At 53.3% G+C, this 52,317-nt stretch carries 59 protein-coding genes; 8 read left to right on the forward strand and 51 right to left on the reverse strand.

Features of this window, described 5'->3' with window-relative positions; translation table 11 throughout:
* Positions 1 to 86 precede the first annotated feature (86 nt).
* Positions 87 to 416, forward strand: a complete 330-nt coding sequence (locus PUZ33_RS21095; RefSeq protein WP_274205365.1) for an iron-containing alcohol dehydrogenase — start codon at positions 87 to 89, stop codon at positions 414 to 416.
* Positions 417 to 576: 160 nt separating this feature from the next.
* On the opposite strand, the gene PUZ33_RS21100 is transcribed toward PUZ33_RS21095, so the two are convergent.
* Genes PUZ33_RS21100 through PUZ33_RS21110 form a run of 3 tightly spaced genes read right to left on the reverse strand, consistent with a single transcriptional unit; the run spans position 577 to position 3,168 of the window.
* Positions 577 to 723 (reverse strand): DUF2474 domain-containing protein, encoded by a 147-nt coding sequence (locus tag PUZ33_RS21100; protein WP_000859348.1) that lies wholly within the window; start codon positions 721 to 723, stop codon positions 577 to 579.
* A 25-nt stretch (positions 724 to 748) separates the two neighbouring features.
* Complete coding sequence (gene cydB, locus PUZ33_RS21105) at positions 749 to 1,759, reverse strand: cytochrome d ubiquinol oxidase subunit II (RefSeq protein ID WP_096489976.1); 1,011 nt, start codon at positions 1,757 to 1,759, stop codon at positions 749 to 751.
* Positions 1,759 to 3,168: a cytochrome ubiquinol oxidase subunit I gene (locus PUZ33_RS21110; RefSeq protein ID WP_098140619.1), complete on the reverse strand. Its 1,410-nt coding sequence runs from the start codon at positions 3,166 to 3,168 to the stop codon at positions 1,759 to 1,761. Before PUZ33_RS21110 ends, cydB begins: the two co-directional genes overlap by 1 nt.
* Positions 3,169 to 4,145: 977 nt before the next feature.
* Here PUZ33_RS21110 and PUZ33_RS21115 point away from each other — a divergent pair.
* Positions 4,146 to 4,526 carry a hypothetical protein gene (locus PUZ33_RS21115; protein WP_098140620.1) on the forward strand — a complete coding sequence of 127 codons (381 nt, stop codon included), beginning with the start codon at positions 4,146 to 4,148 and terminating at the stop codon, positions 4,524 to 4,526.
* 531 nt (positions 4,527 to 5,057) lie between these two features.
* On the opposite strand, the gene PUZ33_RS21120 is transcribed toward PUZ33_RS21115, so the two are convergent.
* Both PUZ33_RS21120 and PUZ33_RS21125 read right to left on the reverse strand, forming a co-directional pair.
* Positions 5,058 to 5,348: a korC gene (locus PUZ33_RS21120; RefSeq protein WP_098140621.1), complete on the reverse strand. Its 291-nt coding sequence runs from the start codon at positions 5,346 to 5,348 to the stop codon at positions 5,058 to 5,060.
* Entirely contained in the window at positions 5,345 to 6,382 is a 1,038-nt protein-coding gene (locus PUZ33_RS21125; protein WP_098140622.1) for a hypothetical protein, read from the reverse strand. The genes PUZ33_RS21120 and PUZ33_RS21125 overlap by 4 nt, the downstream gene beginning before the upstream one ends.
* A 275-nt stretch (positions 6,383 to 6,657) precedes the next feature.
* Between PUZ33_RS21125 and PUZ33_RS21130 the strand changes: the two genes are divergently transcribed.
* The 4 genes from PUZ33_RS21130 (at position 6,658) to PUZ33_RS21145 (ending at position 9,249) form a co-directional block, all read left to right on the forward strand.
* Entirely contained in the window at positions 6,658 to 6,921 is a 264-nt protein-coding gene (locus PUZ33_RS21130) for a hypothetical protein (RefSeq protein ID WP_022646507.1), read from the forward strand.
* On the forward strand, positions 6,918 to 7,484 hold the full coding sequence (locus tag PUZ33_RS21135) for a hypothetical protein (RefSeq protein ID WP_098140623.1): 567 nt from the start codon (positions 6,918 to 6,920) through the stop codon (positions 7,482 to 7,484). Before PUZ33_RS21130 ends, PUZ33_RS21135 begins: the two co-directional genes overlap by 4 nt.
* Positions 7,485 to 7,664: 180 nt before the next feature.
* A complete protein-coding gene (locus PUZ33_RS21140; RefSeq protein WP_106672662.1) occupies positions 7,665 to 8,162 on the forward strand; it encodes a hypothetical protein in 498 nt (165 codons plus the stop codon).
* A 319-nt stretch (positions 8,163 to 8,481) separates the two neighbouring features.
* Entirely contained in the window at positions 8,482 to 9,249 is a 768-nt protein-coding gene (locus PUZ33_RS21145) for a TraX family protein (protein WP_126493958.1), read from the forward strand.
* Between the two features lie 21 nt (positions 9,250 to 9,270).
* On the opposite strand, the gene PUZ33_RS21150 is transcribed toward PUZ33_RS21145, so the two are convergent.
* The 43 genes from PUZ33_RS21150 to PUZ33_RS21360 form a co-directional block, all read right to left on the reverse strand.
* Entirely contained in the window at positions 9,271 to 9,501 is a 231-nt protein-coding gene (locus tag PUZ33_RS21150; RefSeq protein WP_126493959.1) for a DUF2767 family protein, read from the reverse strand.
* A gap of 846 nt (positions 9,502 to 10,347) precedes the next feature.
* Positions 10,348 to 11,361 (reverse strand): plasmid replication initiator RepA, encoded by a 1,014-nt coding sequence (repA, locus tag PUZ33_RS21155; protein WP_229078612.1) that lies wholly within the window; start codon positions 11,359 to 11,361, stop codon positions 10,348 to 10,350.
* Positions 11,362 to 11,941: 580 nt separating this feature from the next.
* Positions 11,942 to 12,730 (reverse strand): DsbA family protein, encoded by a 789-nt coding sequence (locus tag PUZ33_RS21160; protein ID WP_274205366.1) that lies wholly within the window; start codon positions 12,728 to 12,730, stop codon positions 11,942 to 11,944.
* Positions 12,731 to 12,758: 28 nt separating this feature from the next.
* Positions 12,759 to 18,182 (reverse strand): conjugative transfer relaxase/helicase TraI, encoded by a 5,424-nt coding sequence (gene traI / locus PUZ33_RS21165; protein ID WP_229078611.1) that lies wholly within the window; start codon positions 18,180 to 18,182, stop codon positions 12,759 to 12,761.
* Positions 18,179 to 20,734, reverse strand: coding sequence for a type IV conjugative transfer system coupling protein TraD (traD, locus tag PUZ33_RS21170; protein ID WP_229078610.1), 2,556 nt, complete (start codon positions 20,732 to 20,734; stop codon positions 18,179 to 18,181). The genes traI and traD overlap by 4 nt, the downstream gene beginning before the upstream one ends.
* Before the next feature lie 116 nt (positions 20,735 to 20,850).
* Positions 20,851 to 21,162 (reverse strand): hypothetical protein, encoded by a 312-nt coding sequence (locus PUZ33_RS21175; RefSeq protein WP_206865154.1) that lies wholly within the window; start codon positions 21,160 to 21,162, stop codon positions 20,851 to 20,853.
* A gap of 244 nt (positions 21,163 to 21,406) precedes the next feature.
* On the reverse strand, positions 21,407 to 21,739 hold the full coding sequence (locus PUZ33_RS21180) for a hypothetical protein (protein ID WP_045325096.1): 333 nt from the start codon (positions 21,737 to 21,739) through the stop codon (positions 21,407 to 21,409).
* A 48-nt stretch (positions 21,740 to 21,787) separates the two neighbouring features.
* Positions 21,788 to 22,519 carry a conjugal transfer complement resistance protein TraT gene (gene traT, locus PUZ33_RS21185; protein WP_229078609.1) on the reverse strand — a complete coding sequence of 244 codons (732 nt, stop codon included), beginning with the start codon at positions 22,517 to 22,519 and terminating at the stop codon, positions 21,788 to 21,790.
* Positions 22,520 to 22,672: 153 nt separating this feature from the next.
* The gene (locus tag PUZ33_RS21190) at positions 22,673 to 23,230 is read right to left on the reverse strand and encodes a hypothetical protein (RefSeq protein ID WP_047959894.1); all 558 of its coding nucleotides are present in this window, start codon (positions 23,228 to 23,230) and stop codon (positions 22,673 to 22,675) included.
* 2 nt (positions 23,231 to 23,232) lie between these two features.
* The gene (gene traG, locus PUZ33_RS21195) at positions 23,233 to 26,649 is read right to left on the reverse strand and encodes a conjugal transfer mating-pair stabilization protein TraG (protein ID WP_229078608.1); all 3,417 of its coding nucleotides are present in this window, start codon (positions 26,647 to 26,649) and stop codon (positions 23,233 to 23,235) included.
* Entirely contained in the window at positions 26,649 to 28,013 is a 1,365-nt protein-coding gene (gene traH / locus PUZ33_RS21200) for a conjugal transfer pilus assembly protein TraH (protein ID WP_061549499.1), read from the reverse strand. The genes traG and traH overlap by 1 nt, the downstream gene beginning before the upstream one ends.
* Positions 28,006 to 28,410: a hypothetical protein gene (locus tag PUZ33_RS21205; RefSeq protein ID WP_214599675.1), complete on the reverse strand. Its 405-nt coding sequence runs from the start codon at positions 28,408 to 28,410 to the stop codon at positions 28,006 to 28,008. The genes traH and PUZ33_RS21205 overlap by 8 nt, the downstream gene beginning before the upstream one ends.
* Positions 28,407 to 28,670, reverse strand: coding sequence for a hypothetical protein (locus PUZ33_RS21210; RefSeq protein WP_013087221.1), 264 nt, complete (start codon positions 28,668 to 28,670; stop codon positions 28,407 to 28,409). Before PUZ33_RS21210 ends, PUZ33_RS21205 begins: the two co-directional genes overlap by 4 nt.
* Before the next feature lie 17 nt (positions 28,671 to 28,687).
* A complete protein-coding gene (locus PUZ33_RS21215; protein ID WP_061549497.1) occupies positions 28,688 to 29,296 on the reverse strand; it encodes a type-F conjugative transfer system pilin assembly thiol-disulfide isomerase TrbB in 609 nt (202 codons plus the stop codon).
* The gene (locus PUZ33_RS21220) at positions 29,286 to 29,504 is read right to left on the reverse strand and encodes a hypothetical protein (RefSeq protein WP_061549496.1); all 219 of its coding nucleotides are present in this window, start codon (positions 29,502 to 29,504) and stop codon (positions 29,286 to 29,288) included. The genes PUZ33_RS21215 and PUZ33_RS21220 overlap by 11 nt, the downstream gene beginning before the upstream one ends.
* Complete coding sequence (locus PUZ33_RS21225; RefSeq protein WP_107112170.1) at positions 29,501 to 29,992, reverse strand: hypothetical protein; 492 nt, start codon at positions 29,990 to 29,992, stop codon at positions 29,501 to 29,503. The genes PUZ33_RS21220 and PUZ33_RS21225 overlap by 4 nt, the downstream gene beginning before the upstream one ends.
* 9 nt (positions 29,993 to 30,001) lie before the next feature.
* The gene (traF, locus tag PUZ33_RS21230; RefSeq protein ID WP_013087217.1) at positions 30,002 to 30,784 is read right to left on the reverse strand and encodes a type-F conjugative transfer system pilin assembly protein TraF; all 783 of its coding nucleotides are present in this window, start codon (positions 30,782 to 30,784) and stop codon (positions 30,002 to 30,004) included.
* On the reverse strand, positions 30,781 to 32,616 hold the full coding sequence (gene traN, locus PUZ33_RS21235) for a type-F conjugative transfer system mating-pair stabilization protein TraN (protein WP_107112172.1): 1,836 nt from the start codon (positions 32,614 to 32,616) through the stop codon (positions 30,781 to 30,783). Before traN ends, traF begins: the two co-directional genes overlap by 4 nt.
* Complete coding sequence (gene trbC, locus PUZ33_RS21240; protein WP_206865149.1) at positions 32,613 to 33,239, reverse strand: type-F conjugative transfer system pilin assembly protein TrbC; 627 nt, start codon at positions 33,237 to 33,239, stop codon at positions 32,613 to 32,615. The genes traN and trbC overlap by 4 nt, the downstream gene beginning before the upstream one ends.
* Before the next feature lie 10 nt (positions 33,240 to 33,249).
* Entirely contained in the window at positions 33,250 to 34,248 is a 999-nt protein-coding gene (traU, locus tag PUZ33_RS21245) for a conjugal transfer pilus assembly protein TraU (protein WP_206865148.1), read from the reverse strand.
* Positions 34,245 to 34,568 carry a hypothetical protein gene (locus PUZ33_RS21250; RefSeq protein WP_206865147.1) on the reverse strand — a complete coding sequence of 108 codons (324 nt, stop codon included), beginning with the start codon at positions 34,566 to 34,568 and terminating at the stop codon, positions 34,245 to 34,247. The genes traU and PUZ33_RS21250 overlap by 4 nt, the downstream gene beginning before the upstream one ends.
* 55 nt (positions 34,569 to 34,623) lie before the next feature.
* Positions 34,624 to 34,839: a hypothetical protein gene (locus PUZ33_RS21255; RefSeq protein ID WP_013087212.1), complete on the reverse strand. Its 216-nt coding sequence runs from the start codon at positions 34,837 to 34,839 to the stop codon at positions 34,624 to 34,626.
* A gap of 104 nt (positions 34,840 to 34,943) precedes the next feature.
* Positions 34,944 to 35,957: a hypothetical protein gene (locus PUZ33_RS21260; protein WP_229078607.1), complete on the reverse strand. Its 1,014-nt coding sequence runs from the start codon at positions 35,955 to 35,957 to the stop codon at positions 34,944 to 34,946.
* A complete protein-coding gene (locus PUZ33_RS21265) occupies positions 35,948 to 36,184 on the reverse strand; it encodes a hypothetical protein (protein WP_061549487.1) in 237 nt (78 codons plus the stop codon). The genes PUZ33_RS21260 and PUZ33_RS21265 overlap by 10 nt, the downstream gene beginning before the upstream one ends.
* Positions 36,175 to 36,567 (reverse strand): hypothetical protein, encoded by a 393-nt coding sequence (locus tag PUZ33_RS21270; protein WP_061549486.1) that lies wholly within the window; start codon positions 36,565 to 36,567, stop codon positions 36,175 to 36,177. The genes PUZ33_RS21265 and PUZ33_RS21270 overlap by 10 nt, the downstream gene beginning before the upstream one ends.
* Complete coding sequence (traW, locus tag PUZ33_RS21275) at positions 36,564 to 37,199, reverse strand: type-F conjugative transfer system protein TraW (RefSeq protein WP_206865145.1); 636 nt, start codon at positions 37,197 to 37,199, stop codon at positions 36,564 to 36,566. The genes PUZ33_RS21270 and traW overlap by 4 nt, the downstream gene beginning before the upstream one ends.
* Positions 37,196 to 37,609, reverse strand: coding sequence for a type-F conjugative transfer system protein TrbI (trbI, locus tag PUZ33_RS21280; RefSeq protein ID WP_229078606.1), 414 nt, complete (start codon positions 37,607 to 37,609; stop codon positions 37,196 to 37,198). The genes traW and trbI overlap by 4 nt, the downstream gene beginning before the upstream one ends.
* Positions 37,606 to 40,215 carry a type IV secretion system protein TraC gene (gene traC, locus PUZ33_RS21285; protein WP_214599679.1) on the reverse strand — a complete coding sequence of 870 codons (2,610 nt, stop codon included), beginning with the start codon at positions 40,213 to 40,215 and terminating at the stop codon, positions 37,606 to 37,608. Before traC ends, trbI begins: the two co-directional genes overlap by 4 nt.
* Entirely contained in the window at positions 40,212 to 40,466 is a 255-nt protein-coding gene (locus tag PUZ33_RS21290) for a hypothetical protein (RefSeq protein WP_214599680.1), read from the reverse strand. Before PUZ33_RS21290 ends, traC begins: the two co-directional genes overlap by 4 nt.
* Positions 40,463 to 41,002 (reverse strand): type IV conjugative transfer system lipoprotein TraV, encoded by a 540-nt coding sequence (gene traV, locus PUZ33_RS21295; RefSeq protein ID WP_183274251.1) that lies wholly within the window; start codon positions 41,000 to 41,002, stop codon positions 40,463 to 40,465. Before traV ends, PUZ33_RS21290 begins: the two co-directional genes overlap by 4 nt.
* 66 nt (positions 41,003 to 41,068) lie before the next feature.
* Complete coding sequence (locus PUZ33_RS21300) at positions 41,069 to 41,464, reverse strand: hypothetical protein (protein WP_206865141.1); 396 nt, start codon at positions 41,462 to 41,464, stop codon at positions 41,069 to 41,071.
* Positions 41,461 to 41,991: a hypothetical protein gene (locus PUZ33_RS21305; RefSeq protein WP_274205367.1), complete on the reverse strand. Its 531-nt coding sequence runs from the start codon at positions 41,989 to 41,991 to the stop codon at positions 41,461 to 41,463. Before PUZ33_RS21305 ends, PUZ33_RS21300 begins: the two co-directional genes overlap by 4 nt.
* A gap of 194 nt (positions 41,992 to 42,185) precedes the next feature.
* Positions 42,186 to 42,932, reverse strand: coding sequence for a hypothetical protein (locus PUZ33_RS21310; RefSeq protein ID WP_206865139.1), 747 nt, complete (start codon positions 42,930 to 42,932; stop codon positions 42,186 to 42,188).
* The gene (locus PUZ33_RS21315) at positions 42,933 to 43,397 is read right to left on the reverse strand and encodes a hypothetical protein (RefSeq protein ID WP_206865138.1); all 465 of its coding nucleotides are present in this window, start codon (positions 43,395 to 43,397) and stop codon (positions 42,933 to 42,935) included.
* Positions 43,398 to 43,407: 10 nt separating this feature from the next.
* Entirely contained in the window at positions 43,408 to 43,794 is a 387-nt protein-coding gene (locus PUZ33_RS21320; protein WP_206865137.1) for a hypothetical protein, read from the reverse strand.
* Positions 43,795 to 43,820: 26 nt separating this feature from the next.
* Positions 43,821 to 44,279, reverse strand: coding sequence for a hypothetical protein (locus tag PUZ33_RS21325; protein WP_206865136.1), 459 nt, complete (start codon positions 44,277 to 44,279; stop codon positions 43,821 to 43,823).
* A gap of 13 nt (positions 44,280 to 44,292) precedes the next feature.
* Positions 44,293 to 44,733 (reverse strand): hypothetical protein, encoded by a 441-nt coding sequence (locus PUZ33_RS21330; protein ID WP_206865135.1) that lies wholly within the window; start codon positions 44,731 to 44,733, stop codon positions 44,293 to 44,295.
* Complete coding sequence (locus PUZ33_RS21335; RefSeq protein WP_206865134.1) at positions 44,730 to 45,014, reverse strand: hypothetical protein; 285 nt, start codon at positions 45,012 to 45,014, stop codon at positions 44,730 to 44,732. The genes PUZ33_RS21330 and PUZ33_RS21335 overlap by 4 nt, the downstream gene beginning before the upstream one ends.
* A gap of 248 nt (positions 45,015 to 45,262) precedes the next feature.
* A complete protein-coding gene (gene traB / locus PUZ33_RS21340) occupies positions 45,263 to 46,666 on the reverse strand; it encodes an F-type conjugal transfer pilus assembly protein TraB (RefSeq protein ID WP_206865133.1) in 1,404 nt (467 codons plus the stop codon).
* Positions 46,663 to 47,403 (reverse strand): type-F conjugative transfer system secretin TraK, encoded by a 741-nt coding sequence (traK, locus tag PUZ33_RS21345; protein ID WP_229078604.1) that lies wholly within the window; start codon positions 47,401 to 47,403, stop codon positions 46,663 to 46,665. The genes traB and traK overlap by 4 nt, the downstream gene beginning before the upstream one ends.
* Before the next feature lie 11 nt (positions 47,404 to 47,414).
* Entirely contained in the window at positions 47,415 to 47,996 is a 582-nt protein-coding gene (locus tag PUZ33_RS21350) for a TraE/TraK family type IV conjugative transfer system protein (RefSeq protein WP_125366775.1), read from the reverse strand.
* Positions 47,997 to 48,001: 5 nt separating this feature from the next.
* Positions 48,002 to 48,304 carry a type IV conjugative transfer system protein TraL gene (gene traL, locus PUZ33_RS21355; RefSeq protein ID WP_015572087.1) on the reverse strand — a complete coding sequence of 101 codons (303 nt, stop codon included), beginning with the start codon at positions 48,302 to 48,304 and terminating at the stop codon, positions 48,002 to 48,004.
* Positions 48,305 to 48,307: 3 nt separating this feature from the next.
* A complete protein-coding gene (locus tag PUZ33_RS21360; RefSeq protein ID WP_015572086.1) occupies positions 48,308 to 48,661 on the reverse strand; it encodes a type IV conjugative transfer system pilin TraA in 354 nt (117 codons plus the stop codon).
* A 196-nt stretch (positions 48,662 to 48,857) separates the two neighbouring features.
* Here PUZ33_RS21360 and PUZ33_RS21365 point away from each other — a divergent pair, with 196 nt between their 5' ends.
* On the forward strand, positions 48,858 to 49,499 hold the full coding sequence (locus PUZ33_RS21365; RefSeq protein WP_125366773.1) for an Arc family DNA-binding protein: 642 nt from the start codon (positions 48,858 to 48,860) through the stop codon (positions 49,497 to 49,499).
* A 32-nt stretch (positions 49,500 to 49,531) separates the two neighbouring features.
* Here PUZ33_RS21365 and PUZ33_RS21370 read toward each other — a convergent pair whose 3' ends face one another.
* Positions 49,532 to 49,927, reverse strand: coding sequence for a relaxosome protein TraM (locus PUZ33_RS21370; RefSeq protein WP_125366772.1), 396 nt, complete (start codon positions 49,925 to 49,927; stop codon positions 49,532 to 49,534).
* Positions 49,928 to 50,500: 573 nt separating this feature from the next.
* Between PUZ33_RS21370 and PUZ33_RS21375 the strand changes: the two genes are divergently transcribed.
* Positions 50,501 to 51,040, forward strand: coding sequence for a lytic transglycosylase domain-containing protein (locus PUZ33_RS21375; protein WP_126493962.1), 540 nt, complete (start codon positions 50,501 to 50,503; stop codon positions 51,038 to 51,040).
* Between the two features lie 28 nt (positions 51,041 to 51,068).
* On the opposite strand, the gene PUZ33_RS21380 is transcribed toward PUZ33_RS21375, so the two are convergent.
* Positions 51,069 to 51,890 (reverse strand): DUF932 domain-containing protein, encoded by an 822-nt coding sequence (locus tag PUZ33_RS21380; RefSeq protein WP_126493963.1) that lies wholly within the window; start codon positions 51,888 to 51,890, stop codon positions 51,069 to 51,071.
* Positions 51,891 to 51,906: 16 nt separating this feature from the next.
* A partial coding sequence (locus tag PUZ33_RS21385; protein ID WP_274205368.1) for a hypothetical protein occupies positions 51,907 to 52,317 on the reverse strand: 411 nt, incomplete at its 5' end.

Here is a 52,317-nt window from a genome sequence, read left to right on the forward strand (position 1 = left end):
ATCAACAACCTGTTTGACTGCTTCAGTTTTAAACTCTTCGGGATAACGCTTACCGCTCATGGGCACCTCTCTTTAAGCCATCTTAAATGACTCTGAGGTGTCTGTTAAACCCGTGGCGATTCAAAGTATCCCGATTTAATGCGAAAAAGGTTCCCGATCGTTTTGTTGAAATCGCCCGGGCAATGGGGATTGATGTCTCAACAATGACTCAGGAGCAGGCCATTAATTCTGCTATCGAAGCAATTGAGATGTTGTCGCAAAAAGTCGGTACGAATCAACGCCTGGCTGATCTTGGTGTAACGGAGGATAAACTTGCATTTATGGCACAAAATGCACTAAATGATGCTTGTTCTTTAACCAATCCTCGTCAGGCAAGCCTTTCGGAGATTATTGAGCTCTACAAAGCTCGTATGTAAGCATTCTCCTTTTTACACCGTTATCTGAATTATATCTGAAGGAAAGTTGTACAAGTTCATGGTCAGAAATTTAAATCACTTCTGACCAGAGAAATTGGCCATAAACATGTCTTTTTGATACTAAGAAAATCGGGTTACCTCTGGTAACCCGATTTAAACGTTAGTGCGTTTTCATCCCAGCGGCTGTCATTAGCAATTTGAATATTGTAGCAACGACCCCCAACGCCATTACACTGACAGCCCAGATAATCACCAGCCACATCAATTTTTTCCAGAATGGACGAGGTGTTTCATCAACGGTTTTCATTTAAGTTTCTCCATTGACCTCACCATTAGTGATAACCGTCGCCAGTTTTTACCTTCCCCCGGAATACATAGTAACTCCAGCAGGTGTACATCAGGATTACAGGGATAATCAACAAGCCACCTATTAGCATAAAGCCCTGACTCTGAGGAGGTGACGCTGCCTGCCAGATGGTTACAGAAGGCGGTATGATATATGGCCAGATACTGATCCCAAGACCACTGAAACCAAGGAAGATTAATCCTAACGTCAGCATAAAGGGACCAAAGCTGGATCGACGGCTATAAACACTGCGAACGATACCCCAGCAACAAACAAGGACCAGCAATGGTACAGGCAGGAAAAAGATGACATTTGGCATACTGAACCAGCGACTGGCAATCTCAGGATGAGTCAATGGGGTCCAGACACTGATAATTGCAATAACTGCCAGTAAACCAAGGGTTAACGGAGTTGCAAGCTCTGACATCCTGCGATGAAGCGAGTCTTCTGTTTTCATAATCAGCCAGGTGCAACCCAGCAGGGCATAGGCCAGAACCAGTCCCAATCCGCAGAACAGAGGGAACGGGGCAAGCCAAACCAATGCAGAACCGCTAAATGTACGTCCGGACACACTCAATCCATTTAATAAGGTTCCGACTGCAACACCCTGACTGAAAGTGGCCAGTACAGAGCCGACGATAAATGCTTTGTCCCAGATAGGTCGATGTTCCGGAATTGCTTTAAAACGAAACTCGAAGGCCACACCACGAAAGATAAGCCCAAGTAACATTGCGGTAAGCGGAATACTAAGAGCATCAATGATAACCGCGTAAGCCAGAGGAAACGCGCCGTACAATGCCGCTCCCCCCAGTACCATCCAGGTTTCGTTGCCATCCCATACAGGCGCAACGGTATTCATCATTGTATCGCGATCGACATCGTGCTTATGAAACGGGAACAAAATACCGATTCCCAGATCAAATCCATCCATCACTATATACATCAACGTAGCGAAGACGATGATGACAAACCAGATAATTGACAGATCAATACCCATTATTTGTCTCTCCCACGTGTTGCCAAACCCTCATTTACCGCTGACAGAGGACGGGCAGGTGTTCCATCCGTTACTTCCTGATGCTCCTCAGCATGTACAGGCCCTTTTTTGATCAGACGTACGAGATATATATAACCGACGCCAAAGACTGAGGTGTAAACAAGCAGAAACGCCAGTAAGCTGATTGACATATGTAAATCGCCATGTGCAGAAACAGCATCTTTCGTTCGCTGTACGCCATAAACGACCCATGGTTGACGACCTATTTCAGTTGTGAACCAACCGGCCAGTAACGCAATCAGTCCCGAAGGCCCCATGAAGAGAGAAAAATAGAGGAACGGTTTAGATGTATAGAGACGTTTCCGCCAGCGAAGCCATACGCTGACCACCCCGAGAAGAATCATCAGCATCCCTAAGCCAGCCATTACGCGGAAAGACCAGAATATGATAGTGGAGTTAGGACGATCTTCTTTAGGGAAACTCTTCAGGGCAGGCACCTGCTTATCAAGGCTGTGTGTAAGGATAATACTGCCAAGATAAGGGACCTCTATTTTGTACTTCGTCTCTTCTGCATTCATATCTGGCAGGCCAAACAGAACCAGAGGGGTTGCTTCACCAGGTTTATTTTCCCAGTGTCCTTCAATCGCAGCGATTTTTGCCGGCTGGTGCTCAAGAGTATTCAGACCATGCGCATCACCGATAACGGCCTGGATCGGGGAAACGATTAATGCCATCCACAATGCCATAGAGAACATTTTGCGAATCGCGGGAGTATCATTGCCTTTTAGCAGATGCCATGCTGCTGATGCTCCGACAAAAAAAGCGCTTGCAAGGAAAGCCGCAGTGGACATATGTAACAGGCGGAACGGGAAGGAAGGGTTAAAGATAATTTTCAGCCAGTCTACAGGGATAACAACACCATTCTCGATGGCATAACCCTGTGGAGTCTGCATCCAGCTATTGGATGACAGGATCCAGAACGTGGAAAACAGTGTCCCCAGCGCCACCATACAGGTAGCAAAGAAGTGCAGACCGGGGCCAACACGATTCCAGCCAAACAGCATGACACCAAGGAAACCCGCTTCAAGGAAGAACGCAGTCAGAACTTCGTAGGTCAGCAATGGACCGGTGATACTCCCTGCAAACTGTGAGAAGCCACTCCAGTTGGTACCAAACTGATAAGCCATAACCAGACCGGAAACAACACCCATACCAAAGTTTACTGCAAAAATTTTTGACCAGAAGTGATAGAGCTCCTTGTAAGTGTCATTTCGTGTCTTTAACCATAACCCTTCGAGCACGGCCAGGAAACTGGCCAGACCAATGGTTATTGCTGGGAAAATAATGTGGAAGGAAACAGTAAATGCAAACTGTATCCTGGCCAAATGGAAGGCATCTAATCCGAACATAGTTCACCTTAACCCCGATAATACACTGATAATTAATTATTTCTTATCAAATCAGAGCCTTGATGAGAAATTTCGACTATTGAAAACAATCATTTTTTTGTATGAGATAAAAACTCACTTGCAAGTACATTGTTAAGCACATGATTAAATGTGTCCAATAAGTTGCAATAATGTAGTGATAGATGAGGTCGATTACAAAAATGCAGGATTTTCGTTATTGTGTCAGTAAGCACGATCATTCCTGATACTGCACGATACAAATAGTGTTGAGAGTAATTCTTAATAGTGGGGATTTATTTGTAACTTACTGAAAAATTTAGGTGATTAGATGTTTCTGTAATATGCATACCGTCCGGTTTTGACCACTGATACACGAAGAAATCAATATGCTCGTGCATTCTACCAGGTATATTCTGGTGTCCTAGCTAAGGATATTAAATCTCATTTTTTAAACAACAAATTATTTCATATACATATGGATTAGATTTTTGCTCTGGTATCAGAAGTAGATGTCACAAACAAAGGAATAAATAATCGACAAGGAACTGACTACCGTCGACAGACCGCGGGAGGTGTTCAGGATCAGCTGCATTGATGAGTTCCGGACCCTACAGGCAAATGACCCCATTCTGGTTATGCCGAAGTATCCGGACCCTTGAGGCGTTTTTCTGGCGAGACAATTATTTTAACAGTCAGAGACCAGAGGCACTCCTCAGCTATCAGTTCAGTCCGGAGCAGGTCCAGCGCTCTCACGGAACCGGACGTGAAGAGGAGTGGAACGACAGTTCCACAGGCGTTGAAGGTGAGAGTGGCATTGAGGGTCATTATTCAACATCCGGGAATTCAGCCTGCTGCGTTGTCAGACGTACAGGCCATTCTCTCAGGCATCGCTATAAGTAACTGTCTGAATCCTGTATCCTCGAAGCTGCACTGTAAGCAATTAATTCCCATCGTGGCAAATGCACAAAGGATGATACATGCAAACGCTAAAGAGCAGACTTGAAACGGTAGTACATTGTTTTGAAAATGATTTTCGCGGATTTAAAATCAGAAACAGTAAGACCGATGCCATGAAATGGCTAATGCGATTCAATTTGCCGTACTCTGTCCGAGAACATGAACCCGGTAAATATCTGCTTCTTAATCGCGAATATAAACCTCTGGGATTTATGGCGCAGGCCGGTGGCCACGGCGCGGAATACGCTGTTTACGGTGATCATCTTCTTGCAGGTGCTCCGGGATTACTCGATAGCGATATTTATTTTTATAACGACGGTTCAACCCCGTGGGAAAGCGCTAAAAACTGGACTGCATACCAGAAGGCAGTCCTCCAGTTCCTTGAAAAACTTCCAGGCTGAGTGAATTGCCCGGATAATCTAATCAGGCCGCTTCAGCGGCCTTTTTTACGTCTGCTGTTCTGGTAACTCAGGTGATTCTGCGTTCTGGAGAGGTATCCAGTCTTCCGACTCAATGAATTTCGGATCTCAGGAGAAGAGAAGAAGGATTTTTGCAGAAGCACAAAAAAATTCTGGATAGTTGTCATTAGGGGAATATTGCATGAAAAGCAAAATTCAAGGCTGACAAAGCCAGTAATAGCAACAAAGAGGAAAGAGAAACTTTTTTCAGGTTTTTTTACAGTCCGGCCTTAAAGGCCGCATCGGATTTTCTAAATACAGTTTTACATAAGGAAAATCGTATGACTGTATTTCTAATCCTCACCGCCATCGCATATGGCATCTTCAAAGCCGGCTGCTTCATCCTATTAGTGGTCAAGGGGTATCAGGGCTGGACATTGTTCTGGAAAAACTATGACCGTCTCCCTCATATCATCCGTTCCCGCTGCCGATATCAGAGACGATTCATTTTCAGACGCATCTGGAAGCGAATCTTCAGCCACTGATAATGTTATCGAGCGGCATCCCCAGCCCAGCCAGCCAGCACAGGCAGCACCAAGTGGTGTACACCATACTGGTCTCTCCTGATTTCCACTTACGGATGGTGCGTTCGTCCACATCCAGTCGGTTAGCCAGCTGGCTGTCAGTCAGGGGGATAAATCTCCGGACCAGCAGGATTTCGGTGACAGTAGGCTTCTGCCAGTCTTCTCCGCTGACCAGCGTATAGCCATTAAATTTTTTCAGCTCAATAAGTCCGGTGATCTGTCGTGCTATTTCGTCTTTCATTGAGTTGCGAGCCCGGATGCTGAGGGAACCAGGAGGGACCGGACATCCACGGTAGCGTCACTCGTGTCGTTGTTATCAGCACCCTGCGTCAGCTCATCGATATACTTCCTAATCTGTCCTGTCTGGTGAAGGTAATAACACAGCTTAAAAGCGAATTGTGCTCTGTCTTCGGATAACCCACACCTTGAGAAAGCTCTATTCCGAAGATCTTCAGGCGTTTCAGATGTGTACCTCTTTTGGTAGATGCTCATCACCTCTGCATGAAGCTCGGCAAACTTCATTTCGTTATTCAGCTTCAAATCATTCTTATAAATCAACCGGGCAGCGTTCAGGTCATTTTTTTCAAGCAAAATCCAGCCATAAAGGGTCTCGCTTGCATGTAACCCGTCCAGAACGATCCGGCCAAGTTGATTTGCATAGATGTACTCGTTAAGCAACGTTCTGAGCCGCTCTTCCAGAAAACCGAGTTTAGTACGTAGCTGTTTCTGGACATTGTCAATCTTGTTATGGATCGCCAGATTCAGCGTGAGCATATAGAAAAACAGATTGATATGAGCCTCGGTGACGGCATTAAAGCTGCGTTCAGACGCTCGATCATGACTACCTCCAACGCACATTTCTGCCGTAAGACGGGTTCCCTGATGTTCCAGCACCGCATAAAGATCTATACCACGTCGTTTCACCTCACCAAGTACATCCACGGAAGGCGTTTCGAAACACGCATCATACTGGTCTATAAACTGCTGATAGGCTATGCCGGCATTTTCAAATCGCTCATCCCTGATGGCGTCCAGTATCTGTGATACCTGCTGACGGACTTCCCGCTGAAAGGCCTCCACATCTACATCGTTGTAGACAAGCGTATTCGACTGCATCGCTATCAGGCAGGCCGGGAGCGTTTCAGGCACCCGCTCGTTAGAAATGATTTTCCCGGTGATAGTGTCCCTGATTAGCTGACGCGGCTGTTCCTTAACAGCCTCTCCGGCCGCAACCTTTTTCTCAATGTCAGACCGCTTGCGCAGTTGCTGGCTCATTCCTCTTTCCCTCTGTGTGGGCTTGCTATATCACGTCATTAAAACTCAAAAGAATGTCAGCCGCAAAAGAACCGCCTAAGCATCTTTTCGGATCTGCGTGGCGGGAAAACGGTAAGAAATATGATAAATAAACAAAACGCATAAAATCATACTGTGTGTGATATTTATCGTTATTCATAATAATCATATCTGATATGATATTCTACAGTTAATACATGAATCATATGAAGTATGATTTTTTACTAAACCGGACATTATCAGACGGAGCGTGCAGGATGGATGAGAAAGAAGTGAATTTTTCACTCAGCTATGAGCAGCTGACCCGGATAGCGGAAGAACGTATCCGTGAATGCGAGCTGGACAGTCAGGGCGCTAAATACATCAGCGAATCGAGTATGGCCAGCACCCTTCTGCAATTCTGGTATGAACTGGCGATTACTGGTGCGCCAATGAAAAATTACGAACAAACCAAAGCGCTCATTGACGTCGATCATCAGCGTCTCAGAAAACTCATCTGGCCGGAGACGGATAAGCAATGACACTGGCGCGACGCCCGTCACCGCTGCAGCGGCGGGTGCTGATTGTGCTGGCCGCCCTGGATTCGAAACGTCCGGGGCCGGTGGCCACGCGGGATATTGAACGGGTGCTGGAACAGGGCGGGGACGCCCCGGTGTACGGGCCGAACCTGCGCGCCTCCTGCCGGCGCATGGAAGCAGCGGGCTGGCTGCGCACCCTGCGCGCGCCTAACCAGCAGCTGGCCGTGGAGCTGACCGGGGCCGGACGCGATGTGGCGGAACCGCTTTATCAGGCAGCGCGTGATGACGAAATATCCCGCCAGCGCCAGTTGAAGGTGCACAGTCTGCCCTTGCGCGAGTCGGCAACCGGTGAGGCGGTGGAGGTTTTTCTCGGTGACAGCCTTCACCGTATCTGTCAGGCAGCCTACGTGATCCGGCTCGACGGCTCCACCTGTCTGCAAGTAACGAATGCAGGTGGAATACGTCAGATAATGGAAGGCGATCCCCTCCAGGTGGCTGACTGGTATCAGACCTGTTATGACGCGGGTCTTCCGGTACATATTCAGATTAACGAAAGCCAGGATTAACCTGGCAGAAACCGTATCAAAACTCACGCAGCATTCAGTGACTGACTCTACAGACTCAGGCCGGATGAACGTCTGCCTAGCGGGCGCTATTTTCGCAATAACCCCCCGTATGCCCGTGACTGATAATGGATGAGCTTCACATGATGCTGAAACCAATTAAACCGTGAAGGACCCTGAAGAGTGAAACTGACACAGAGCCGGATAGAAAGCCTGATTGACACCCTGAATGACCTGATTTGCGATGAAAGAAGTCTGACGCGGGAACAGCGCGAGAATATGGTCAGGACGGTTGCAATACTCGGAGGACTGGGGGAGCGTCAGCGGCTGATCGCAGCTGAAGATGAAGCCCTGGAAGTAGCGGGTTCAGGAAAAAAGGCAGAGAAGGCCAAAAAACCGCGTGAACCGAATGCCGTCTTTCCCCGCACCGGGAAACCCTGGCAACAGGACGACCTCGAACTTATCCATTCAATAGTCGATGACATCCCGGATGATGAGATTGATAAGCACATTCTGTGGCTGTCCGGACAACAAGGACGAACACCCTATGCCATTGCCCTGAAGATTGTTGGTGAAGGACGACTGAATGAAGAATGGGCGAAAACCTGGAAAGCGGCAGCCAAAAAACTGCGTGAGGAATATGCCCTCACTAACGGTGGAGAGCCGTCACAAGGAACATAATGTTAATACTGAACATACCCCTGATATACAATGTAACGTACTGAATAAATGATAAATTTAGCATAAATCTTTTCCCTGATGTGCCGATAATTAATGGGTCAGGAAGGAAGGGTTATGAACGATTTTCATATTTTAAGTCTTTGTATTCAGAATAAGGATGTGGCAGGCGCCATGCGTGTGCTGCGGGATAAATCGGAGTTTGCTGCACGCAAAATTCTGGAGAAATTAAAGGTTCGCGTGACGTCTCAGACGGGCAGGGCATTCTGGCATCATGTCCAGAGCTGGCTGCTGATGGCGTGCCGGCAGGAGAATACACCGAATGAATCAGTCCGTTCACGGCCTTCTTCACCCCCTTCAGACACCCGGCCAGCTCAGTCCGGCCGCCCTGGATATGGTCAAGCTTCTGGCGCTCCTGGCCATGCTGATCGACCACATCAATACGGTGTTTATGACCCCAGCTCAGCCGGTGATGTATGCGCTTGGCCGGATGGCATTCCCCCTGTTCACGCTTATCTGGGCGATGAACGTGCGGCGCGCACCAGAACGTCTTCAGGTGAGAGCAAACCGTCTGTGGATATGGGCCATCATCACCCAGCCCGTCTTCAGCCTGGTCTTTGCCGGCCATCAGCCGTGGTGGGCACTGAACATTCTCTTCGTGTTCGCCGGCGTCACGCAGCTGCTCGCCCTGCAGTACCGGTTCGGCAGAAAGGGAAGTCTTGCCGGTGCTCTGCTGCTGGCCATCATGATCTGGCCGCTGAGTCCGGCCAGTTACGGTCTGGCGGGTGTTGCGCTGGCCACCGGCATGGTAATCACCACCGGCGGACAAAAACCTGGTGTGCAGCTCACGGGAATTATCGTGTCCGTCCTGGCGCTGTGTTGCCTGAACGGATTATCGCATCTGCTGAGTCTGCCGGCAGACACGCTGTTGTTCGCCACTCTTCCCACACTCGTTTTTCCCCTGATGGCCCTGTCCCTGAGCATTCATCTGTGTCCGGAAGGCTGCCCGCGCTTCATGCCACGACATTTCTTCTACATTGCCTATATCGGCCATCTTCTGGTGCTGCTCCTCCTGATGCACCTCTGGTGAGAGAGCCACAGTTTCGGGGCGTCAGTGCGCCCCGGGAACCCCTCGCCCCCGCTCCAGTAAATCAATGGCCAGCTGAAGATAAAGGATCTGGTCCGGCTCCCATTTCCCGCTTTCGGCAATCCCATTTCGCAGCACAGCAACAATATTTTCACTGGTGGAATCGTGTCCGGCCTCAACAAGTGAAAACACAATACTGCCCACGACCTGGCACATCTCATCATGCTGACGTAAGAACACTTCTGAATAGTCCATCCTGCTATCTCCACGGTGAGTCAGTTCAACATAATGGTACATGGCCATTATGCCGCGTAGCGGCATAGAGACGCCAGCCGGAGCGGAATTGTATGCAGTGGGTGGGTGGCGTCGTGGCCGGCGTAAGCCGTCACTGATTGATAGGTTCTCCCAATCCCGCCCTTCACCCTGCCAGGCCATACCCGCTTAATGCCATTCCTGTTGTTACTGTGCGCGATCGGAGTGAGTCCGTCGAGGCCAGAGGCCGCTGACGGGCTGTATCTCCGCGTTAGCGCCGGAAGGCGCTTACGAGCGTGTACGCTCAAGCCTCGCCCCGTATCCTACAGCCACACGAAGCTCTAGTTACAACATCCCTCTAAAAGCGAGGGTGTTCCGGCCCTATGGGCCGGGGCGGCGTCGGTTTAGCAGGGGTCAGGTATGTATGTGATGCGAGGTTCTGGCCAGAACGGGGCCCGGCGCTTGCGACGGGAGGAACTTTTGATTTCCTTCTGAGCGCGCGGCCGTGAGGCCGCTGCATGCGAAGGCATTTTACGTTATCCACAGAGTGGCCGAAGACAAAGATCTACTCTGGAATGTAATGAACAGAGAGATAAAAAAGGTGAAGTAAGACTGTTTTGCGGAATGTCTTTTATCCATTTCCGGGTTACTTCACTTATTCGTTTGCGGATTTCTGTGTAAAAAAAAGAGACAGTGGCCATTGCGGGCCATAACGACCGGCAGAACGTCATGGTGATCGGAAGGAGGAAGGGATGATGGGTGAAAAATGAGCGGAATGACCGAAAAAAACCAGCACGAAAAGCCCCGGTGAGGGGCCTGTAAACAGCAAGACTGTTGTGTCGTTTGTGACTAGTCCGGTGGAGAAAGCGCCAGATCCAGCTGGTAAAGATGCTGGATGGCCAGAGCCTTCAGGCGCTCAGATGTGCACCAGTACGCTTCGTCAGGCGGCAGGGTGCGATAAATCCATTCAGACATTGCATGGAGTCGTTCATCTGCCGGCAGCTTAATCAGGTTGTTGGCACGTTTACGCTCCGCGCCTTTTTTGCGGCGGTAAACGAGAGCCTCCCGGCGCTTACGGCCAGACCAGCATTTCCGCGCAGAGTGGGGCTGAACATCATCATGTTCGCTCATCACCCCTTCCCGGATCAGCTGCTCACGCTCGGCGCTCTGGCGGAGCTTCTTCTCCTGCTCTTTAAACAGCTTGTCCATATCGACGCCCAGCATCTGGAATCCAACGGGGGTGATATAAACATACGTTGGCAGCCAGGAGCGGGATTCACGATCCCAGGTGCGTTCTTCCGCAAGACCCAGAACGCCAAACCGTACCTGTTCCTCAATAAGCCGTGAAAGGCGTGACACCGTCACCTCCGTTTCAGGAATGACATTGCCTTTTGCGTCCTTTGCACTGAGCTCTTTTGCCAGACGGGTGATACACATGCCAACGGTATGCTTGCCGGCATCACAGAAGCTGATGAGCACTGGCCAGAGCGCATCGAGCAGGCGCTGACGTTCCGGACGGAAGCCATATTTACGTCCCGCTTTACGGCGGCCAGCGACATAGAGAGGGTGACGAGAAACATGCATGCGCAGGCTGACCTGCCCGGTTTCTTTGTCTTTTTTCACCAGGCGATGGTAGGCATGACCGAGCTGTCCGGAGAGCTTTTTATAATGCTCCGGGCGATACCAGGCCGGGTTCTCACATTTGGCTTTTGTGGAATGCTCACCGCGTTTGCGGCGGGTCAGTTTTTTGACCGGTGCAATGAGGAAATTACCCTGAGTGCCGGCATCGACATCCTGCCAGAAACGGGTTAGCTCATCTTTCGGTAGATCTGACCAGTGAACAGAAATCTGATTGTCATTCACGGCGGCCTGTTCTTATGGCGGCCGGGTGTTGTTTTCTATGGTGCATGCGTTATAATCCTTCACAGGCAACGCGCCTGCTTTTGGACCCCCTGATATCTGTGTCTTCCGCCAAGATGATGACAGTTATCGGGGGGTTTGTGCATTCAGGCACCGGGCAATCCCGTTACCTGCTCCTGAACGTTTTAACGGACACGTCCTGTCCCTGTTTGTTTCCGGAAGTCCGCATTTCTTCCGTAAAACCATCTTCTGCCACCCGTCTGCCTCACCACAAAGCAGTCAAACCGTCAGTTTGAGTTAGGTCACAAAAGTAATCTGAATCAACAATCTGTCCCACCACAAGACGATCGCTGACGATCCGAATACTACCTTCTCGTCAGTAATTTTTCCAGATGTTAGACCAGATAACCGTCCATAGTTTGCATGCTAATTGCCCTTAAGGGACTATAACCGGCAGCGCTCGCCGCAGTATCAGGCCGGCAGGCCTGATCGAGGAAGCGCAGGAGAACGGAACGGAAAGATGGCATTTACGCGCGGAATCTGAAGATCAGCCTCTGGCGGGAGACGATCTACAGGACTGGGGTCACTGTGTGCGTGAGGCTTTCCGGATTGCTGCCTGGAGTCTTTCAGCGGTAACGGCTTCCGGGAAAACCGTGATGGTGTCAGGAGTCGCCCCGCTAACGGGCATGACGATGATGCCCGGCGTTCCGGTGAGTCCCAGCGCCTCAGCCAGGTTACTGTTTTTCTCAAGGGACGCGGTATGGTCGCCAGGAGCAGGGGCGGTCAGTCCCGCCTTTGACGCTGCCCCGTGAATATCCTCCACCGTCAGTTTGCCTTCATTATGGCCGGTGGCGTAGATGGCATTGTGATAGGTGACATAGGCCTGCGCTCCTTTCTTTTGCCAGACCGTCAGCCCCTGCTGCGCTGCCTGAAGTGAGGCTTCCCAGCGACCACCAAAAATTGGCCACTCCTTAAAGAGGTAGCGGACGTCCGGCTGCGCTTTCATAACCTTCTCCAGCTCCGGCGCAAAGCGGCTGCAGAACACGCACTGGTAATCAAAGAATTCAATCACCGCGACCTTTGCATTATCAGGCCCGTAGGCCGGTGTGTCCGGATCATGCAAAAGGTTCGCCTGATTCTCCATCACGCTGAGTGAAAACATTTTCTGCTTACGTGCCTCCTGCTGTTCCTGCAGCTTATGACTGACCGTCACCAGTATCTCCGGGTGGGACACCAGGTAGTCTGCTGCGATTTCGCCAATACGGGCCTCCTGCTCCGGGCTGAAGACCGGCTGCGGGGCCGAAGCGTGTGCCGTTGCAATAAAGCCAATGTATGTTGTAACTAATAATACCGCTAATTTATGTCTTTTCATTGCCTGATTCTCATGGTTAAAAGAGGAATTAACGTTCTTTCTGAATGGTTCGGGTGAGGGTCTGTTCTTCTCGCTCCGGCATGCGGCCGCGTTCAGTATTTTCTGCCACCCTGAGCATGTCGCGCTCAGCGTTTGCCAGATCAGCAATCACACGCGATGCCCGCGACTGTTCACCGGATGCCTTGTCAGCACCTTCCAGCTCACTCCTGACACCTGCAGCAGCTTTCATTTCCTGTCCACCGGTGTTTTCCTCACCTCTCACCCTGGCGATCACATCCGCATCCGGGGTGAGTGGTTCCGGTTTACGCGGATTAATGTCTTCCGGTTTCAGTCTGATCACCTCTTCCTGCGGAATTTCCGGCAGCAACGACTCCGGCTGCCTGTTCCGTCCGGCTTCTTCATTGCGAACCTGGTCTGCCAGCAGCTGTTCGCGCAGTTGCTGTACGTTCTGCTCGTCAGTCAGCGTGGAGACAATACCCGGTGAGACATCCTGTTTTGTCCCGCCGCTCACCTTAAGCAACCATGCTGAAGGCGGTTCATCGCCGGTCTGCCAGACCACGCCGTCCTTCGGGTGATGTCGTACTGCATCGAGCGCGGCCGCCAGGTCACTGACCACAATCGTGTTGCCGGACTGGCTTCGCTGCAGTACCGCACCACGGGCACGTTCTGTCATGACCATCCGGGTCTCCCCCTGTGTCATCCGCCCTTCCGGGCTGGCAACCAGGGAAACCAGGGCCAGGCCCGCACTACGGCCGTTGTTGTCATACACCGGCAGCGCCAGCGCCGGTTCGGGAAAGCGCCGGGTGGCCGGGATGATTTTTGCCGTCAGTGACGCGTCCTGCATGCCCTGATGGCGTACCCAGGCGCGGCCAATGGCCGTTTTATTCACCGGCTGTCCCATTGCCCAGATGGCTTTCGCCTGTTTACGCTGCGTTTCTGGCGCCAGCGCATCGTGCGCCGTTTTGATATCCCGCTCCGGCGTTTTTACCGCCTTAACCCAGTCAGCCTTCCCGTCGGTATAAATCTGGACGTGCTCTTTCACGCGCGAGGCCGAGATGTAGAAGGCGCGACGGGAAGCCAGTGCCTTACGCCCGCCTTCCGTGCCCTCAAGCGCAATGACATAATCGCTACTGGCCCCCTGAGCACCGTACCCGGTGACAGCCCAGCCGTAATCAATATGCTGCTGCGCCCTGACGGCCTGAGGATTGATGGTGATGCGGCCGTTTTCCCCCTTCAGACGAATATTGCCCGTTTCGCTGACCGACTCGACCGTATAGCGCTGGCTGGCCATCTGTCCCTGCTCCTTGTCTGTCGCCGTGAACTTCAGCAGATCGCCGGCGCGGACTTCCCTCTCGCTGCGGCGAAACAGCTGCACGTCGCCGGTGATGAGTTGCTTCGGGGAAACCAGAGCAATCTTCCCCTCCTCATCGCGTACCGTGACCGTACTGCCGTTGCGGTCAACGGCCAGCACGTCCTGGTAGCGATCGCCGCGTTTAACCACCATCCCGGCTTCCCAGGCATCGGTTTTGTTGAACTCATGACGGGTGTGGGTGATTTTATCGAGCACCGGCACCGTAATGGCCTTCTCCCCCAGCTCTCCCCGGGCAGCCAGCACAGCATGAATGCCGGCATTTACCGCACGACGGTCGGCGTTCAGCTGGGTGATAATGAGGGTACGGGACCGCGCCTCCGGCGTCCGGTCCGTCCAGTCAGCCACGATGTCGTTAACAGGCGTCTCCGTTTCCTGAATGGCACTCCCCGGGAGCGAGGCTGAAGCGCTACGCGCCACACGGTCAGCCGGCTGGGTTTCAATGCGCTGCAGGGCCGCATCGATCCGGTTATCAATGATGTCGTGAACGGCACCGCGCAGCTGCAGGTCTTTCTGGCGGACGATTTGCTTCATGATGGCCACATCCATCGGGCTGCGCTCCTGCATCAGCTTAAACGGCGCGCCCACGTCGACCGATTCAAACTGGTCGATATCCCCCATCGAGACCGCGCGACCACCGCCGCTGGCAATGGCCTGGAACAGGGCCGCCGTATCCTGGTTGCCTGCCATTGAGGACTCATCGATAAGAAACACCTGTGCTTTATAGTCGGGCTTACCGCCTGCGGCCGTCGCCTGGTCATGTTCAACGATAAAGGATTTGATGGTCTGCGCCCGGACACCGACGTCGCTCATCTCTTTCACTGCCTGGTGCGTCGGGGCAAGACCCATCAGTACTGGGCGAACATCTGCCGGTAAGGTTTCAAGCGCGGTTTTCACGGCCTTCAGCTGCGTGGTCTTCCCCACACCGGCATAGCCCTGAATCCCGATAAACTGATCCGTGGTGCCCAGCACCAGGGTGGTCGCCTTTTTCTGGCCATCGGTGAGTCCGTTCAGCACGGCCTCCGGTACCTGTTCCAGCAAGGGCTGCTGCGTACCTTTCCCTTCCGCCACCACACGCAGAATGGCTTTCTCCATCTCCCAGGTGGACCGGGAAACCAGTACCGGCTCTCCCCCTGCGGATACGGACAACAGCTCGCCATTTTTAATCATCGCGCCAATTTCATTCCCGATGGCTTCAAGGTCGGGATGATATTTCTGCGCCTCCGTCGCCAGCTTAAGTTCGCTGAACACCACGGTGCGCTGGTCATTGATGGCACGCCAGACGGCCAGCCCGGCGTCCGTCCGGACGCTGTCATGCAGCGAGTCAACCGCCTGGCTGACGTCGTCGTGGCCACTCAGACTTCTGACCAGTTGCACGGGAGAGGCACTGGTCTTCATGCGCTGCAGCCGGGCTTCTGCCCGATCCTGCACTTCGGCGGTGAACACTTCCGCCCGGTGGCCACTCTGCGCCAGCGAGTTCATGGTCTGGGATGAGATGTCGCGACTGTTCAGCGCGGCCAGCACCACACCGGTGTCGTTATCCCGGCCGCCCGGCGCGGTCACGTAGGCATGTGACAGGTAGAGCGGCTGGTCTTTTGGCAGCGTCAGGGTCTCTTCCCCCCGTTTCACCTCAATCACCTTTTCACTTATCCCGGTCACCTCAAGACGGTCTTTTGCCTTCAGGCTGTGCTCACGATCCCCCGCCACGGCCAGCAGTTTTTCGCCGGTGGCCACGCTGAGGGTTTCGCGGCTGAAGAGACGCCAGTCAGCGCTGATATCCCCGATTTTCATCCGGGTCAGCACGCCGTCCCCGTCGATGAGCGAGAGGACTCGCGTGTCCTCATGCACCCGGTCAATCACATACGACTTACGCGCTTTTGCGTCCGTGCGATCTTCAAGTACCATCCCGGGACGGTATGAACCGGGCATGCGGCGCGTTTTGCTGTCGAGCCAGACCGGCTGCCGGGCCTCTATCTCAACGCCGTCGCGCCCCAGCTGTCCTGCGTTCTGCAGCGCCTCACGTACCAGGCCCGTCAGTTGTGCCTGTTCACGCCTGCCGACCACAACGGCGGTGACGTTTTCACTGCCTCCGCTCAGTTCTGCAAACCGGTTGGCCAGCGCCTCGTAACGGTCGCGTTTGTTCGGAATACTGACCACTTCGGCCTCCAGCCCGGGCGCCGGCTCAGTGCGGCGGGAGCGGGCAACCCCCGCGGACTCCAGCACGGACATGGCATTACCGTTCGCCTGACGCCCGGCACTGTCGAGAAAAACCAGCTGTGCGTCCTGCGCCCGCGCTTCGCCCAGCAGTACCAGCGTCTCCTTTAATCCCAGACGCTCTGCCCCTTCGATAATCAGCGTGCTCTGGGGTTTCAGGTGGAAATCACCGCTCAGAACATGTTGCCGGCTGATAATCCGTTCCCGCAAATCGTCGGATTTCGCCAGCGAAATGGCGCGCTCGGCAGAGCTGGCCAGCACCTGCACGTCACGACCGTTCGCGCCGGCAATACCGGCCAGCTGCGCGGTCAGGTCACGGATACCCGCCACGCCTGACGGGGCATTCATCAGAACCAGGGCGTCTTTCTCCACCACTTCCAGCGCCGCCGGCGCGTACTGCGCCGGACGGGTGAAACTGACGACTTTTGTGGATTTGAGATGTTCCTGACTCAGCGCCTGGATCGAGAGTTCATCCAGCAGGTGAATACGGGAGGTGAAGACCCCTTTCTCACTGTCCAGCGGCACAATCATGCCGTCCTTCAGCGCCGCATCGATGGCCACACGAATATCCTTAATCTCCGGCAGCCGTTCACTCAGCTCAGCGGTGGTCATCATCAGCTCGCCAAAGGTGAAGCGCGTTTTACTGTCGCTGAGCTGCGAGATGGCCAACCGGACAGCCTCAGTCAGTTCCGGGCGGGGTATTTCAGTGTCCCGCTGCGCTGCGGGAAAGTTTCTGGTCGCCGGCGTTTTTTCGGGGCCGGTTTGTGCCGGCTGACGCAGCGTGTCAGTCTGTTGTGGTACTGGCTGACGGGACAGGCTCTCCCGTTCTGCGGGTTGAGCAGGTGTATCGACGCTCTTTTCTGCCGTGGACGACGTCTGCAAAGAAGCCTGTTCAGGCCCGGCAGGAACCGGCTTAACCTGGTGATCTCGCTCCGGCTGAGGCGCGGTCTCACGAAGACCTGCATCACGCGGCACCACGCTTTCCTGATACGCCTTCAGGTCAAATCCCTTCTCCTTCATCTGACCCAACCAGCGCTCCATCAGGCGCATCCGCGAAGGGTCAACTTTCGCCCTGCGGGTATCTTTGGCGGCCACATCCCGGCTGCGCAGCGTGGCTTCAGCCCCCACGGCCCCTCTGATTTCCCGGCCACGGGAGGAATATTCATCCACAACTTCATCCGGAATTGCCTTAATCTCCCACATGCCGTGTTTGCCGACCTCTTTCACTTCGTGGCCGAGCGCTTCAACACGTTCGCGAAGGGCACCTCGATAGATTTTTCCGAGCGTGACCTGGTGCTTCATGACGGTCTCGATAAAGCCGGCGTTATGGATATAGTCTGTGGCCAGAGCTTTCCATTTGCCCTCATACTCCGTCATATTGGCAACCAGGAGATGAGTGTGTATCAGCGGGTCGAGGTTACGTGACGTGTCATGCGTGTAGGCGGCCGCGACCATCTTGCCGGTGTGTACGATGGACGTAACGCCGTCTTTGGTGTTCCGGGCCGAGATGAGCTTCTCCACATAGCCGGCCGCCACGCGGACGGCGTGGTAGTGTGCTTCCAGCATTTCTTTATCGTTGCCGATGAGAGCCAGAATGGACACGCTTTTGGGGGCGGAAAAAGTCAGGTCATGGCCCGGGCGGTGGACATGCTGTCCGTTAACCTCCTTGCCAAGCCGTGAACCGTCCGGAAGACGTCCCTCGAGCACGGCCGTCAGATCATCGCCACGGACGTTGCCCTCCAGACCCAGCGCTTTTGCACCCTCTCCCATCCACAGGCTCTGCAGGCTACCCAGAAAATAGTAGTTATCGGAATTGCTGTAGTAGCCTGCAGCCTCGCCGGCTGACGCTACTGGGGCGACTGACATCATAATTCAGGCTCTCTGTCGTAATAGTAATGGTCGTTTTCGTCGTAACCCGAGTCGTCCGCGTGACGGTGAAGTAAAATGTTCTCTTCTTCCTGCGCCAGCTGCCGGTGAGTACCGTGGGCTTCATCCGGGGTTTTCGGTGTCACTGACTTCCCTGCCGTCGCCAGACTCAGGCCGCCGTCAGGCAGTGCCGTCACCTTCATATCCAGGTTCATGGATTCGCCCGCATTCTCGCTGGCCTGATCTTCGCCTCCGTCTGAGGTGGCTTTGGTTCTGAGCCGCCGTTTCAGCATTCCCAGCGCGCCAGCCGCAGCAGGCTCGGAGGGAATATCCGGTTGGGTTCTGCTGCGGATTTTTTGCAGTGCTGCTGGAATTTCCGGATTAAGGGACGCGGTCCCTTTTTGATGATTTGGTGCAGGTTTCGAGGGCCGAAGAGAGACAACATTGTCTTTTTTGTCTCCGGTGACAGGGGCTGTCACCGGCCTGTGATTTTCAGTTACTGCTGGTTCTTTTCGCGATATGTCTGGCTCCCTGACTGGTACTGGCTTCCGTTCAGGCGCAGCGCTGCGCGAGGGTTTCGGTTCCTCCATTCGGGTACGAGCCACTTTTTCGACGACCGGTGTTGCCTGTGAGCCGGATGCCCCTGCAGAAGAAACCGGAGCGGGACCGTCATCTGCAGAGGATGTCTCGCTCCCCTTCTCCAGCACTTCGTCACCGGTCGGGAACGTCAGACCTGCAATGGCCGCTGCACGCTCGTTCTCCTGAATAACCCTCTCCAGCTCCGGGCTGAGCGCATCGCGGATATTGCGCTCGATAAGGCCAGCATGGCGTTTTTTGAATGGACGGTATTTCAGCTTCAGACGGACGACCGGATACTCACCCGGGAGGCGCACGTAGAAGTTGAGGTTTGGCAGACGCATGATTTGCTCGTAGTCGACAATCGGGTTATTCACCTCGTCCTTACCGAGCGACACACCGTCACGCACCTGATCCAGACCGTAGCTGTTCTGTTCACGGATTTTGCGCTTACGCTGGTTGCCCAGCTCCTCTTCAACTACTTTGGCCATCTCGGCGCTCGGCGAACGTCCGTACATACGGGTGTTCATCAGGTCAAAGATGCTTTTTGCCAGCTCGCGGCCGTAGACGTGAACCAGTTGCGCCATGTTCTGCATTCCCAGCACGAAACAGCCACCAAATTTACGTGCTTCCGCCAGCGTTTCAGCCAGCTCCGGGATGCGCTGCAGGCTCGGAGCTTCATCAAGAATGAACCACACGCGGCGCTCGCTGTTTTCCCCCATGCTCTGCAGTAACAATGTGGCCAGCGACACCCAGAGTGAGATCAGTGGTCGCACACTCTTGCGATGTCGGGCCTGAGTGGAAATAAACAGCCAGCTGTTGTCATAACGCTCTTGCGTCATCCACTCCCGAATGGTGAAAGGTGGCCTGGTGCCGTCATCCAGCCCCTGAAGAAATCGCAGCGCTTTGGCATAGTTGGTTACCACCGAGCGAATGGAGATGGCTGTTTTCTCGATCTTCTCCTCGACCAGGTTGGCTGAAGGCGTATTGACAAGATATTCACGCAAACTTTTCATGCTGAGTGACAGCAGGGTTTTGAGGAACTTCTCTATACTCCTGTCCGGATCAACCGACATCCGTATAGCGAGGTCAGCGCAGATGGTACGTGAACTTGAAACCCAGAATGGGTCGGACTCCCCTTCTACCGGGATGAGGCTGGCAGCCAGGTTGTCATAGTCGACCGCATCAATACACTCACCCCACATCTGCCAGTTAGCACAGCGTTCGTCGTGTGCATTAAGAATGAAATCGGTGGAGGGGTTGTAGTGGGTTTCGGTAAAGGTACAGCCGGAGTCGTAGATGATGGCACGGTCACCACGTTTGCGTATGTAGTCCAGGAGCCAGCGGATGATGGTTGATTTACCCACGTTAATGGTGCCATGCATGAGGAAGTTCATTACCTCAGCCCGTTTAACCATGTGTAAATCAGCCACCCGCAGATCGGACAATTCACCGTTTTTACGCAGCAGCTTATTCACTTCCGCTGGCTTGTCGGTCAGCTGCATGCCGGAGAGATATTCGTCCTCGCTCTCCTTTCGGCCGATATTCGCGATAAACCAGGTCACGGCGATAAACACCACCATACTGAACAGCCCGCTGGCGCCGGCCGCCCACTGCAGCTCGCGCAGACACTGGTCGCCCATCGCCTGCATGTACGGGTCGGTATAAATCTGCGGCAAAGTCATTTTCAGCACCATTGCCGTCGCGGTCGGCGCATACCAGTAGTGAACGTCGTAAATTTTTGGCGTTCCCGATGACGGCATAAGGTCGATAAAGCTGCTGTTGATACTGGCGAACCACCACAGGGAACCGTTATCCAGGGCTTCCTGAGGGATTCGCCAGAGAAAGATGGCGGTAGTCAGTACGGCGAACAGGATGAAGATCCAGAATCCTATCCAGTTGTTCACCTGAATGAACATGCGCCAGCGGTAGGCGGTCATCTGCCCGCCCTGGGTGAGGTTTTTTCCTGCGAAGCTCATAGAGTGTTGTCCAGCCGTTATCGCATCACCTGCGCGGTGATGTGTGTTATCAGAGAAGAAACGTTGAAAAGGGTGATGAAAAAATGTGGTACCGCGTGGGGGTAATCGTCAGGTTATTACATCTGACTCAGTTCATACCTGGCCTGCTGACATCCGTCCTCCCAGTCCTGTTTATTAATGTATGCAGCCACAGAACGGACTGACGAGGCCACATCCTTATAAACCGGTGAATGCCACTCCCGGGGCTCCAGATCATAAAGGGTAAATTCATAGCCAGCCCAGAAAGCAAAAATGGTCATACCCTGCCCCTCAGGAAATGAACCAAATACATTCATCCAGGCCCTTGCTGCCATCAGCTCGCTTTCCAGATGGATAAGCGACCAGAATTCAGCTGAGTAATCTGCACGTTCACTTATCTGATGCATCATGATGGACGAACTCCTTTGAAATTAAGGACGCAACGCTCGCCGCAGACAGGGCTGCGCCTGGCGCAGCCATGCGAGGAAGCGTAATTACTGGTAACTGACAGAAAGCACTGACGCACCCTGCCCGAAGTGAACTCGGTCTGGAGTCAGTTGGAAAGGAGAGGTAATAATTACCGCACTGAGATGATATCTTTTCAGTGCGGTTTTAATGATAACGAGCTATTAGCTCACTATTGTTGCAGGCGGCTCAACCACCAACAGTAAACCCTTTCGCCTGCATGCAGTTGCGCCATGTTGAACCCGGCTTACCATTATCAAGAGACGTGGACTCAACGTAAGGGAATCCCTTGATAAGATGGGTTTCCTGAGAAGAATCACCAACTCGAACAATGGTGGCTTCATCTTTCATGATTGACGTTAACTTCGTTGTACCCGCTTTATTTTTTGAAGCGGTGAGCACCTGATCAGAGCACTGGCGTGCAGCTGTCATTTCTGGTTCTTCCGGGGTAGATTTTGGGGAGGAACACCCTGTGAGTACAGCCACGACCAGTGATAAACACACAATTCCTGCTTTTTTCATGCTGATTCCTTATTTTGGTAAACGGGCGGTCTTTGACCGCCAATGCAGTTACATAATGCCGGCGATGGATTTGGCCAGCTGTGCTTCCAGAACTGGCTTAGCCTCTTCAAACTTGAGGTTCACCTTATTGGCATTGGAAACCACACGGGTCTGATATTTAGCGCGGTTGCCCTGCTCGGTGCTGGTCTGCACTTTCACGCCTGATGTTCCCTGCTTCAGAGCTGCAATGTTATCAGTGGTAACGGTAGCCTTGCTGCGCTCGGAAATTTGCAGATCGGTCACCATCGTGTAGTTCACGTCTTCAACCATTGCATCGGCAGCCATACCAATCAGTCCCGTGGCCAGCCCTACACCCAGTGTCGCACCTGCTGAACTGGAGTTATACGCGGTGATGCCTGCTCCCAGAGCTGCGCCCATGGCTGCTCCTTCATAACCTGTTTTCAGGAAGCCCTGGGCTTCACGTAGATCCATCTTTTCAGCTTTCAGCACGTTTGCCTGAATCCAGTAGTAGGCGGCGTCCGGAGAACTGGTGACGCGGTAGCCTTTGGCGGCCAGTTCATTTGTAATTTGTGCCTGCAGACCAGACATGTCCTTGTCAGAGGTATTACGGATCTGAAGATAAACCGTTTTCTCTGATGATGGCTCCAGCCAGATGGTTTCACTCATCTGAGTTTTGACATCGAGATTACGCTTCTTCACCGCAGTGGACATGGCACCACAACCTGACAGTGCAAGAGTAGAAGCGATCAGACCTACAACGGCTAATTGTTTTAATTTCATGAATTCTTCCTGTGCATAGAAAAACGTCCCCGTTAGCGAGATATAGCTAACAGAGACGTTATCGGCTGATTTGAAAAGAATTTTAGGTTTAGATATGAAAAACCCACATCCTTGTAGCAACAATGCGGGTCTTTATGATGGCTAAAAAGCTAACTACTTAAGGTTTTTCTTCAGCTTATTGATTAATGCACCAACGCCAAATTTACTTACCTGAAGGTTGACAGTGAACGATGTGACAAAAATTGCGATGACCATTACAACTGGTGTGGCAAATAAATACATCGCATTGTAGAAGGACATGAAGCACGTAATGAATAATACGCTTACATACAACCCTATTCCTTTAAATATAGCTCTCTTCATATGAGCTATGAGAGGCGTGTTTTCCCTTAAATTTTGAGGGATTGAGTGGAAGAGACTCACGTATGGCAACAATATAATCCCTTGAAAGGCTCCTACGACCATAGCCATATAAACAGGTATGGCTTCACCAGAGAGGATATAGCCAATTAATAGACCAATACTAAAATCGCGATGATTCGAGATCGCACATACGGCCCCGAAAGTAATTGTCGAAAGAATAATACCTATTAGAGGTAGAGTTAACGAAACCCTCAGAGCTTTAGCTATTGATGGTACAGGTCGGTTTGTATCCGACACTCCATCTAAGATTGCTTTAAAATCACGATTTACATCGTTGAAAGTTAGCATGTTCACCCCGCTCTTTTTCTCAAATCTTCAAGGTTTTTCTTGTGCATCTCAATTTCATCGTTGTGTAGGATAGGTAATGTTTTTTGCCTTAAATCTTCTGCCTGTTTGCCTTCACTAAATTGAGCTGTGAAATTGTCATGTTGTCCCTTAAGAATATCACTGGATGCCTGAACAGTGGATTCTTTTTTCTCTATTTCCTCAGAAGATTCGTTGATTTTATGCTCGTTTTCAGATCTTTGTTCCGCTACACGTCGCTGGATATCATTTTGCGGACCAAAACCCTGACCTGACTGTTCGTGCAGTTTTGCCTGGTTTTCTTTGAAAGACGCCTGCATAGCATTACCCTGAACCCGCTGCTCCTCAACATTCATGGTTGCAGGGTTATGGCTCATTTCGTTCCTGTGGCCTGCTGCTCCCCCTTGTTCCCATAAGGTCCCGGATTGGCGTAATTCCTGCTGCATCCCAGCGCTGGAGTCAGAGTGTTGCCTTTCAGCCGAATGTCTTCCGGTATCATGACCACTGGATTTAATGGAGAGGCTATCCTGTTCGCTTCTGTGAGAGCCTGACTGGATATGGGAGCTTTGTTCCTGTCTGCCGTAGCCAGAATGTACTTCGTTATGGCTGATTTCCTGTTGACCGGCTAAGTTCTCACTGTCCGTTTGATTTTGCGCTAACAATGATGACTCATGGCTACCCGAAGCAGAACCGCCTGTTTTCACAGACACGCTTCCCCCCTCAGATGAAACCTGTCCACCGTAAGTGCCCGCATATTCCGTCACCTGAGACGCTCCGTCTGTATGGTGGTTCCCCGTGTCGTTCGAATTATAAGAGCCACTCTCGACAGGGCTGTAACGTATACCTCCATCATTACTTGCTGGGCCCGATCCTTGCTGACTGCTGAGGGCTGGCTGAACCACGTGCTCACCACTGAAGGCTGCATGCTCCTGACCGCTGGTAAGATCTGAACGGCCCTGCTGATAATCCCCCATGATTTCAGGTTTGAGACGCTCATTTACGAACTCCATCGCCGCTTCGCGCGCCGATGGCGCACTTGTCAGCATGGACTGCGCCTTATCGCCGTATTTATTGGCCGCCCAGTCCACAAACTCCTGCGTATAGTTTGTATCGAGGCTTGCACTCTGGTTCTGCGCAACAGTGGCCATCCTGCTGAACTCGTTACTCTGCGTTGAACTAGTGGTGTACTGATGGTACTGGCTTTCAGCATCATTGAGTGTTGCGGCCAGCTGCTGAACATTGCTGCTTGCTGCATTCTCCGTATGGTTCGCACCATCGGTAACGCGGCTACTTTTAACCATATCCATACCCTGACGGAAGTCATTAACCGCCTGGCTGTTCTGGTCATGTCGCATATCCTGGTTGTTGGAGTGTGTTTCCTGGGTTCCATGAGAACTTCCACTTGAGCCTTTAACTTCTGCGCCAGCATGCGCTTCAAAACTCACCCCGGTAGCCCATTTACCTACTTTACCAAATGCCTGATCGCCAGTGTTAAATTTACCGCTTGCTCCAGCATTAACACTGCCTTCAACAGATTTTGACATCAGCTGGTTGTAAGCCTCCTGCGTAGAGATATTATTCGCCTTCGCGTAATTCTCTGCAGCAGACATCATCATACTGGCACCGCGCGTCGCGTTTGTGGCCTGGCTGTTTTCACTGCCTTTAATCAGGCTGTCGCTGGTACCTGTCTGATTAGAAAGCTGAGAGAGCTGTGACCAGCCGCTGGTAACGCTGTGGTTGTAGCCATCAAGAGCTGTCTGTGCCTGGACCTGCGACTGACGGGCTGACTCCTGGAAACCACTGCTGGCCAACTGGCTGAGCTTCATGTTCACCGGCAAATTCGACATTGCACCGGAACCGTCGATAACCGTGTGGCCACCGGCCGTCTGGGTCTGGGTTGAACCATTATCTGCCTGCCACGTCTGCTGGCCCTGACGCTGCATCAGGTTGGTATCCATCTTGTTCTGGCTGACATTGTCCATCGACATGTTGTTAAACGACCAGTTTCCGTCCGCCGTGGTCGCTGCCACACCGGCAGAAGTGAATGCGCCCGAACTGAGGACACTGCCTGCTACCTGAGAGCCCATAGCCGCAGCACCCTTGGTCAGATAGAACGACAGCACCGGGATGGACAACGACAGATACCCTGCCAGATTCGCCACGTCCGAATGCTGCAGTGCCACCACATCCTTGTTGGCCAGCACCAGAGGCGTGCCCCCGGACTGACTCTGCAGCCAGTAGTTGGCGGCATAGTTAAGGATGGCGAACATCACCGGCCACATCTGGAAATAGATAAACCCGGAAACGTATATTTTCAGGGTGTTCAGGCCAAACAGAGTGTGATTTGATGCGGCCAGCGCAATCATAAGCGGGAACAGGCACACCAGAATAAGCATCAGCAGGGACTGCGCAAACGGCAGTGTACGGGTGGCCAGTTCGTTACCTGCTGCCCAGCTCAGGCGTTGTTTCGTTGCTGCGTTCTCGGTGGCCAGGTTCAGCAGGTTAGCCGTATCGGATGAGCGCGCCGCAAAGCCTTTTATCCCCTGCCGGACTGCGCTGTTGGTAATGTTATTCTTCATGATCTGCGCGGCTGTCATGCCACCGGAGTAGAAGTAACCGTAGCTCTCACCCATAGCGTTGGCCAGAAGCGAGGCGCCATTCAGCTTGTTGCCGAAGACCTTCCGCGTCAGCCAGGTAAACGTCGCACTGCCCGGATTGACGTCGGTATTCGCCAGCTTCTGTATCTCCGTTGCCGCCTGCTGACAGGTCAGGAACTGACGCGAGGTGGAGGTCATCTTAAAGATGCCCCGCAGCGGGCTTGGGTTACTGGTTATCAGCGTCAGCGGGTCAGTGGAATTGAGCAGCTGATTGATGGTGTATTTACCGTTCAGCAGAATATCGCCGATCACACAGTTTTCCACATAGTCCGGCAGCATCTGTGCCAGCTCCGGATTCTGCGTGGAGAAGTCGCTGGTTTCCGCCACAATCTGCGAGCCAAACAGCATACCGGTCTTGCTGTAGGTTACCGAGTCGGGCCTGGCCATCAGCATGTCGTACACCGATGCCATTTTGTAACCGATGCTGGTCGTCAGTGACGCGATGGCAGCCAGACCGACCGGTACATTGTCGGTTTTCCACACCGCAGCCGGGTCTGAGAGGTCAATTATCTGTACTGAACGTTTCGGTACCAGCAGGATGGACGTCAGGATCATGAAGATCGCCAGCCACTGGACGAAGACCATCGGGTTACGTTGTTTGATGAAAGTGAGCAATACAGCCAGCACCCCGAAGGTGCCGGCAATACGCATTAAAGTGTGGAAGGTATTCTGACCGACAAGGGTGACAACGGCGTCCAGCGCCGTTTTCCACATTCCCCCGCCATAAATGGTGTATATCTCAAGCATCAGCGATCACCCCAGTGATAGTTGCTTTGATAGGAGCCTGAAACAATGGTGGACACCTGCTGCTGCAGGTACTGCATGTTGCGGTCGATGCCGTCCAGTGCGTTCTGGTCTGCCGCAGACTGCAGCTTCATGTCGGCCAGCAGTCCCTGCGCATGAATAATGTTGTCGCGCAGCTTCGCAGCGGCCTCTTCCGGGAAGTTCTTACCAGCCAGAGACAGGCTTGCCTGTTTCACCAGTTCCTGGAGGTACTGGATCATCAGGTCCTGCGCGATGAAGTCGGAAACCTGCAGGAGGTACGTAGCGCTCATCCCCATACTCTGGGCGTTGGTCAGGTATTTCAGTACCGGCACAGAGGTGGTGTTCACGAAGCCTTTTTCCTGATCGGTCAGCGGTTTGTCATCGACAAGTTTGTTCTGCATCGAGAGCATCAGGTTTTTGACCAGTGTGACCAGAGCGTTGGACTCAGTAATCGTCAGGTTAGTGACGACAGGCCCCAGACAGAGTGTTGCCTCATCGCACCCGTAGACCTTCGCTGTTCCCCCGCGCATCAGAACTTTAATCAGGTCGCGGTTATCGACCAGCGGCGTCAGGATTGTTACGTCTCCGGTTTTGTTGAAAATGATAGAGCCGACAGTACTCATGACCAGCTCCTTCAGGGCGCGATCGTTACCAAGCAGCCCGTTCTTACTGAGCGTGTCCCAGATAAGGTTTTTGTTTTTCAGTACCTGGTCTTTTTCTGCATCGCCGGCTTTGGCCGTGACTTTATCCCCCTGTCCTCCGACGGTGCAGCCCTGGCGGGAGGCCGCCCAGTCAGCAAACATGTTGGTTTCGCCGGCAATGTCCTGGCAGATTTTCTGCTGTGACACCTGCGTTACGGGCCACAACCCGCCTATGATGCCCTGAGCGGCCTGGCACGAACTCATGTTCATGGAGTTAACATCACTGGCCAGCTTCTGCAGGAAATCTTTCGCCTGCTTCAGCTCCGGGACCATCGTCTGCAGTGCCAGGTCGAATGCATAGCCAGCCGCGTTACTCATGATTTGCTTCACGAATCGCTGAATTTCCTCACCGCTGATCATGCTGAATGACCCCAGGTAGGCATCGATACCGCCGCAGCCGGCGTTCAGGGACGGCAGCTGCATTGAGATCAGCTGAACGTTTTTGACGGGGTTTCGCAGGTAGACTGACCCGCCGGAGAAATACCCGGCCGCCTGCCCCTGCCAGGCCTGCGCCTGAGAGACGTTGCCGCTGTAGCCCAGCTTGCCAAAGAAGCCGTTGAGGTCACCATTGACGTCCGCCTGAGCAGGCAGCGCTGCCAGACCTGAGAAGAACACAATCCCTGCCGTAATAAGCGCCTTAATCATTAGGCACCTCCACAGCTTGCGTATCCTTGCCTGCCGGGATGTCAGCACGGTTCAGTTTGCAGCAAAGATATGAGGCCAGACAGAGCCAGCTGCAGACGAGTAAATTCACCGCAATGAGCGCGATAATCGCGGCCATAACGCCCCACAACAGGTACTGCGGATAGTGGATAAGAAGCGAGAGCGTAAACTGTTCGGCGCGGTCAACGGACATCGTACTGAGCGTTGTGATGGCGCACTTCACATATACCCTTTCGACTACGGCGGTAAAAATTAAGGCATAAAACAGTTTCAGGGTTAACAAATCCGTCCATTTTCGGGTTTCCGTATCCTCACTACTGTCTTTCAGTATCCCGATAGCCTGGTTTCGGATAAACGTCTTCAGTCTGATGTGCCTCATGCAATCTCCTCCCGGGGTTTCCTGACCAGGGTCTGCCGGCAGACGTACAGCCCGGTGACGGTGAAAAAGAATCCGATACTCAGCGAGATAAGCAGGAGCACCGGAAAGTCCTGCAGACAGGTTGTCAGTTCAGGACGGTTCAGGACGCTGACCACCCGGTGGGCCAGTACCCCATAGAATGCTGCGGACACAAGCAGCGTCACGCTGAATAACAGCCACACGCGCTCGGTACGCGATAACGCATACGTATTTGTCGTCATTTTGTAGTCCGTTTGTATTACTGAGGGGTGACCTGCGCGCTTGCCGGCATGGGCGGCAGCGTTTTCGGATCGACGTTGTCCATGTCAGCCTGAATCAGGCTGGCCATACGGCTCTCAAGAGCGGGGATGTCCATCACACCCTGGGTCAGCGGGTAGGCTTTCAGGGTGTTGACGTTGACCATAAAGGCCGTCGGTGTCGCAATCGGCAGCCCGTTTCCGAAGAAGGTCACAATCTCGTCTGCAATGGGCGATTTAAGATCGCTCTTGCGCGGGATCATCGGCGTCGGAAAGGCGATATCGCCGCCACCGTCCAGGGTGTACGGATAGACCTTAATTGCATGCTCATCGGCCCAGCCCTTCAGAAGAGGGTCAAACTTCGCGCTGTACTGGCAGTGTGCCTGCATAAAGAGCACCACGGCATAATCTTTCATGTTAGCCTGACGTCCGTCCGGCAGCGCCATCAGGCTGGCCGGCGCAGGTACCGGAATGGAGGAGGCGGTGACGGCTGCAGCGTCAGTTGAGGCCGTTTTTGTCGCTTCAAGCGCCATTAACTCCTCGCGCGCCCCGGCGTTCGCCAGCAGGGGCAGGCACATCAACAGAGCCGTGAGTCCGGTTTTAATGTTCATGGTCGCCTTCCTTATGCGTTTGCCCTCTTTCGTCTCGGTACCAGCGATAACCGGCATAAATCACCATGCCAGCCGCCCCGGCCCACATCCCATTGCACAGCCACAGCAGGCCCTGCTGTGTATGTTCCACGGACCAGGTCATCAGCTCGCTCAGTACGCGCGCCATCGTGCCCCAGAAAATCAGTCCTGCGAGAAGAGTTGGTTTCATTCCTGTGTCTCCTTGTTCTGCCGTACCAGAACCGAATGTCTGTCTGGTGAAATGCGACGCTGAGCGGCCCGGGACAGGCCATATAAAACAAACCACAATCCAAAGCCCAACATAGCGGACATCATCCAGACGTAGCGCAACGTTGCATCAACCGAACGCACCCATGAATCGCTGTCAACGGGCCCGCGCTGACATAACACTTCAGGCGGTGCTTTATCTAAAACGGAAGGCACGGGCTTTAACGACTCCCCGGGTTCAGGTGGCGAGAAACGCCCTGCCATCTCATGTTCATTAACACATCCCATCACCTTGCCGGCAGGCGCACCCTCAGTCAGGTGATGAAAGGTCGTCAGGAATTGCCGGGAAAGTGAGCCGTCTGATGCCGCCAGCATCACAAACACATACAGCACCAGTGCCGGGCCGAGGACGAAGGAATACAGGGCAGCCCGCCCTGCATCGCGGATGAGGGTAAACAGTGTTTTTGTCATAAAAGGCTCTCAGGAATTGGGTTTAAAGCCGGTGGCCACGTTCAGGAATCGTTTTGACAGGTCATCTTGGGTCATGAAGCCATAGGACAGGGCACGGTAGTTCTGGTTGCGCGGGTCAACCAGGAAGAGCGCCGGAAAGTGCGTGATATTCATCGACCGGGACTGTCCGGTGTCCGGACGGCTTTGCGGCAGGGTGGCCGCCACCTGTCCGTCAACCGAGACCGGAATGAGTGAGATCCCGTTGGTTTTCGCAAAGTCAGCCACCACGCCCGCCATCTGCACATCAATCGGGTCACTGCCCCGGTAGAAGTAGAACAGACCGTACTGCTGCGCAAGCTGCTCCACGGCGCTCTGCCGCGTCTGCTGGTCACGGGTCTGCATAAACGGCGCCATGCTGTTGTAGTGCGGATACTCCAGGTTGTAGTCGAGGTCCGGATGGCTCAGCTGCGCCGCCGCAAAGGACTGGCTGAACATCGATGCCCGGTCCGTCCAGAACTTCTGCCAGCGCAGGAACGTCGCCGTGTTTTCCCTTGAGGGGTACAGGATAGCGCGGTTAAGCGCCTCCTGTGTATACCCTTTCAGCACCCTGGCCTGCTCCATCGGGGACATTTTGCTGAGATCCGGAATGGCCTGCGGTGCTGGCTGCTGCGGTTTCCGGGGCTGCTCAGGGGGCTTTTTCGGTTCGTTGTACCAGGACCAGCCGGTGAACGGCTCAGCCGGCGTCACAATCTCATCGGCCAGTGCCGTATGGCTCGCCAGCGCCATAAGCAGGCCACAGAGGACACGCTTCATTTGCCACCTCCCTGCTGGTTCACCTGCGCGGCGATGCGATCCTTAATCTGCTTGACCTGCGCGCTGGTATCGGGGATTTTCTGGTTCTTCATCAAATCCTCGTAGAAGTCAGAGAAGTTGATTTTGTCGAAGTCGATACTCTGCAGTTCCGGAACCGTGATCCCCCGGCAGTCCGGGCTGTCACCGCTGCCAAACTTCACACCTAACTGGTCGCGACGCCCCTGCTCCTGAATGATGCGGGCAAGCTTGCCGTCAAACACACAGTAAACCTTACTTTTCTGAATGCAGGCTCCCAGCACCTTACGGTCGCAACGTTCACCCACGCTAACGGTTATCTTCTTGGCTTTCGCCTTACCGAGAGCAAGTTCATCATCGTTACAGGCTGCCAGCCCGGTATCCTGTCCCCATCCTGAGTCCTTACAGCAGTTTGAGAAGCCAGCAAACGCCTTGCGGCAGCTCATGGCCTTACCCGTGAACGCTCTGACATCTATAGTGCTGTTCTGATCCCTGACATCTTCTGCCGCAGAGGCCAGGCCCGCAAGTTTGGCCACTGCCGTATCAAACCCGTTATCACCGGTACCATTGGTCTCATCACAGGCCCCGGACTTGCAGATGTATTCCCCGCCGCAGACAAGACCACTGGATGACCACGTTTTCTGACACTGATACGTTTCCGACTGGTGAGTACATACCCCGGATTCCGTTGTTGTGCAGGTATGTGAAGAAAGTGTGCAGGCGGGATTATCCATCAGTGAACCGCAGTTTCCCCGGGAACTGGTACCCGTCACGTATTCATCCGACCAGGCCCAGCAACTGTTTGTCTGGCTGTACTCCTTGCCGTCAACGATTACCGTACGGGTGCCACCAGGCTCAGTACAGGTACTGCCAGCACTGGACAGAGCCGTTTTTTTGTCAAAACCACAGCTTTCAGTCCAGGTCGTCTGCGGAACCCAAACCTTTGTACCGGTACGGTAAACGATGGTGATGACAAAATGGTACATATGGTTGGTTTTACCCATCTCCCAGATACTGGCAACCCTTTCGGGTACTTTTTGTCTGTTATTAAACGTGATGGTCAGCTTCTCTCCTTCGGTAAAACTCTTACCCGGGGGCAGGTCATACGACCCGGAGGTTTCGTACATCGTCATCAGTGAACCGAGAGCCGTAATGTTCAGGAACCAGAGATCGTTGCTGAACGCTAAATGTTTCTTGAACGTGTAATTCATCGTCGCTGAATACACCGTTCCTTCCGGCATGCTGTACGACACTTCCGGGCTGCTGACGTCCAGATTGTCTGAATCAATGGTGATGGTCTTATAGCTGTAGTTATCCTCATAATGCCCGGTGATACTGGCTGTTCTTCCGCACGTCTGGATGGTGGCCACATCCCGATCGCAGGTAAAGTTCTCAAACGTCGATTTTGATACAGTCGTCTCCTTACACTGCTGACTGGTGCCATTCATGATCCCGCCTGCCGTACCCTCCGCATTTTTTCCGATGGTAATAAAGGGGGCGTTCGGGTCAATTGTGGGGGCCGGGTTTTTGGTACCGGAACTGATCACCGACTGTGCCGCATCATTTCCCTGCAGGGCCGCCTGCCCTTTGTTTGCCAGTCCGCCATCGCCGCCATTCACACCGCCGTAATACCCTTTCTCCGGTGGGTTAGCGGTATAGCCTGGTATTGCTCCTGTGACGGTACCCGGATTTTTCAGGACCCCCGTGCCGGCGGAGGCATTGCCCTTGCCAAAACTCGCACCCGCCTCAAAGGCTGGATCGGCTGCGCCAGCCAGGAGCGGGAAAAGCATCAGCATCGTTGAAAGGAGTTTTTTCATCTGGCAGCCTCCAGGAGATGGCGGGCCGTTGCTGCACAATCACCGCTTTCTGCCACCTTTTCCAGCGCCTGCTGCAGGGGCAGACTTCCCCGGATAACGTCATGATGGCCAGGGCAGGTCACCACCAGGGCGGGCACCGTGGTGATGTTGTACTGAGAGAATAACGTTGGATCGATTTGTACGCCGGCGTCCTTGTCCTCCTTATTCAGCTCAAACATGGCCGCCGCAGTCTGTCGCATGTCGTTATTGACCAGTCCACGCAACGTTGGCGGTATGTTGAAACGACGGGCAGCCTTCAGCATGGACAGCAGACCTTCGCGCGGAATACCGAGGCTCACAAAGTAAATAGCCGGGAACGTGTCTTTTTCCCCCATCGCGTTGGTTTGCGCGGCGATATCGCCCTGCAGGCGGCTAATCAGATCCTGTTGTCGCTGTGGCAACACAGACCAATCTGTTGCCGGATGGCCCTGCAGGTCTTCCTTCATGGCGGCCAGCGCGTCCTGCTGACCTTTGATCCAGCTATGGTCGGAAACGGAAATATCGGGCTGGGCGCTCGCCAGAGCCAGCGGCGCGAAAGCAATCAGGACGCCGATCGTCAGCGCCCGGAGATAAGCGTTTTTCATTGTCATGTCCTTAGAGGAAGACGCAGTTACGTTTGCGCCAGAAGAGATAGCCGAAGTTCTTTTTGGAGGACGGGGAATTGTGCTTTGTACCCCACAGCTGCGTACTGGCCCCGAAGGGATGACAGTTGTTCGTCTCGGGATACATGTTCACCATCTGATATCGCCATCGTTCTTTCGGGATGATCGGAGACGGATACTGGTTACATACTGCGTTATCTGCACCAATAGAATTCCAGACCAGCCCCTCTCGATGCATCTTGAATGCCATTCGCTCGCCAACCAGCAGAGAGGCCTCAAGCGGAGAAAACTCACCACTGGTATAGCCCGTCAGCGGGTACATTGACCCCTGACTCCCTGCACACCAGAACAACGGCGAGAGCGGCAGCCCCGCTGAAGCGGCGGCGGCATCAGCTGCGCACGCGCCCTGAGCTATCAGGTTGCCGAACAGTGCTGCTTCGGGGTTGATCAGCATTGAGAGCGTGCTGTCATTCCAGAGAGGATCGACTTCGGAAAGATAGGCGATATCCATGTCGCCGGTCTGCAGGCAGCCCAGACTGGTGATGATGTTCAGCCAGAAAATGAGCGGGTACTTATACCAGTGGACGTGGTAGAACGTACCTGCAGCGGGCCGGTCACTCTGCCCTGCGGTTCCCGTACCCGTTCGTCCGAGATCGATTTTAAAGCCGCCCATGTTAACCATGACACCCGGCTCACGGGTCACGTCCACCATGGCCATCGGCTCCCAGAATCCGATGGCCAGACCGATGCGGTACAGAATCCCCACCGGGCAAATCTGGATGGGTGAAGACGGGTTGGACGTGTCTTTCTGTGGCCCGGATGCCAGCTGGATATTACCGAGCGTCATTGGAAACAGGCACTTCCAGCAAACGTCCGTGATCGGATTCACCCATCTGCCGTCACCGGCATTACTGGCTGCGGCCATTGCCTGGGATGGCATCCAGGAAATAAGAACCAGCAACACACCGGCCAGCCATGAAAAGTGCTTCATTTCACCTCCCGGAGCCACACACAGACCGGGCCGTCCTCAGTGTCATGAATGGAGCCGATGAACCAGCCCTCGCCCTCTGGCGCTGAGGGATGCCAGTCACTGACGTCCTGTATGCCCTTTTCCCAGGCCGCAATAACATGGGGAGGCGCGTCATTTTCCATCCAGCGGGTGGCGCAGGTCAGCCTGTGCTGTCGCATCCAGTCGCCAAATTCAGTCTGCGTGGCCTCATCACTGGCGGGGACAAAATAATGAGGGTGCGTCCAGAAGCCGTTGCGGTCACGGGTAACCGTCACCGGCCTGAGCGTTTCAGGGTGAGTCATGGGGTATCTCCGGGCGTGCCGCAGCCACCGGACGGCGGGAGGGCTTAAGAAATGGTCAGTGGTTTTTCGCTTTATCAGCCGCTTTCATGATAAATGTCAGCCGCTGCTCTTTGGACATATCCTCAAGAGCCAGCAGGCCTGCTCTTAACACGATTGAGGGATAATAAAGGGGATTTTCTGCGAGAATGGCCTTAAGCCGTAAAGCCGATTTTTCATCATGACGAACGGCTGTAACATTCCGGCCCTTTTCAGTATCAGGGTCTTTTTTCATGGCGTTACCTGGTCGGGGGTTAATCGGAAACCGGGATGACATTCAGGCTGAGGCGGAGCGCAACGCAGTGAGCACCGAACATCCTGAAGGGCAGCGCGGTTGTATCAGGGCGTGTTTTTTGCAGGCGTCACGGCAAAAGCATAGCCGCTGTCATCTTCGTAGCACGCTCCGCTGACTTCACCCTGTGCAATCCTGTGTGCGGCCTGCTCTATAAAGAAAGCAAGCGTACCCTGTGTATAAAATCTCCCTCCCTGCACCCGGACAATGAAATGCCGGTGTCCAGATGTCATGAAGAGTGGAGAATGTCCTTCGGTGATATCGTCCGGTAGCTCACATCCCGCAGGAGAATTAAACCAGCCAGGCGGCTCGTCAATCTCCTGCTGCCGGACCTCATAATTCAGCCCGCTGTTCACCACGTCAGCGACAGTACACGTCGGGTGATGGGGGAAAGATGGCTGCATTCTCACTTTTCCAGCAACGTCATTGATGATGCTCACCACATCTCTGGTCAGTACAGCCTGTGTGGCCCTGACATTGATGGATACCTGTTTTAGCGGAAAGGATGTCGGGGTGAATTCTGGTACCGGTTCTGTAATGTACCAGCCCTCATGAGCACATCCACGGATAAGTACATTGAGCAGCATGCCAGCGTACCCGTCGTTCACCGCGTCATCTTCAATGTCTTTCGTCCTTTGTTCAGACATTCTTGGCGACGTGTACCACTGCCGCGCCCGAAAAACCCAGCGACTGATCGTCAGTCTGTGTTCCAGTGGTATTGCCACCACACGCCGGGATCTATCACGCGTCAGTTTGTAGCCCGTTTCAGTCAGACCGTTTTCCAGCCCGCGAAGCATCGCCTGGTATAATTCCCGGTTAGCAAAGGCATGAACCGCATCGGCATGTCGGGCACTGCCAAATTGCGCCAGAGGGACAGGTAATCCCGGTCTGCTCTCCCACGCCTGACGTACACGCCGTGCATCTGCAAAATACTGAACAGCAATCCAGCCAGCGAGTAGCGCAACGACGACAAGAATACCGGTCATGCCCTCAGTATCGCGCAAACAGGTGAGCATCCCCTGCAGTCCCTGGGGACTGGTGAAACAGCTGATTAACGCCATGCGTTCATCTCCTCCATTCTGTTGCGGATAAGCCTGACGAGGTACAGGGGAAACGCCTCGTCACGTTTTTCCGGCATCGCCGGCAGATGCGGGTTCTCAGCGCGCCACTGATTCCAGGCACCGGTGATCAGCGCCGGTTGCCATGATGCAATTTCAGGGTACAGCTGACAGAGGCGATTCACTTCCTCTTCACTGCCTTTGGTTCCAGTATTGTGTCTCAGTGACATTCTGCGTTCTCCTGCCCTTCGCCTGCGAACAACCTGTCGAGGCGCTCAGAAAGAGACATAGACGGCCTTTTTTTACGTTTCGCGCTGTCCTCGGCCCGCATGTTCTCCAGTAAGAGGTGGATGATGTAGTCCGGGAAACGTTCATCACGTTTCGACGGCTCCCGGCTGTCCTGCTGGTTCTGCTCACACCAGTGGAGCCAGGCTTTGGTCACCAGTACCGGATGCCAGGAGTCAATTTCGGGGTACAGCGTCTTCAGCCGTTCTGCTGTTCCCATGCGCGGAGTTATCTCTGCGGGTGTACGCGGTTTTCTGGCGTAACGGCGATGGGATGTGACCGCCTGACGCATTTCGGGAAACAGGTCACCTAACGTGGTTGCACTCATTTTTTTGCTCCTGATACCGGAATTTCTTCCACTTTCATCACGCGGCCGTCGCGTGAGATCCGCGCGGGGACGTGCTCAAAACCGAATTTACGGGTCAGTACGCCAGACTGGTCGAAGTAGATACGTTCATTAAGCGCATCACTGGTTTCTTTGATGTTGCCGTTCACCAGGATGACCTTCACGCTGGTCTGACCGGCGAGCTGCTGTCGGGTCCAGTTCACCTGCTCCTTATCATCGCCGTCGATAAAAAAGAGCACCTGGCTGAAGGGCACCTTATCCAGAGGATTGACCGTATCGCCCTTCCGGGCGATCACGTTGCCCTGCATGTCAGTGATCGTTTCCTTCACGGTAAATGTCGGGTCCCAGGCAAAGCTGCGGTATTCCTTCGCTTTCGTGAGCCCTTCCACTGGCGTCGGACGTACCGCATGCTCCTTCACTCTTTCCGTTGCCTCTTTGCGCAGGCGGTCAAGTTCACCCGTCTGCTCCATTCCCTTCAGGCGATTCTGGATAAACGCCAGCATGTCCTGCTCTGCAGGCTCGAAGACGTTGCCCCAGGTTCCGAGATCTTTCGCTCCGCTGCCGGCGGAGAGCATCAGCAGCATCATACCCATCAGCTTTAGTCGTCTTTTCACTGGCCCCCCTGAGTGCGGCGCGCAATGTCAGCACGGATCTCATTCGTGATATCCCGCTGGTCGCTCATCACCGCCGGTTTAACCAGAATGATGGCGTTATGTGAGGCCTGCCATTCACCGAGACTGTCTGACAGCGCGGAATTGAAACGCGTTGTTAGCACCCTGGCCTTGTCTTCATCGAGTTGCAGCTGCGCGGACTGCTGCATAAACAGGTCGACTGTCCCCTTCATATCGAATACCACCACCTCCGGGGTGACGGCTTTCGCCGTCATATATGCCACACCTGTCATGGCCAGAAGTCCCGCCAGCCCCAGCATGCTGGCTTTAACCCAGCGGGATGTTTTGCTGGCGATCGTTGCCCCATCGTTGACGGTATCGCCTTCATACGGCTTGTCCTGTTGTTCACTCATGCTGCTTTCACCCATTCTTCAAGTTCACGAAGCTCATTGCCGAATTTCTTCTCCGCCAGCAGATATGCCGCTTCTTCAGCAGTGGCCCCGGCCTCTCTCTGCAATTTCTGCATGAAGGCAAAGTCCTCACCACGCGAGCTGAACATGGCGCGTGTGACGGGGTCGACGAACAGACGGTGGAAGGAGCTGTATTCGCCGGCGTTTATCAGCAGGGAGCTGTAGCCGGTCTGCAGGGCGGGCTGGAAGCCACGGATAACTTCTTTTTCCATGTCCGAGAACTGATCCGGGTTATCGGCAAGGTACTGTTTAAACGCCTTAGCATCCTGCAGCAGGGTGATTTTGGTGGAGCTGTTGTTCCAGGCGGCTTCCGCTTCCTTACTGGCGCTGAAGTCCTTGATACCCTGGGTGATAGTGATAAACGCGCCACGGTGACGACGCACAGTACGGTAGCCGGTTTCGATAAACCGTGCCGCGTGCGGGTTGGAGCCACCCAGCAGACGCCAGGCCTCGTCGATGATGCAGACTTTTTTGAGGTCGCGCGGGCTGTGGTACATCTTTTCCTGAATCGCCAGAATGAGCGAGAACAGGATAGCGGAGAGCAGCTTCGGCTTGTCTTCCAGACTCAGCAGCTCCAGTACCGCGAAGCGGGTTTCACCATCGAGCGTCGGGGTGTCGGCATTAAAGTATTCTCCGTCCGGCCCCCAGGTGCAGTAGGTATCGAGTAGCATGGCCAGCTCAGCAAGGCGCGAGATGATGGTTGGCTTGTCTGCAAACGCCTGATTCACATCCTCGTTAGTCAGGTAATTATGAACGTCGTCGATACGGGCTTTGTTTGCCTTCTTCTCCCACGCATCCATTACCGCTTTCTGCAGGATCGCCTCGCAGACGCCATCAAGCGGCTGCGTCGGGCTGGCGAGTACCGTCAGCAGACGCACAATCCCTTCAGCAGAGTGCTTGATATCTTTGACGTTGGCGAACGGGTTAAAGCGCAGTTTAGCGCCATCGAGATAAACCCCGCCGGCCTGATGACAGTAGTTTTTATAACTGTCACCCATGTCGATAACCCAGGCGTATCCCCCGGCATTCAGCACGTCGCGCAGGATACCCTGCGTCAGGAAGGATTTACCCGCGCCAGACGTGCCGGTCACGGCGATGTTAAAGTTGGTGCTGCCGTTCTCCTCACCAAACATGTCGTAGAATGCGACCTGGTTGCGGTAGGTCGGCAGCGGCATACCTACATTCGACAGCTGGCGTTCTGCCACGACCGGCATCAGACTCACCGCGTTCCATGACTTGGCGCGCAGCGTCGCGCCTGTTGTTTTCAGGTCTTCCCACATCCCTTCCTGCATGACGAACGGGAAGCTGGCCAGCCAGTTACGCATCTGCTGGTACTGTATCGTTACCATCTCCAGCTCGTTCTTGCGGAACACGTTCACGGCGGCCAGCTCACAGGCCTGTGCGTCAGTATTGTTGTCCGGCGCGAACAGGGTCAGGTTAAAATACGTATTGCAGAGTGCAATTTCGTTATTGTTCAGTTGTTCACGGGTACGTCGCCATTCCTCTGCGGCTCTTTTGGTACCGGGAAAAAGTGCGGCGTAGGCTGAGTTGGCCTTTTTGGACAAATCGGTATCTTTGCGAAATGCCTCACTCTGGCTTTTGGTCTGCTCCTCCAGCTCCGTTGTCCAGGTCAGCATAAAGGGACAGGGTATTCCGAGGTCAGGAAAGCGAATGTTCTGCAGATTGTCCGCCCCCTGCCACAGGGCGAAGCGTTTAGGCGTTTTGGCAAGCTGCATGTTGATAATTCGGCATGCCGATGCCGGCAACCGTGTCCCGCGCGCGTCGATGGTCTCGGGCAACGTCATCCGAAGATGCGACGGATAAACATCAAGCCCTATCCCCTGATCAACCACCTGGCGGTTCAGCTTTTCATCCTCGTTGTAGTCCCCGGAGGACGTCAGTACCTGTTCCTGGCGGTAGTTCATCTGCTCGCGCACCGCAGACAGGAAGCCGTTCACATCAACGTTCACGCTGTCGATGCGCGCAGCGCCCAGGGAGACGCGGATGGTGTTGCGGATCTGAACCAGGTCATCAATCACCCGTTGTGTCTGGGAGGCGCGCTTCAGCGGCTGACCATAGACAAGAAAGATGCGGTAGTTACGCAGGTAGAGTGGGTATTCGCGTTCGTTGGCCAGACCGTGCAGCGCAGAGCGCTGCCAGAACGCGCGGGTGATTTTATTGAGGTGATCGGCCATCCCTCCTTTCCACATATCGTTACTCACACCGCGATCGATACGTTCCCCGACACACTTGCTGGCAAGCATAATGACGGTGACGGGAGTCTGGCGGGGCAGTTTTTTGCGCAGCATGTCATCAAGCGCGGCCATCACCTGTTCGTTCGCGCCAGGCAGCGGGGCGGCTTCCATGATGAAGCCTGCAGAGCCGGCGTTGACGAAAATCTCATTGATGTCGTCGTAATACCGGTACGGCAGTGCCGCAACCAGGGACGGGTAGCCCCACGTCTGGGAAAGATTCTCGCGGGCCGTGGCGGCACCGTCTTCCTCTTTCCCGTTTTTCAGCATATCCATCAGGTTGTCGACAAAACTCATTTTCGACCCTCCGCAGCGGCCCGGATTAACTCCAGGCGACGCAGTTTTTCATCGTTCATCTGCCCGGTGTGCGGTGCATCACCGACAGTTTTAATCTGCCAGTCACAGCTCACGCTCAGAACGGCCAGCGTTTCATCGTCGGTATCGACTGACTGTGTGGCAGTGATTTGCGCCGTTCTTTTCCGTGTATGGGTGAATGATTTCACCAGATGGTCGACGCCGTTCTGGCCGGAAACGTAGTGGCTGCTCATTCCCCGCCCTCCCCGATAACGCGATAGCTCTCATCCCAGTGGGATTTGTTCTTCACGAACTCGACCACTGCCGGCTGATGGAAGTTGTCGTCTGTGTCCACCCAGGGGGCAATCCACAGGCGCTGCGTGGCGTCAGGAATACGCTGAACCGGAACGCGGCCCGCCGTGTTAACCGGCACGGGGGTCACATGACTGGTCGTGGCCAGCGGGGTGACCAGTGAGCCGGACGTTTTCGCGGGCGCAGTGGTGAGTGGCTTAGCGGCACTGGTTCCGGTTGCTGCGACGGAGACAGGACGGAACGGATTCACGACCGGTGCCGAATTGCGCAGTGCCGGCAGGGTTTCACCCGCAGGCTTTTTTGCGTTTTTTTCGGCCGTCAGGTCATCCAGACTTTTACCCTGAGCGGCCAGCTTGTTGGCCTCACCGGTGGTCAGGCACTGGTCGGTCGCGGTCTTGTTGCAGTCGAAATCAGAATTGAGACCGGCGCAGCCGGTCAGTGCGCTGCACAGCAGTGCAGCACCCAGTAGTTTTTTCATGGGAGTTACTCCGGTTGGAATTTCAGGGTTGTGGTGAAAAACGAATGAGAAGGCTCTGGTTCAAAATTAATTACGTTGGCCGTGGAGGACTACTATAAAGAACTGGAATACTCCGCTGGAGAACACACCAATGAAGAACATATTAATTGTCACGAAGTCCAGGCTCATCCGTATGAAGCCGTATACGATGATAACCAGGAGCATTACGAGCCAGGGTGCTATAACACCAAAGGCCGCATCCCCGATATCATTTCTGCTATATATTCCCGAGGTAATCACAAGCAGGAACAGGCATACAAGTAAGGCGATGCGCCAGTGCAGCCAGCCATACTCACCAATGCCGTTTCGGTTCAGAACAGCCCATATGGTCAACTCGCAGGAATAAACCAGGAGAGGAATAGCCACATGGCGGTAGTCATACAGGACTTTTTTCAGTGAAAACTTTCTGGCAGTCGTCGTCATTTCATCTCTCCGGCACTAAACATGCGTAAGTCACTCAACCCACCGGCCTCACAGCGCATAATTGCTGTCATGACCTTATCGGGTGTCCATTCCATGCGGGTGATGTCACCGTCCTTAACGCCGTAAGAGCCGTTCATTACGCAGGTCACGGGGACCGCTTTACCCGCGAGACCCTGTTTTGCACTAACGGCGATCATCGCCTTTTGCCCTGGAGTAAATGCAGATGGATAACTCCAGTTAAAAGCCACATCAGACAGTTCGGGAGGCGGTGGCAGTACCTGCTGGTTTTCTTTTTTTGCCTGCGCGATTTGTTGATTCACCCACGCCTTATCAGAGGAGGAAAGGTCGTGCTGACTTAATAACCAGACCAGCAGCGCGGTTCCCATCCATCCCGGGCCGCTTCGTTCTTTCTCCCGAATAACTGTCTGCAGCTTTTCTGAAGGAAGGGTCTGCGTTCGAGACAAAACGGAACGGTAGCTGCCGGCTTTTTCAGGTGTCCGCGAGTTGTAACGGTTGACCGGCGTCACGGGTACAGCACTTTTATAAGTGATCGGTCCTGATGTTGACGGTCGCGGGGAGCTTCGCACAGCAGAGCCTTTCGATGAGGACGCGCTGAAAGACCTTGAGCCAGAACCCGGGCTTTTACCGGCATGCGCAGTTAAGGTGCTGAGCAGAAGACCTGCGGTCAGGCCTGCTGCTATAAGGCGTCTGGCCATTATGTTCATCGCAGCTCCTTGAGGGCTGCCAGCCCGTTAACTGTTATGACGGTCTTATCCCGAGCCTGTTTCTGAATCCACTGAATCTGGCGGGGATTCAGGAGTTGGGTCACCGGAGAGTAATTTTCATCCTGCCAGATACGACAGTTACCGATGCAGCGAAGCTGCCAGAGATAAGCGCTGCCAGGGTCCTGCAGTTCCTGGTAGATGGAATAAAGCTTTGCAGGTGCGTTGTTCTCTCCCGCCAGCCAGGCCCTTGAGTAGTAACCCGCCGCGCGCTGGCTGTCTTTGATTGTCCACTGTCCTTTTTGCAGTATGTCTCCGGCGGCCATTAACAACTCTTTATCCTTCCGGCTGCCGGCTGCTTTTTCCGCCAGCGTCAGGAGTGGCTCATAGAGCTCAGGGCGGCTTTCAACAAACCCCGGCGCGTCATCCCTGCTGAACGCCAGAACCAGTGCATCCGGATTATTTTTCCGGGCTGCGCTCAGAACCAGTGAAGCTGCCAGCTCGCTGTATTGTTCACGGATATCGCTGGAGATATCACCCGGGTCACTGGCAGACAATTCCAGCCAGGCATGCCAGGGGTCTTTATCAGCGAGAGCCTTTTTCTTTGCTACCAGGAAGCTTTCTTCACCGCGCCCGGTCGCAGACCCAAATAAATAGTCCAGTGCGCTGGTCATCCCGGCGGTAGCAAGATGAGGGGTACTGAACAGCAGGGCCAGAGAGAGTGTAATTGCCGTTTTATGCTTCATTCACTTCGTCCTTTTTTTGCTGCCGACACAGGTTTTCTTGCTGAGGAACTTCAGGTCAGGTTTCTTTTCTGGCCAGACACTCATCGCTTCCAGCTGATACCAGTTTCTGATGTTGCTGGCCGTCAGGCCTTCTGTTTCAGCCTGATGCTTCAGATAGTCCCAGGCAGGAAGGTTCAGGGGTTCATAGGCAGAAAGCATCCTGTCGAATACCTCCGTCCAGCTTTCGTTGTGGCGGGGGACAATTCGCCTGCATATCCATTGGGTCAGAAATAACCAGACAATCAGGAAACCCAGTGCCCACAGTGATGGGTGGTACGTAAGAACCGGCCCGCCTACACTGAGAAAGATGATAAACACCAAAAACATGTACCTGCTTGCTGTCGGAGTCGGTCGGCCAGCCTCCCATTCAGCAATATGCATCCGCATTTTCCTGAGCAGGCTGTTATTACGCTCTTCATCACGCATTCCGGCTTCCTTATCTGGCGGTTCTGCAGGCTGTGACAAGCGATGAACGGAGTACACGAAACTCAATCACATCGTTACGCTCCAGTAGCCTCAGAGCATCTGGTGAACATGCCATTGCCGCCTTCAGCGCCAGTGAAACAGCCAGGCTGCGGTAACGATTTTCCAGAACTGTGGGGGCATTGCGGGGTACGACAGACAACACACGCAGATATGCTTTCCAGGCGTCCGGGTGGGCTGTTGCCTCACGCTCCACAGCTTCAAGCTGTATTGAATTCTCCATCTCTGTTTTGGCAGCAGCGGCTGCCTGGTTAAAAGTCACCGCTGCAGCAGCTGCATTCACCGCGCCAGGTGTTGCCAGGGAAAGCGCCATCAACAAAACTGCGGCAGTACGTTTCATTTACCCTCCTCATTACATTCGGTTTTCTAGTCGGGCTCCCGTTTATCCAGCCATTTAGTGAAGCTGTAGGATTGCCGTTCATCTCGCTGACGCCTGAAAAGCGCACGTGCTTCTTTTTCGTCCTTGAGCCAAGCAGCAACGTCATCAGGCTCTATTGCCCTCTTCTCATTTACGGTGCGGCACAGTTTTTCGAATGCGTCCTGATTCATCGGGCTGTAGGACAGCAATGCCTGATTGATTCGACCCTCCCAGGTGTCCGGGGTATCTTCTTTTCCTGTAAAGAGCCGGAACAAGAGGAAGGCGAGCATGAAGCCCAGAACGACAAATCCAGCCTTAATATGAAAAACACCGTAGAGAAAAATACTGCAGGGCAGAAGTGCGAGCGCTGTGGGCATCAAAAACCGCCGGTACTTGTGAATCTTTTTCCCGGTGCGCCATTTGTTCAGGTCTTCTTCGATAACATCCAGCCTGGTTTTATACGACATATGCATCGTCTCCTCAGTTAATTATGTCGCCGGAATGTGGCTGGCGCCCATCACGAAGAACGGCATCCGAAATGGCGTTGAACTCCGCATCCAGCCACTGTCTGAGTTCTTCCTGCATCAACTCATCCTTATGAAAAACAGAGACGGCCAGGGTACGCATGGCATCAATATCAAGCGGCTCATATGCCCGAATTTTCTTCTGTATTTTTTCTTCCCATGTTTCACCAGGCTGTAACAATCCGGCGAGAATAAATGCTAGTCCAATAGCAAAGGAAGCCACGGTAAGCCTCTGATTGCCTGACCAGAAGCTAAAAATCAGCATCCCTGTAGCGGTTAATACTCCTACAAAAAATATCCAGTGGGGTTTTGTGTTTTTTCCTGCAGACCAGTCTTTCCAGTCCCGTTCAATACCCCTCAGAAAATTGATACGGTCATCTATGCGTGGTCCCTTCATTTGCTCTCCTTTTGGTCACTGTCGTTTGGTCCCGGGAGGGGTTCGGCGGAGTCATCTGGCCAGATGGGAGGTCGTATACGAATCAGGACGATGGCCATGAAGATTGCACCAAAGATGCGAAATGCGTATTCCTCCCGTACTCCTTTGATAATGATTGCAATCACCGCCACCCACCAGAGAACCCAGCAAATCGAATAGAACCAGTTAACTGTTATCCTTAATCGACGGTTCACATCCTTTGCTTTGTGGTCTGGCCCGTCCCCCTGCGCTGTTGTTTTCATTTGCCCTCCTTTTCTTCAGGTGCTGAGGGGGAAGGGTGCAGCGTACGCCAAACCATGCCCCCGGGAATTGATTCAGCAAGAAAAAGGTTTCCAGCCAGCCAGATAACTAATCCGGTCAGCTGTATCCACTTAAAACTGGAGTAAAGAGTGGCGAACAAAATGGACCATGAAACGATGAATGTCAGCGCTGGCCTCCATCGGGTTGTTGCCCAAAACAGTAATTTTCGTGCGTCCATCTTCATCCCTCATCAGTTGATGGTGTCACCGAGGCGCAGCTGACTGGCCTGACGGAGAACGTCATCCGGGTTGATATTGCCCACTGAGGTGGTGCTGGATGCAGTGGTCTGGCTCGCAGGCTGAGGAGTCACGGCGTTCTGCGCGGCGTTGCCGGCTTTCTGCAGTTCCTCTTTCGCTTTCGCGTCATCGGCATCCTCGATGGTTTCAAGGCGGAAGCCCTTCTGGAAGACCACAGTTACCAGGTTACCAGCGCCGATATCAATCACGGGGTGATACTGCTCGGCGCGCTTAATCCAGTACTGGCTCAGCGTGTCGGCCGCCTTACTGGCTCCGCCGCCAAAGCCCTGCTTAAACACATCCGCAGCTCCAACATCAGCAGTGGCACCGAGGCCGACAGAAGGTGTTGCCGCAGATTTGATGCCTTCACCAAAACCTGACAGGAGGCCTGCTGCACCGGCGTAGCCGACAATCATGCCGTTTCGCATGACTGGCTTGCCGCGAACACCGCCTTTACCCTGGTAACTGACGTGGCCATCGAACTCCATATCGACGTGCTTGCCGTTTTTCAGTACGCAGCTGAGTGATTTCGTCCGGACAATCCCACGCTCGCTGGAGATGTCACCCCAGATTTCCCCCACCACAAAGCAGCCGTCTGCGCTGTACTCTTTGTTGTTCGGCATCTGAATATTGCCCAGCAGGCGGATGGTGACTGGCTGGGTGTTCTGCTGACCGGTGACGCTGGCGTTGGCGTCAGCGCCTTCAATCAGGATGGCATCGGAGAACGAACCCGACGGAATCCAGGGGAGTTTGGTTGGCTTTTTCTTCAGGCTTTCATAGCTGAATTTTGTGGTCGACAGCCCGCCCGTCATACGCTGGCCTGAGCCGCCCGGATAGAACCCTGCGCCCTGCCCCATGTTGACACCAGTGGCGGCCGGTGCTCCTGTGGGGGTCACGGTGTATTCGGGAGGTCGGGCCTGACCGGCAGCAACGGGACCGGGGAGTGGTGTTCCGTTCTGGCCGGCAGGTGGTGTCTGCTGGCCAGTGGTCGTGTTGCTGCCGGGGGCTTTCGTTAGCTGGTCATTCAGGCGCTGAATTTCTTCATCCTTTTTGGCCAGTTGTTGCTCGGTGGTGAGCTTGTTCTGTGCAAACTGCTGGGTGAGCGTGGCGAGCTTGTCCTCAAGTGCGGAGGTCTTGGCCTGCTGCTGTGCCAGTGCGGCATCATTAACCTGCTGGTTAAATGCTGCCGTGACCACGCCGGTCATGTTTGGGGTGGCGACCGGCGCGGGGTGTTTCTGTTCCTGCTGATGTTGCCCGTACCAGATAACGCCGCTCGTGGCGGCGGCGCCTCCCACGATAACGGCGGCAAGAATGGCCAGTTGTTTGCGCCGGGTTTTCAGGTTTTTATTCAGGCTCATGGGCGGGTGTCTCCGTCATCTGAAAACACAATCCAGGCGTAGCCTTCGCCACCGGCATAAAGCTGGTTCTGCGACAGCATCACGGCCCGGACGCCCTTGCGCCAGAAATCGCGCTCGCGCAGGCTGCGGGTGATGCTACCCGGATTGCTCATCCGGAAGCGCACAACGCGCAGGTGGTTACCAACAAACTGGCGTTCCGGTGTCAGGCGTACATCACTGGCGGGTGTGTATGCAGGCATGCGGCTGACCGGATACTCCTGATAGTCATCCGGCACCTGACCGTTGACTACGGTGCGTGACAGCGCGACCAGTGTTTTTTCGTAGGTCTGTCCTTCTTCCCATGCCTTCGCATCGTCGTTCTTGCGAAGTGGTGGTGACATCGGGGTGAAGCGCAGTGTTTTGCCATTCCCCGGCTGCGGCCTGATGTTAAGACTCAGGGATGAGCCGCGGTCGGTCTGAATAAACAGCGTGAAGTTCTGGCTGACAAGTGGAGACAGAATAAGTGCTCCGTCGTCGGTCTGGCTCTGGTCATAGGCACCGGTTGGTCCGCTGATGCTGGTAATGAGTTCTCCGTCGACAACAACCTTGCTCGGGTTAGTGTTGCTGAGAGTGACGTTAAAGGCGGCGTCGTTCTCAAACGGAATGGCTGCGGGTGCGGAAGCGGCCCGGAGGCCGCTGTTAAATAATCCCGCTGCCAGAAACACAGCAGCAGCTGCCGGTGAAATACGAAATTTCATGGGCAGTCCTGTCAGTTGGTGGTGGATACCGGCTGGAGTTCTTCGAAGCTGTGGAGGTTAATCACACCGTTCTCATAGCTCAGTTTCAGGCGGTATGTTTTTTCCTGGTCTTTCATCGGCGTGATGATTACGCCGTTAGTGGTGGAGGACTTCAGAACCCCGCTGTACTGCACGGAGCCATCATCCATGACGCGAATTTCTTTCGTGTCGAACTGGGTGGAAATGCCCGCTTTCCTGATGCGTTCAGCTTCAATATCCAGAGCTTTCTTGAGTTCGTCCCGTTCGTCGGAAGGGACGAATCCAAGAATCATTTTCTGGTTGTTGTCGATGTTTTCCGGGGTGACGTTCAGTCGCCAGTAAATAAAGGAGGCGGCGAATTGTGTCAGGCCTGGGGCGTCGACGCTTTTTGAATCTGATGCGAAGGGGCGATTAAATGTTAATGGTGTGGTAATGGTTTTCTGGGTGGTGGCAAAATACCATGCAAGCGAACCTGTCAGTACGTTACCGGCCCCCATAAGTAAAGTTAAAGCTGAAAGACCAATAAACGCATAGCGGAGTTGTTTATCGCGCTCTCCTTTAATATTCAGTTTCATGAAAACTATGCCCTCCAGTGCCGGAAACTAGAATCAGGTATCTGGCGAAAGGTAACTTTGAATAAAAGTGATGGCAGGTGCCAGTAACAGAAATTAAGTAACCAGTACGACCCCTGCCCTTTTTTCAGATATCTGACGATGAACCAGAGGATTCCCGCTATAACGCCAAGTTCAACTGACAGGTTGTTAAGCACCCCCAAAACAATAAGGGGTGCGGTAACAATTAACTCATCAATTGGCAAACCTAAATAGCGGTCCTGCTGGTTCATTGTTTCCGGGAAGTTGTATTTATCCTCCTCCCCGCTCATCGTTTAACTCGCGATGCCGAAGGCTACACGGGTAAAGATGATTGCCATTACGATACCGACGAATACCAGCGGTGAGCGAGCCTTGATGTAAATAAACAGGCCCATGATGATTTCGGCAATGTAGAACCATTTAATCAATGAAGAGCCAGAACCGAAGGTGGAATTAACCGTGGTGTTCTGTGAGGAAAGAAGGTCGGTGCCGCCAGCGAATGCCGGGTGAGTGACCATAAGTGCAATTAAAAAAGCGCCTGCTGACTTTAAGTAAAATTTAGTCTGGCGATTTTCACGTGCTTTGCGGAATAAAGACGCTACCGCCCATCCCTTACCGACGTTAAGGGCACTGCCTTTGGTTAACATGTTTGTTTTCTCCGAAGTAAACAAAAGTGAGTCGCGTAAGTGCTTGTTTACGCGGGCGCAATTGTCCCATGACCCTAAAAAAAAAAAACTGTGACACACGTCACACTTTTTGGAATCATTCAGATTTATCCGAATATGTAAGTGAGTAGGCTTTGTTGACCAGAAAGTACGGAAATGGCCTCCGGGATCTATAGCTATGAAAGTTAAAGAGAAAATGTGGGATGGTCGCGGCCGTCCACGTAAGTTCCAGCCGGGTGAAGCTGTGGAGTGGCGATTGCGTGCTCCGGATAATCTGCTTATGGAGCTGAGAATATGTGCCAGAGCTGGCAACAGGAGTGTGAATGAGGAAATTATTGCCAGGCTTTTGTTGTCGCTGAATTATCAGCCGGGTAAACCTGTGATTAAAACAGCGGAAGGAGAGAGGCTCATTGCGCTGGCGGTGAGATTTGAGGAATGGCTTGGAAAATTACTTGATGGTGAATCCGTTGATGCTGTGAAGGAAGTTAATGTCCCGCTCAAGCAAGAGCAATTGTGGATGTGGCGTGAGGGTGAAAGAATTTTGCTTCCGGGTAAAACAACCGGATATAGCATGCGTATTCCTGAGAACCTTGCGGATGAAATCAGGGCAATGGCGAAGGTGCATAACCGTAGTCTGAATGACGAAATGCTCACCCGCTTGATGAATACGCTGGGTTATTTCACGGAAAGGTTACTTGACCAGAACGAGGATGCGCAGGCACTTAAAGTTCTTTGCATGGAGTTCGAGGTGTTCCTGAAGGAAAAAATAAGGGAGGTGGAGAAATGTGACCTTCCCTGGGATGAAAAGCCGTCTCAGTGAGAGATGCGAGCCGGGGTTTCCGGCTCGCAGATTTATTCTTTTTCGTTGATGAAGTGCCTTGATTCCGCTTCGTCCTCGGCTGTGTTTATGCCACTTAAAATCATATCAAGCGTATCTTCCAGGCGACCTTCGCCGTCTTTTCCTGTCATTTTTAAATACATCTCAGCGATTAGGGTGGCAATGAGAACTGTGCCTTCGCGTGAGCCGGCTGCTTTTCTTATGAGGTCTCTTCGATATCCTTCGATATCAAATTGATTGCCATCCTCGCCATCGCGTTTATAAACAAGCAGTCCAAGCCTGATTAATTCGTTGCAGGTAGCTGATATGTTTGCTTCTCCAGCATTAGCGCCGTTCTGCAGGTCTTGTTGAACAATATCGCGAACTTCACGTTCAATTTTATCTTTAAGGTAGATGCCGACTCTTCCCATATTTCTTACCTGTTTTAAGTTAGTGTCGGAACCGACACTATGTATGGCCTGTTGGTGGATTACCAGATTGCTGTGCAAGGCTGTAATGGGTTGATACTGCTGCGAATCTGTGTTCTATACAGTAGTACAATCCAGCACTAAGATGTGCGACAGTGTGACACTGTGCGATATATAATTCAATGTAATTACAGCATATCTACAATTGTACGATACATGTGAGACACACCGACACTAACAGGTATCAGGATTATACGACAGTGTAGTGTCGGTATGTACGACATTAAACGGTCATATTCCAAAAATGCGCAAATTTCTTAAAGGCATGCACCTGAAATTAAAGGAAAAATCTGCAAGACGAAGTCTTGCGTGGGGTGTGATGTTTTAAGAGGTTAGTAAAGAGCGGCTCTGGAATACCTGCTCAGGTGCTGACTTGTTTATTTGAGCCTGTGCCAAGACGTCTGATTTAAAGCGTTCACGCGCGTTTGTAGTGAATCAACTTGATTAAGACGATCGGGCGGGGTATTTTTTAAAGCGGCTCCCATTCGTGCGTATATTTCGTTAAAAGGCCAGATAATGAAAATAACATTGATACCCGTTGCTGTGCTGGCCGTTTCACTTTCGGCGGGCGCAGCTCCCCAGATGTGTTTTGACCAGGCAGGAAAAGACTACCGAATTGATCCACTCCTGCTGATGTCAATTTCCATTAAGGAGAGCAGACTCAGGGCAGGTGCGATTAATGGATCAAACAGGAACGGGACAGAAGATGTCTGCGGGATGCAGGTGAACAGCTCTCATTATGGAAAGCTTAAAAACTTTAATATTACCCGTGACCGGTTGTTAAATGATCCCTGTATCTGTGTCTATACCGGTGCCTGGGTTCTGGCGCACAACTTCCGGTCGTATGGTAAAAACTGGGACAGCGTGGGAATGTATAATACCGGCCCCTCAAAAAAGCTCATCACTCAGCGCCGGGCATATGCCGAAGATATTAAAAATATATACCGCGTCTTGCTGGCAAGAAAAACGATCCTTTCTCAGCGTCTTGATCAAAGCGGGGGAATGGTAAATGCAGGGAAAACGGCAGAGACGGCATCACTGAATAACACGCAATAAAAAGCCGCTCATCAGAGCGGATTAATTTTCAGGCCTTCAGCTTTGCAAACTCCTCAGCCATTTTCCAGAGAGCCTGATTTAATTTGATATCACCATCAATTCCGGTGACCTCGCGCGTTCTGGTCGGCTTTCCTTTTTCCGTTCTGCCACGGATACCCCCACGGATCACATTTTCCTGCACCACGTTAAATGTGGTCCATAAATCCTGTCCCTGGTCGAGGACGCGGCGCGGGTTAATAATCTGCTCTGGTGTAATCGGTGCTGGTTTTCCGTCGTACTTAAGTTCCAGTGCCGTAGCACCCAGCAGGCGCTGCTCAGGTAACGTGAGATGAATGCTTTTCATCAGATCGATATTTTCAATAACCGCGTCAAATGTTTCCAGCACTGTATAAGCGCCCTCGATAACCTGCCCAACAATATCCCCTTTGTGAGGCACACGGATTTCACCAAAATCTTTCCAGGCGACCAGACCATTAGAGCAAACCTGACGGAACATGCCGGGGATCATTTTATAGCTGCTTGAACCATCATGGCTATTCAGCAAAATAATTTCCGGTACTTCTTTTCCGTTAATCTGGTCATGACGGCGCAGGCGAAGCATATGCTTTGTAAAGTCACGTTTATCCTGGTCACGTGTGCGTGACTGGGTTGCATAATACGGCTGGAATCCTTCATCACGTAAACGGTCAAGAATATTAATGGTCGGGATATAGGTGTAACGTTCTGAGCGAGAATCATGCTTATCAGCAGAAAACGCGCTCGGAACAATACGCTGCAATTCATCATTCGTCAGCGGGCGGTCCTTACGGATTGACGACGGCATACGATAGCGGCTTGCGAAACTGGCCATAATTATTGACTCCTGATTATTTAGTAAGTGATGAAGAAATAACGCGATAAAAATTATCCAGCGGCATTGCAGCTGCTACCGGGCGACCTTCAGCCACCCATACAGAGATATAATCCGGGCATTCGTCATTAATTAACGTCAGCTCGGTGGCGTTCACTGGCGGTGTAAAAATCGCCGGTTGTGGTTCCCCTTCGCTTGCAGCCAGGACCCAGCAAAACAGATCTGTAAACTGGGGCACGGTGAGGTTTGAATCACATCTTCCGGTAGATTCTTGAGCGGCGGTTTTGACGTTGACGTTTCGTGTGTGCATCCTGGTTTTCTCCTGTGGTGATGGTTGTCCATCTCCCTGGTGAGTTCTCTCGCGGCAAAGGGCAAAGGAGCAACGGCGAAGGACGGAAGGAAAGGGGCGCTGACAAAAGTTTTTGCC

Source organism: Enterobacter cloacae complex sp. 2022EL-00981 (assembly GCF_028737495.1).
Classification (GTDB): Bacteria; Pseudomonadota; Gammaproteobacteria; order Enterobacterales; family Enterobacteriaceae; genus Enterobacter; species Enterobacter cloacae.

Coding starts and splice junctions, on each gene's coding strand:
- PUZ33_RS21095 (WP_274205365.1), top strand. CDS start 87: ATGACTCTGAGGTGTCTGTTAAACCCGTGGCGATTCAAAGTATCCCGA.
- PUZ33_RS21100 (WP_000859348.1), bottom strand. CDS start 723: ATGAAAACCGTTGATGAAACACCTCGTCCATTCTGGAAAAAATTGATG.
- cydB (WP_096489976.1), bottom strand. CDS start 1,759: ATGGGTATTGATCTGTCAATTATCTGGTTTGTCATCATCGTCTTCGCT.
- PUZ33_RS21110 (WP_098140619.1), bottom strand. CDS start 3,168: ATGTTCGGATTAGATGCCTTCCATTTGGCCAGGATACAGTTTGCATTT.
- PUZ33_RS21115 (WP_098140620.1), top strand. CDS start 4,146: ATGCAAACGCTAAAGAGCAGACTTGAAACGGTAGTACATTGTTTTGAA.
- PUZ33_RS21120 (WP_098140621.1), bottom strand. CDS start 5,348: ATGAAAGACGAAATAGCACGACAGATCACCGGACTTATTGAGCTGAAA.
- PUZ33_RS21125 (WP_098140622.1), bottom strand. CDS start 6,382: ATGAGCCAGCAACTGCGCAAGCGGTCTGACATTGAGAAAAAGGTTGCG.
- PUZ33_RS21130 (WP_022646507.1), top strand. CDS start 6,658: ATGGATGAGAAAGAAGTGAATTTTTCACTCAGCTATGAGCAGCTGACC.
- PUZ33_RS21135 (WP_098140623.1), top strand. CDS start 6,918: ATGACACTGGCGCGACGCCCGTCACCGCTGCAGCGGCGGGTGCTGATT.
- PUZ33_RS21145 (WP_126493958.1), top strand. CDS start 8,482: ATGAATCAGTCCGTTCACGGCCTTCTTCACCCCCTTCAGACACCCGGC.
- PUZ33_RS21150 (WP_126493959.1), bottom strand. CDS start 9,501: ATGGACTATTCAGAAGTGTTCTTACGTCAGCATGATGAGATGTGCCAG.
- PUZ33_RS21160 (WP_274205366.1), bottom strand. CDS start 12,730: ATGAAAAGACATAAATTAGCGGTATTATTAGTTACAACATACATTGGC.
- traI (WP_229078611.1), bottom strand. CDS start 18,182: ATGATGTCAGTCGCCCCAGTAGCGTCAGCCGGCGAGGCTGCAGGCTAC.
- traD (WP_229078610.1), bottom strand. CDS start 20,734: ATGAGCTTCGCAGGAAAAAACCTCACCCAGGGCGGGCAGATGACCGCC.
- PUZ33_RS21175 (WP_206865154.1), bottom strand. CDS start 21,162: ATGATGCATCAGATAAGTGAACGTGCAGATTACTCAGCTGAATTCTGG.
- PUZ33_RS21180 (WP_045325096.1), bottom strand. CDS start 21,739: ATGAAAAAAGCAGGAATTGTGTGTTTATCACTGGTCGTGGCTGTACTC.
- traT (WP_229078609.1), bottom strand. CDS start 22,519: ATGAAATTAAAACAATTAGCCGTTGTAGGTCTGATCGCTTCTACTCTT.
- PUZ33_RS21190 (WP_047959894.1), bottom strand. CDS start 23,230: ATGCTAACTTTCAACGATGTAAATCGTGATTTTAAAGCAATCTTAGAT.
- traG (WP_229078608.1), bottom strand. CDS start 26,649: ATGCTTGAGATATACACCATTTATGGCGGGGGAATGTGGAAAACGGCG.
- traH (WP_061549499.1), bottom strand. CDS start 28,013: ATGATTAAGGCGCTTATTACGGCAGGGATTGTGTTCTTCTCAGGTCTG.
- PUZ33_RS21205 (WP_214599675.1), bottom strand. CDS start 28,410: ATGAGGCACATCAGACTGAAGACGTTTATCCGAAACCAGGCTATCGGG.
- PUZ33_RS21210 (WP_013087221.1), bottom strand. CDS start 28,670: ATGACGACAAATACGTATGCGTTATCGCGTACCGAGCGCGTGTGGCTG.
- PUZ33_RS21215 (WP_061549497.1), bottom strand. CDS start 29,296: ATGAACATTAAAACCGGACTCACGGCTCTGTTGATGTGCCTGCCCCTG.
- PUZ33_RS21220 (WP_061549496.1), bottom strand. CDS start 29,504: ATGAAACCAACTCTTCTCGCAGGACTGATTTTCTGGGGCACGATGGCG.
- PUZ33_RS21225 (WP_107112170.1), bottom strand. CDS start 29,992: ATGACAAAAACACTGTTTACCCTCATCCGCGATGCAGGGCGGGCTGCC.
- traF (WP_013087217.1), bottom strand. CDS start 30,784: ATGAAGCGTGTCCTCTGTGGCCTGCTTATGGCGCTGGCGAGCCATACG.
- traN (WP_107112172.1), bottom strand. CDS start 32,616: ATGAAAAAACTCCTTTCAACGATGCTGATGCTTTTCCCGCTCCTGGCT.
- trbC (WP_206865149.1), bottom strand. CDS start 33,239: ATGAAAAACGCTTATCTCCGGGCGCTGACGATCGGCGTCCTGATTGCT.
- traU (WP_206865148.1), bottom strand. CDS start 34,248: ATGAAGCACTTTTCATGGCTGGCCGGTGTGTTGCTGGTTCTTATTTCC.
- PUZ33_RS21250 (WP_206865147.1), bottom strand. CDS start 34,568: ATGACTCACCCTGAAACGCTCAGGCCGGTGACGGTTACCCGTGACCGC.
- PUZ33_RS21255 (WP_013087212.1), bottom strand. CDS start 34,839: ATGAAAAAAGACCCTGATACTGAAAAGGGCCGGAATGTTACAGCCGTT.
- PUZ33_RS21260 (WP_229078607.1), bottom strand. CDS start 35,957: ATGGCGTTAATCAGCTGTTTCACCAGTCCCCAGGGACTGCAGGGGATG.
- PUZ33_RS21265 (WP_061549487.1), bottom strand. CDS start 36,184: ATGTCACTGAGACACAATACTGGAACCAAAGGCAGTGAAGAGGAAGTG.
- PUZ33_RS21270 (WP_061549486.1), bottom strand. CDS start 36,567: ATGAGTGCAACCACGTTAGGTGACCTGTTTCCCGAAATGCGTCAGGCG.
- trbI (WP_229078606.1), bottom strand. CDS start 37,609: ATGAGTGAACAACAGGACAAGCCGTATGAAGGCGATACCGTCAACGAT.
- traC (WP_214599679.1), bottom strand. CDS start 40,215: ATGAGTTTTGTCGACAACCTGATGGATATGCTGAAAAACGGGAAAGAG.
- PUZ33_RS21290 (WP_214599680.1), bottom strand. CDS start 40,466: ATGAGCAGCCACTACGTTTCCGGCCAGAACGGCGTCGACCATCTGGTG.
- traV (WP_183274251.1), bottom strand. CDS start 41,002: ATGAAAAAACTACTGGGTGCTGCACTGCTGTGCAGCGCACTGACCGGC.
- PUZ33_RS21300 (WP_206865141.1), bottom strand. CDS start 41,464: ATGACGACGACTGCCAGAAAGTTTTCACTGAAAAAAGTCCTGTATGAC.
- PUZ33_RS21310 (WP_206865139.1), bottom strand. CDS start 42,932: ATGAAGCATAAAACGGCAATTACACTCTCTCTGGCCCTGCTGTTCAGT.
- PUZ33_RS21315 (WP_206865138.1), bottom strand. CDS start 43,397: ATGCGTGATGAAGAGCGTAATAACAGCCTGCTCAGGAAAATGCGGATG.
- PUZ33_RS21320 (WP_206865137.1), bottom strand. CDS start 43,794: ATGAAACGTACTGCCGCAGTTTTGTTGATGGCGCTTTCCCTGGCAACA.
- PUZ33_RS21325 (WP_206865136.1), bottom strand. CDS start 44,279: ATGTCGTATAAAACCAGGCTGGATGTTATCGAAGAAGACCTGAACAAA.
- PUZ33_RS21330 (WP_206865135.1), bottom strand. CDS start 44,733: ATGAAGGGACCACGCATAGATGACCGTATCAATTTTCTGAGGGGTATT.
- PUZ33_RS21335 (WP_206865134.1), bottom strand. CDS start 45,014: ATGAAAACAACAGCGCAGGGGGACGGGCCAGACCACAAAGCAAAGGAT.
- traB (WP_206865133.1), bottom strand. CDS start 46,666: ATGAGCCTGAATAAAAACCTGAAAACCCGGCGCAAACAACTGGCCATT.
- traK (WP_229078604.1), bottom strand. CDS start 47,403: ATGAAATTTCGTATTTCACCGGCAGCTGCTGCTGTGTTTCTGGCAGCG.
- PUZ33_RS21350 (WP_125366775.1), bottom strand. CDS start 47,996: ATGAAACTGAATATTAAAGGAGAGCGCGATAAACAACTCCGCTATGCG.
- traL (WP_015572087.1), bottom strand. CDS start 48,304: ATGAGCGGGGAGGAGGATAAATACAACTTCCCGGAAACAATGAACCAG.
- PUZ33_RS21360 (WP_015572086.1), bottom strand. CDS start 48,661: ATGTTAACCAAAGGCAGTGCCCTTAACGTCGGTAAGGGATGGGCGGTA.
- PUZ33_RS21365 (WP_125366773.1), top strand. CDS start 48,858: ATGAAAGTTAAAGAGAAAATGTGGGATGGTCGCGGCCGTCCACGTAAG.
- PUZ33_RS21370 (WP_125366772.1), bottom strand. CDS start 49,927: ATGGGAAGAGTCGGCATCTACCTTAAAGATAAAATTGAACGTGAAGTT.
- PUZ33_RS21375 (WP_126493962.1), top strand. CDS start 50,501: ATGAAAATAACATTGATACCCGTTGCTGTGCTGGCCGTTTCACTTTCG.
- PUZ33_RS21380 (WP_126493963.1), bottom strand. CDS start 51,890: ATGGCCAGTTTCGCAAGCCGCTATCGTATGCCGTCGTCAATCCGTAAG.